The organism is Psychrobacillus sp. INOP01 (assembly GCF_018140925.1).
GTDB lineage: Bacteria > Bacillota > Bacilli > Bacillales_A > Planococcaceae > Psychrobacillus.
The window spans coordinates 3,113,488-3,171,158 of the sequence record NZ_CP073315.1 but is presented as its reverse complement, the minus strand read 5'-3'; the positions used below and the strand labels follow the sequence as shown (position 1 = coordinate 3,171,158).

Here is a 57,671-nt window from a genome sequence, read left to right as displayed (position 1 = left end):
TCCAGGATACTTGAATAACAGGATGATCCAAACGATTATCAATTGTAGAACCAGGTCCTTCTGGTTGGTACCAGTAGGCTCCTTCGACAACTAACCACCACGGAGTTCCTGGTACCTGCTGTAATGTTTTAGCTACGTCTTTTGGTATAAAGTGATAAAAAACAAATGACCAGCCAAATTGCTCTGCCTCCGTTTGATAGCCTGTTTCCTTAACAAATTGCTTAAACTCTATATTCGTCACCGTATGACGATCTATGTAAAAAGGAGAAACAGTAATCCTTCTAGCGGGTCCTTCTCCATCCTCTGGGGATCCTTCATGGTCGTTTGTTCCCATCATAAATTCGCCACCAGACAAATAGACCATTTTCTCTTTGAATTTGATTTCCTTATCTAGTTTTACCTTAATTTGTACCGTATTCTCCTTGATTTGATTTGATAGATTAGTTCTATTCACTGAGCAACAAGTAGTTTCTTTCTTCATCTTTTCATCCCCTACACGTTAAACTTTTAACTAAATAATATAATTCCACAAATTCCAGACAACAAAATTGTTAAAATTGGATGCATCTTTAGTTTAATAACTGCAAATAAAGATAGCCCAAAAATTGCTACTAAGCTAAACGTATACCAGGACAACTCCCCAACTACATCGTTTGAAATGGCAAATTGAATTGCAGAATAAGCGATGAGTCCTGTTATAATTGGTCGCAGTCCATAAAATGCAAACTTTACATAATTATTTTCGTGAAATTGGAAAAAGAACTTAGCAGCTATCAAAATAATGAGTAATGACGGTAAAACCATTCCTGCCGTTGAAATAATAGCACCAGGTAAACCAGCAGTATGATAGCCTACAAAAATGGCACAATTAGTAGCTATAGGGCCAGGAGACATACCAGCTATTGCAATTACATCTGTAAACTGTTGCGTTGTCATCCAACCATGAACTGTAACCTCGGATTCAATAACTGGAATCATTGCATATCCCCCACCAAAAGAGACGAATCCAATCATTAAAAAGGTCATAAACAATTCCAACAATAGCATGAAGAACCCCCTATTCTATTTGCTCTGACTCCTTTTCTAATTTCGTCATGATTCCAAAGTATTTTTTTATATATAAAGCAACCAGACCTGTAAGAATCCCTCCCAAAATCATAATTACAGGATGCACTTGAAGAACATATAAAACAATAACTGACACTAGAGCTATTAACCCTGTTGTTTTATCGTATATTGATGTTAATCCAACTTTATAAGCGGCATAAGTAATAATAGCCACAACTGCAGCACGTATTCCGGCAAAAGCCGATTCTATATAGTGATTATCTTGTACATGTAAATATAAAACACTTAATAATATCACGATCCAAAACGTTGGTAACAATACTCCAAGCATCGCTGCCACTGCCCCTCTTAAGCCAGCAAGTCGGTATCCAACAAAAATAGCAGAGTTGATAGCAATTGCACCAGGTACAGATTGGGCAATGGCAAAAACCTCTGTCACCTCTTTAACAGTAATCCATCCCTTTTTCAGTACAACTTCCCGTTCAATCAGGGGGATCATAGCATATCCACCACCAAAAGTTACAGGACCAATTTTTAAGAAAGAAAAGAAAATTTCCCTAATAAGCCTCCAGTCAGTTTCCATAACTTATAACATTGCTCCTCTCTTCCTGAGAGCTAATAATGCCCTCCAACAATGTAAGGACTACTAAAAAAAAGAGTAGTTAAATGCATTGATGAAAGGCATATATATTAGTTATTCACTTATTCTTCATCACCAACACGTTGTTTAAAGCTATACAATTCTTTCTTTAACGTTTGAACCGTTTCTGCATAATTAGGATCGTGGTATATATTATTCATCTCATATGGGTCGTTCTCTAAATCGAATAATTCCCATTCAGGAGTTCTTGGATCGTCAATTGCATCTGCACAACCTAATGCTTCTCCGTAATAATAAATAAGTTTATATTGATGAGTTCTAAGACCATAGTGGGCGCCCACTTGATGCTCTACACTCAAATGTTCCCAATAACGATAATACATTGAAGTCTGCCAATCCTCTGGCGTGCGCTCTTCCAGAACTGGACGAAGACTTCTCCCCTGCATAAATTCAGGAATTTCTATACCCGCATAATCTAAAAATGTTTCGGCAAAATCGACATTTGTTGCAAAGTCTCTCGTAGTAGTACCAGCTTTAATAGCGCGTGGATAGCGAATGATAAATGGCATTCTAAGTGATTCTTCATACATAAATCGCTTATCATACCAGCCGTGATCACCAAGGAAAAAGCCCTGGTCTGATGTGTAAACCACAATCGTATCATCAGCAATACCTTCTGAATCCAAATAATCTAGTAATCTCCCTACATTATCATCAATGGAAGCAATGCATCTTAAATAATCCTTTATGTAACGCTGATAGTACCAGCTCTTCAACTGCTCCGGAGTTAAATCCTCAGGGGGTTCTGCCTTAACATCACGAGTGACTAAATCACGGTCAACTCTCATCTTCGCTTCCTTGGCAGCAGATGCCTTGCCAGAATAATCATCATGAAAAGTTAACGGTTCTGGAATATCCACATCCTCATATAAATGAGCATGCTTTTTATCTGGATCCCAAGGACGATGAGGTGCTTTATGATGACACATTAGCATGAATGGTCTATCTTTATCTCGTTTTTCCATCCAATCAATTGATAAATCTGTCACTAAATCAGTGGCATAGCCTTGAACTGTCTTTTCTTCTCCCATTTCAATCATCGTTGGATCATGATACACTCCTTGACCAGGGAAAATATTCCAATAGTCAAAATCCGCAGGGTCATGATTTTCTCCATGTCCTAGGTGCCACTTACCAACTAGAGCTGTTTGATAATCATTGTCTCGTAAAATCTTTTGAACAGTTGGTTGACGGCTATCAAATTGGTCACCAAGTGTTTTAACCCCATTTTTATGATTATATAGTCCAGTTAAAATAGTAGCTCGACTTGGTGCGCAAATAGAATTGGTACAAAAACAATTATCGAAGCGCATACCTTCATCTGCAATTCTATCTAAATTCGGGGTTTCATTTATTCTGCTACCATAACAGCTCATTGCATGCGCGGCATGATCATCACTCATGATAAAAATGACATTAGGTTGCTTGTTTTGTTCCATTAGTAATTCCACTCCTTTTTACTTATTGTTATAGAAGCATTAAAATAAGTGAGAAAGCTTTAAGTCATTTATTTTCTTTACAATTTCTTTTGTTCTCGCTACACCGAATTTCTTTAATAGAGTGCTAATTTGTGATTTAATCGTTACGACCTCAACTCTTCTCTCCAATGCTATTTCCCTTATTTTCATACCTTTTATTAAATAACGAATTAGCTCTCTTTCTGTCATTGTTAGATTGGAGATATTTTGTATAAAAAACAAAAGTCCTCTCTCGGATTGTTGTAACCGTTTATACTCTTGCATGACAACTTGTTGAATTTTACCTTCTAATAGTGAATGACCATTATAAGCACTTCTAATATGATTCAAAAGTTCTTCATCTGGAATACCCTTCACCATATAGTCAATAGCACCGGTTCCCATCGCCGTTAATATAAATTCGTCAGTTTCATGAGCAGTTAAATAAATAATTTTCTCATTTTTATCCCAATCTCTTATATATTCAGTAGCTACTATGCCTGCTGTTGTATTTTCCATTTCGATATCCATTAAAATAATATCGTGCTCAACACTCTTAGCTAAATCAATCATTTCTTTTCCGGTTGATGCTGTAGCCACGACCTGCATATCATTCTGGGCATTGATTAATTCTGATAAGTCCTCTAATAATAAAGAAAAATCCTCAGCAATCATAATTTTAATAAGTTCACTCATATAACTTCACTTCTTTGTCATTTATATTTGGGAAGTAATAGATAGAATGTACTCCCATTATCTTCCTTACTTTCATATCGAAGACTTCCAAAGTGTTCTTTAACGATTGAACGAACATAGTGTAAACCCATACCCCAATTATAATTAGAGTTCTTTTTAGTAAAGTACGGTTCACAAATCTTTTTTGCATCTTCCTTGCTAAAACCTATTCCGTTATCTTTCACTTCGATTACTGTATATTGCCTTACATTATAGCAACTCAACACTATCCTTCCTTCTCCATCTGGCAGACTATTTACTGCTTCTTGTGCATTAGATAATAGATTATAGGCAGCCTCGCTCAAATGATTTTTATCTGCTAGAACATTTCCTATGACCATTAAATTCAATTCCACAATTTTATCCGGAAACTTTTGGTTAAAACGTTCAAGAGCACTTTCTACCACATCACTTAGACTAACTGGTATTAAATAAACAGAATTTGCTTTCACAGAACGATACAGCTCTTCAATACGCATCAATATATTTTCATTTTGCTTGGACAATGTATCGGTATATTCCTTAACCTTTTCAAGATCATCTAAGTTATTATTAATTCGCTTAAAAATCACCCTATTTGCTAAGAGCTGGTTTTTTATACTGTGTACAAACACCGAGGTACCAGTACTAATCGCATCAAATTTCCTTTGAATTATTACTTCCTCTTTACTCGACTGTACGATATCATTTGTATATTTCATTAGACTCGCAAAACCAATAATGGCAAAGATTACATTTATAAATACAATAAAAATATAAGTTGGTATAGATAATACCGTGTTCATATAATAGATACCGGTTTTGAACGAATAAAATTGATAGACCTGAGCTGGGTCCTGACCAAAATAAAGGAAATAAAATAAAATTAAAGAAAGGATGAAGGATGTGATTAATATAAACTTTCTTTGAAAAAATTTCATTTCAATTGAATAAGCTTCAAACAACAACAACCCTATAGAAATTATCGTATACAAAACAATCCATACGATAGTCCCAATAGCAATAATCTGTTGCAGACTTTCATTTTTACTAGTTAAATAACTAAAAAGAGGGGGATAGTAAATGATAAGTGAAAGGACAGGCATCACAAAAGTAAGTCTCTTCACCCAGTAATTTCTTTGTAACCACGGAATCATCGAAAAATGTAAAGCTAAAAATAGCAAAAACATTGGAAATAAGTGTCTACCGATCGCAATTGTATAGCCCATATCATAGACATTTATAAGAAAGTATTGAATCTGCATTTTTATTTTTATATTTAAGAAAAGGAATTCTTGAAGTTCCCTGCTTATTCCACCTTTTTTTGCGATATAAAGTAAAATACCAGAAAACATAATTGCAAGACTCATACACATCCCAAAAATATAGAAAGTCTCTCGATTTCGTTTGAGTATTAATACAAAAATGGATGTTAAAAATAGGAAGAGCATTAAAACAATTAGCATTTAGAAATCACCTAATTAAATACAAAAGGTTATCTATCAAAATTAATAACCTTTTGTAGTAGTATTTCAGATAATTCTAACTTATTAGAACTCGTAAATATATAACTTTATTTTGCAGCGTCTTTCATAATATTAAATAATACATATTCTTCTACTGGTCTCATCTCATCATCTTTTAATCTTCCAGCATCCTTAAAGTTTTCTTGTTGTTTTTTATAATACGCTTCTAACGTGCCATCTTCGATCATTGCCATCAATTGATCTTGAGTAATCCAATCACCATCTCCAGTTTGTTGTAATACAGCGTCTGGATCAACAGCAATTTCTTCTGCTACCCACTTCGCTACTTCATCCAAATTATCGACTCGATAATCCATGCCTTTGTATAAGCCTTTAGTAAATCTTACTAATACATCCTCATTCTTTTCGGCATAACCCGGTTTTACTAACCATGATGCGATGGATGGAAATTGGTCTGCATATCTAGCATTATTCGAAAGCATGACTGCATCGTCACCCATTTCGTTTTTAATAGCATTCGTATTAGGAGACCATGTAGCAACGGCATCCACACTTCCAGAAATCATTGCTGTTACGATAGCGGATGCATCCATATTCATCAGTGTCACATCATCTTTTGTTAAACCTACTTCTGCAAGCGTTAAGTCTAAAATTGTTTCACTTGAGGTACCAGTAGCTACAGCAATTGTTTTTCCTTTTAAATCTTCAATAGTTTTAACACCTTTTTCGGCACTACCAATAACTTCATCGGCATTTCCTAACTGAGAAAATGCGAAAATCTCCGCTTCTCCTTGAATAGGTAGCACATGAGCACCAGGTCCGATATAACCCACATCAATGCTTCCAGATTCCAAAGCCGCAATAATTGTTGGTCCGTCTGCAAATTCAACAAGCTCAACTTCTATTCCTTGCTCTTCAAAGGCACCTATTTGCATACCAGCAACTACCGTATTTAAGCTTGCATAGTTCGGCATATATGCTACTTTAACTTTGTCTGTTTCCTTGCCCTCTGCCTCACCAGTTCCTTCATCTTCCGAGCATCCGACCAACATAAACCCTATTAGAGCAATAGCTATAATGCTTAAAAACTTCCTCATCTTCTTTCCTCCCTATGTTTATAATTAGTGATGTATCCTTATTTCCTAACTTCTAAATACTCTTTATACACCTGACTCCAAATATAGTTCTTTGCATCTAAAAACTCAGGCGTAATTTTCGTTTCCTGACTACGAGGATATGGAATATTTATATCTACCACTTCTTTAATACGCCCAGGTCTTGCGCTCATAATAATGACTCGTTGACCTAAAATAATTGCCTCATCAACATCATGGGTTATAAAAAAACAGGTTTTTTGTTCTTTTTCCCATGTATGTAAGAGCTCCTCCTGTAACTGTGTTCTTGTTTGAGCATCTAAAGCACCAAATGGCTCATCCATTAATAGGACACTTGGATTTGCAGCATATGCTCTGGCAATCGCTACCCGTTGCTTCATACCACCAGATAACTCCTTTGGATAAGCATCTACAAAGTCTTCTAAATCCACCATTCGAATATATTTCATCGCGATTTCATCTGCTTTTTCACTTTTCATACCTTGCAGGTTTAATCCAAATTTTACATTTCCCTTTACTGTTAACCAGGGAAATAGAGCATACTGCTGAAAAACTACTCCTCTTTCATTTCCTGTGTCCATTATTTCTTGATTATCACAGAAAACTTTTCCAGAAGATGTCTTTTCTAATCCTGCAATAATATTTAGCAAGGTTGACTTTCCACAACCAGATGGACCTACAACTGTAATAAATTCATTTTCATAAATATCGAGACTAACACCATTTAGTGCAATAACCTCCCCATTATGGGAGTTATATACTTTCCGAACATTATCAATCTTTAATTTTACTACTCTCTCTTCTCCTGCCATCCTGTCAATCTCCTTTCAAGCAGTTTCACTAAACGCTCAAATATTAAACCAATAATACCAATGACTATAATGTAAAGAAGCATAGGAGCCGACTCGAAAGTATTATTTAATGCCCTTATTCTCATTCCAAGTCCGGCACTCGCCCCTGTAGATTCGGCAGCAATTAACGAGGTTAACCCTATAGCTGTCCCAAGTCGGATTGCAGTCATAATAAAAGGTAACGAAGCTGGAGCAATAACCTTCAAGAAAATATCCTTATCCTTTGCTCCAAGCACTCTCGCTGCCTTTATTAAAGTTGGATCAATATTACGTACCCCTTGATAAATTGTGATAGACATCGTCAAAAAAGTAGCAATTGTTATAACAATAATCTGTGGAGTCCTTCCAACCCCTGCCGATATAACGACCAATGGTACATAAGCTAAAGGGGGAATATTTCGAACGAATTGTATCCAAGGTTCAATTATAAAACGGATAGGACGATACCAAGCCATCAGTATAGCTACTGGTAAAGAAATTACAAACCCAAGCAAGAAACCGACTAAAACAGATATTAGACTGCTCGCAATATCACTCCAAAATACCCCACGTTGCAACATAGTTGCAACTGACTCTAAAACATAGAAAATGTTTGGAAAACTTCTAGAGGTATTTGGAATTATAGATAAAATAGCCCAAAAAATTATCGCAACAACGAGTGAAATGAGCACCCACATATTACTAGGAATCATTTCTACCCAATTCAATTTTTTCATTTGTCTATTTTTAATTTTTGTTTTCCTCTTCGTTTTTAATGCCTGATTCACTTCTATTTTAATCACCCTCTTCATTTCTGTTATTTATTATTATCAATGCTATCACCTCTCCTGTTTTTCTAATAGTATGAATTTTCTTACTACCTTTTGTAAGCGCTTTTATTGTTGGTATATAGGTTGATTTTTAATAAATGAAACCAAAATATTCACAAACACAAAAAGCAACCGAAGTTGTAAATTCGGTTGCTAATAATTGTTAAGGCGAGAAATATCTTATCCTGTATTAAACACATCAAATAAAGAATTATAGTCAAATGCCTGGATGATTTGCTACATGGCCCCCGATGAGGGTTGTATCCCCAAGGTAGACTCCCTTTTCCTCAAATGCACATCTAGTTTAACGTAATCACTGCCTTCATTCTTTTTTTCGATCATGTCGATTAGGTGAGTTGTTGCTAGTTTCCCTAATTCATAAATTGGTTGTTCAATCGTACTTATTTCAGGGTCTACCATTTGAGTTAGTTGAATTCCATCAAATCCAATAATCGCTATTTCTTCTGGCACTCGAATATTCATTAGCTTTAACGTTTTTAGCCCACCGATTGCCATGAGATCGTTTCCAAAGAAAATCCCATCACAATCTCTGTGATTATTCAATAACAGTTTGGTGAGATTTTGGCCACTTTCTAAAGAGAAATCCCCCTCATAAATACATTCTTCCTGTAGAGGAAGATATCTCTTCAACGCTTCTCGGTAGCCTTTTAGCCTCTCTGAAGAAGAAGGATAAGAGCTTGGTCCACTTATATGGGCAATCTTCTTACAACCTACCTCGATTAAATGCTCCACTGCAAGTTTTGCCCCTTCGCTGTTATCCACGCCAAAGGAATTATTTTCATCATCACCTACCGCACGATCAATACGAACAAAAGGTAGATTCATATTCTTCATCCCTTTTAATACCTCTCCAGTAAATTGAAAGGAACCCAAAATCAAACCATCGATAAATCGACTTTCAAGACTTCTCCAAAAACCATTTGAATGAAGTAGCTCTTCTTGTGTATTTATTAAAAATAAGCTATAGCCTCTTATTCTTGCTACACCTTCAATGGCAACTACCAATTCGGGAAAGAATGGATTCGTGATATCTGGTATAATTAGTGCAATCGTATTCGTTTTTCCATTTGATAGACTTCTAGCTACTTCATTTGGCTTATAATCTAGTCGTTCCATTACATCTTTAATCTTTTTCTCTGATTGCTCACTTAAATAGCCTTTTCCGTTTAGATACCTTGAAACAGTAGCGATGGATAAACCTGATTCTTTTGCTACATCCCTAATCGTTACATTTTTTTTCACGAAAGCTCAAACTCCTTGCCGAATTATAGTAGAAAAGATTCATAGTAAAATGGGGAAAAGATGCACATCTCCCATCCTTCAGTATTCATCCTACTTCCTTCACTATAAATGATGAGATATCTACTTCTCCCTTATCTAAACACCCAATTCCAATCATCCCAGAAGTAATTTTGTCATCTTCATATTCAATAATAGTTTCATCGTCGATAGAAAACCGAATATTTTTCCCTTTATATTGAACCTGGAAACGGTACTTTACACCAATTTCCCAAGTAAATGGCACCGTGATTAAACGCTCGTAGCCAAAATCATTTAAGATCAAGGATACTTTATCTACTCCATCAAATCCTACAAGATAATGTCGCTGAATTCCTTGCGCTCTAAAAATCATTTGGTGACTAGTACCACTAATTGGGTGAACTTCGAATTCAATAATTGCATCTTTTGTATAGTAATTTCCTGTATAACTCGAACAATTCCCTTCAGATAAACATCTCATCTTGTCTCCATTTATCGACCACTTCCCATTTTGATGAGCAAATGGTGTAATACTAAGAAATTCAACAGATTGCTTCGAAAAGTCTATAGTATATTCAGAGTTCCCAAAGATATGGAAATTCTTCAAATAGATTGCACCAAATGCACGGTTAAGGGAAGTAGATGGACTTTCCAGAATATATCCAATTTCATCTATCAATGCTCCATTGGTATCTGGAATTGTAAATTGTATGTTATTCCAACTATTATTTTCAAGTACAACTTTGTCTAATATCAAGCATTCCTTAGTAAAGGAATCACGAATGTATGGTGTGATAAAAATACCCGAACCTTGCCATTTATCTAAATACATATCAACCGCCACTTGCTGACCGCTATATGCTTTAGGAGCAAAAGTTGGTTTATACTTTTCATCATTGAATTCATCTCGACGATAGAAAGGCTTATAAAATATTTTACTTTGACTGCCTCCATACATCCGGTCAAAAATGACCTCCAACGATCCCTGTCCGACTTTACTATTATGCTGAATAAATGCTTTAAAAGGATTGTCTGACTTAAACCCATGTGTAGATCCTGGAAGCTCAAAATCAAAGAAAACCTCTCCATTTTTCACTTTGTTCTGAAGATTTTCAGGTGGAATTTCGCCGGCCATCTTATACCCTAATAGCGCTAGCTCTGCTGAAAACGTTGGAATATCCACAATATTTAAGTAGCCTGAGACACTGGAAGCAACAATACAATCGTTTACTGGTTTTCTATAATGGAGAGGAATACCCTCAATTCCACCGTATACACCAGTAATTGTCCCCACATTTCCAGCGTTACAGTCTGTATCCCATGCACACATTGTGGCTATTTCAATAGTTCTTGCAAAATCTCCATTCCCATAAAGTAGCGCTAGAATACAAACCCCTGCATTCGGGATAATATGACATATTCCAGGATACTTATCATATCCCCATTCAGCTTCTAAATAATTGCGACATTCACGAAAGTCATCTGGTTTCTGAAGATAAAATTCTAACACTGCATTCACTATTCTTGCATACACGGACTCCTTAGGAATCACCGACAATCCTGCGTCTATTATTTCACGAATTGACGCTGCTGTAAAAGCTTTAGATATACACGCAGCCATAAATCTTGCACCGTAAAGACCTTCTTTATCATGAGATACACTGGCAGCTATCTCCGCAAAATGAGCAGCTTTTTCAACATTTTGCGGGTATATTAACCCCCAGCTATCAATAAGAATTTGACCGCCTATTTGTTCTGCTAACACAATTCCATTTTGCTCAACTGATCCTGATTTAGGAGCTTGAATGCCATTTTTTAAATTGAGGTAGGCGTTATGCTCTGTACTAATACCTTCTCCACCCCACCAAATCATTCCAATACCTTCCCGACAATAGTTCAACCAAGCCTTGCCTACATCTTCTGCTCGTACTTCTCTATCTCTCGCATCATCATAGAGAGCTCGTATAAAGAATAAAGGCCCGTTTGCATCATCATCTGCAGAAAACATATTATAATCTTTAACGTATCCTTTTATATCCCCATGAACTTGTAAAATTCTTTCGAATGTCCATTCTGTTGGTTCTAACGGCGCACCTAGTCTAATTCCAACGTTCATTCCCAAGAATCCCGCATACACCTTTTCCAAATAATTTTCATGTAACACGTGATTCACTCCAATTCATTTATTCCGAGTCGAATAGACCGTTTCTCTTTTGATTTAGCGCAAGATCTTCTTTTATTATCATTTCTGCTACCTCAGCAAATTCCTCTGCTAGAAGGGTGAAATTTGTTTTATTTGTTTCTTCCAATAGCTTTATATCTTCGTTTTTTATAACACCAACACCTTGCATAGCCCCTAAAATTACACCAATCATCACTCCGATCGAGTCTGTATCTCTGCCGGAGTTTATACCGTCATAAATAGAGGTATAGAAATCACCATCATTTAATACGATAAAGGCAAGTGCCATCGGAAGCTCTTCAATAGAAAATAGCCTACTTGGTGTATAATGATTCGATGGAATACCGAGTTTCTCAAATTTCCGATGAACATCATCTTTCATAGGTGAATACTTTTCCATCTTCTTTTGAAGGACTTGGATTACTTCATCCATGTCGGCATTTTTGGTGCGTAATTCTTTTGCTGCAGTTGTTAAATCTTTTATAGCTTCCTTCGTTCCATCTTTCGCAAAGAATATGGCGTTTTCAATTATCTCATCGATTGTGATATTCGGTTCAAACGCTTTAGCAACACAGGCGGCTAATACTCCAGCCGCCTCTAGTCCATAACTACTTTGATGACCTATGGCAAATAAAATCGCTTCATCATACGCAGCCTTTGGGTTACCTGCATTGACTATTCCAATAGGTGATATATACATAGCTGCTCCACAGTTAACCATATTGCCAATGCCGCCTTCTCTTGGCTCGCAGTTTGCTAACACATGTCGTATAAAAATATTTTTTTCTGGATAAAACAACCGATCAATAATCATTGCTTCTTTCCCAAACTCGGGAATGTATTGCTTTTTATACGCAATCTCTTTGATGAATTCATCACCCATGTCATACGCATCGAGATGTCTTTTCTTTGTCAAATACACTTGTATCAATGCATTTGTCATTAATGTATCATCTGTAATTATTCCACTTCCACGCATCCTCCCTAGTCTTTTCTCCTCTGGGATATCCGCCTTATACCATTTTGTTTCTAGCGATTCCACCCGGCCATATTGTTCTTTGATTTCTTGATAACTTAATTTTTCAATTGTTGCTCCCATTGCGTCACCAAGTGCTGTTGATAGAAGAACTCCCTTTACTCGATCTTGAAAAGAAACCATTTATTTTACCCCTTACTTGATTGTTTCGTTAGCATATTCCGTAATTTCTGCTCCGCCAGCTTTATTCCACTCTTTTACATAATCATCGAACTCGCTAACTGGTCGTTTTCCTGTAATAACATCTGCAGAAAAGTCTTTATAAATATTTTCCATTGCATCCCACTTTGAAACAAATTCCTCAGGGATTATGAAACTGTTATCAGGGTTATAGAATTCATTTGCAAGGTCTCTTGAATTTTGTGCTGGTTCACTTAATAATGGAGTAACAAGTGGTTTTTCCAGTTCAAAAGCCTCTGGTTCCCAAAATCTTGAGTACCATTCATTGTAGTATTTTTCTGTTAACTCAGTTCCAGAATCTGTAATATTAAAATGCTCACCTTCAAAGCCAAGACGATCTAGTACTTGCCCTTCTGGACTAGCTAAATAATCCAACACCTCAAAAGCCACATCTTTGCTCTTAGATTGAGATGATATAGCTAATCCACGAGATTCTTTCGTAATATCTGTAGCAATAAACCCTTGGTATTCCCCTTTTGCGGGTGGAAGTACGACAAGCTCTGCGTCCGCACCATTTACTTGTGTCATTTTCCCGTTATAAATGTCAATAACCTTTCCGTTTGTACCGGTAATTACAGCTGCGTCGCCATCATAGAAGGCTTCTTCCTTTGTATCCCATTGCTTCGTTAAATACTGTGGATCTAATAATCCTTCTTCGTATAATTGATTGTAGAAAGTCAATTTCGCCTTCTCCTGCTCAGAAACTTTAGAGTTTATATAACTTCCATCCTGTTCTAGCCAAGTTTGGTTCAAGCCAAAAGCCATTTTGAAAATAGAATCTAGTTCGGCAATATCTCCAGCTACCGTTACTGCATAAGATGGCTTACCACCGTCTGCATTTTGTACAACTTCTTTAAAGAATGCATGATAGTTTTCAATTGTTGGGTCTACCATTAGTGCATCTGAACTAGCAACATTTTCGAACCAGTCTTTACGAATAACTGGTGTTTTCGAATCCAATGGTTTAATCCAAAGTAGGTATGGATAGTTTTTAATTCTTTCTTCGTTATGTGGTAGCATAATATCTTTGATATACTCGGATTTTTCAATATAAGGAGTTAGATCCTCTAGTAAATCCTGATTAGCAATTTGCTGATCTCCACCTTGGAAGTATATTAAGTCTGGGATATCTCCACTCATTAAAAGTAGATTTAACTTCTCTGCATAGTTACCTTGTGGCATTTCTACTAATTCAAACTTAACATTCAAATCTTTATCTTCCTTTAAAGCCTTTTCTAAGTTAGCAAAGTATTTAACTGCCACTGGATTGGATGGTCCTTCATCTTTAAATACAACTTTAAGTGTAACTACTCCATCTTTATCGACTGTTGCATCACTCGCATCATCTGAATCATTAGAGCAAGCAGCTGCAAAAATCATGACAAAAGCTAAAACCAATAAAAGCATCTTCTTCATTTCATTTCCCCCTTTAGTTTGGTGTTACAACTCAACTTGAACATACGACTTAATCCTTTACCCCTCCTTCTAGTGTTCCTTTCGCATAATATTTAAGAATAAAAGGATAGAAAACAAGCAATGGGACGATGGAAATAATAATTGTTCCCGCTTGTAAAGAACCAAAATCTAGTGCTTGGACTTGCTCATAAGAAAGGACATTCTGTGCTCCTAAGAGAGTAGTATTGTCTCTTTCAACTACAAATTGACGAAGAACTACTTGCAATGGCCATTTATTTGGATCGGTTAAGTAAATTGTTGCGCGGAAATATTCGTTCCAATGATAGACCCCATAAAATAACCCCAATGTAGCCAAACCAGGTTTGGATAGTGGTAACATAATTCGAGTAAAGATTCGAAAATGTCCCGCTCCATCGATACGTGCTGCCTCCAAAATACCATCTGGTACTTCTTCGAAGAAACGCATCAGGATAAACAAATAAAAAATATTAATCGTTTTATATAGTAATAGAGAAGCATAAGTGTCTAGTAATCCTAGGTCTTTAACTAGTAAATATTCCGGTATAAGACCGGGCTCAAAAACCATGATCACTATTAAAAAGACAACAACAACTCGTTTTCCTACAAAGTCTGTCTTCGCTAATACATACGCAGCTAAAGCTGTTAAAAACAGATTTAGAGCGGTTCCGACAATTGTAAGAAATAAACTATTGAATATACTTCTAACTATAAGTGGATTTGAAAATAACACCTCATAATTGATAAATGAAAAACCTTTCGGAATAATATCCAACCCACTAAGTTTATGGACCTGTAAAGGGTCTGAGAAGGACATTGCTAAAAGATTCAGGATTGGAATCAGAATCATAAATGACAGGATTAACAAAATTGTAGAAATGATAAAGTGGGACCAAGTAAAACGCTTAAAAAAACGCTGCATCAATTACCACACTCCTTTCCCCGTCAGCCTTTTCGATATAAAATGTGTACTCAGTATTAAAATAACACCAATTACCCCTTTAAAAAGACTGGCTGCCGTTGCATAAGCGTATTGTCCATTGAGAATTCCGATACGGTACACATATGTATCCAGAATATCGATTTTACTAATCGTAGAATCGTTAATCATATTGAATACTTGGTCAAATCCTGCATTCAAGAAAAAACCTAAATTTAATATGAAAACTACTACGACTGTACTTAACAGTTGTGGAAACGTGATAAAACGCATTTGTTGTAAAGTAGAAGCTCCGTCTATACGTGCTGCTTCATACAAAGAAGGACTGATTTTCATAATAGCTGCAAGATAAATGATGGAATCCCATCCTGCACTTCGCCACATTTCCGAAAATACAAGAACCCATCGAATATGATCTTTACTTGTCATATAATCGAGCGTTGGTAGTTGAAAAAAATTTCTAATGACATTTACGCCACCGCCATCAGGACTAAGTAGGCTAATCCATACACCTGCAATAACGACCCATGATAGGAAGTGAGGTAAATAAATAACAGATTGTACGTATTTTCTAAAAGGCCCATTTCTAAGTTCATTGATCATCAATGAAAGTATAATCGGGATTGGAAAAAAGAAAATCATTTTCATGGAGCTAATAATAATCGTATTTTGTAATACATCAAAAAAAGCTGGTGAATCGAATAGCACTTTAAAATGCTTCAAACCGCCCCATATATTATCCCCAATAACACGGTAATCCTGAAAAGCGAGCTTCATGCCGATAATAGGAATCACATTAAAAATGACAAAATATAATATAGCTGGAAAGATCATTAAGTAAATGACCCAGTCTTTTTTAATTCTTTGGAATATCCCCTTCTGTGTCATGGATTAGCTCCTTTTTAAAAATTGATCTAAGTCTTTTCTATACGGCATGCCAGCTTGTGCACCCTTCTTCTGTACGGACAAGGCTGCAGCAATATTTCCAAAGCGAATACATTCACTCAATTCTTTACCATCCGCCAGAGCAACAGCAAATGCACCACAAAAAGTATCTCCAGCACCAGTTGTATCTACTGCTTGAACTGTTCGGGCTGGAACATTAACTATGCGGCTCCCATCAAAAAATTTAACCCCTTCTTGACCGCATGTTATCACGAGCTTATTAGGAAATTTGCTCAATGCATCCTCCATGCTACTGTCTGGCTGATCGAGAACCAATTGGTATTCATGTTCATTTGGAGTTAAATAAGTAATTTTCTCTAGAATGTCTTGTTTTATTAGTTGAGATGGGGCAGGATTCACAATAATTATCTTTTGTTTCTCATAGAGAATTGGTATAAGGTACTCAATCGTTTCCATTGGTATCTCCAGTTGGAAAATAAAAATATCGTGCATCAAAATCTGTTCTAAGTGACTTTTTACATATATCTTGTTTGTATGGCTATTAGCTCCTGGAATTACAATGATTCGGTTTTCAGAATTACTAATTTCAACGAAGGCTGCTCCTGTATGTGCGTTATTCGCAACGTTAAGAAAAGAAGTTTCTACGTTTTCCAGAAGAAAAGAATCCTTTGCAAAATTCCCATTGTCGTCATTGCCAATAGAGCCAAAAAACGTGACCTGTGCTCCTAAACGAGAGGCAGCCACAGCCTGATTTGCACCCTTTCCTCCGAGTGCTCTGAAAAAGTTGTTTCCAAGTATTGTCTCACCTGTCTTAGGAAGGACATCTGCCTCCACAAAATAATCACTATTTATACTGCCGACCACTGCTATTTTTTTCATATGTCTAACACCCTAATCTATTAGTATGTTCATCAACGGAGCATGTTGCTGCGCGCCGTATACATCTCTATCTCCAACAGTTCCAGAGGAAACTTCCCTTAGAATTGTTATCTTTATGCCCATTGCAGGATCGAAAAACACAATATGACGGACATCACTTTCGGTAATGTTATAAAGACTACAGATCATCTCGGTTGTAATTTTATTTGAATTTTTAACCCGCTGATATTTTTCTGCACTATCAAATAAAATATCCATTGTCAGTTCAAATGGTCCTGAATTTTTACTTCTTAATACCTTTGCGATATCAAATAACTTTTCCATTTCCCCCCCTCCTATCTATACTCAATTCGGAACGGATTATCTGCTATTTCCAATAAGTGATATACGGAAAACTCATATACTGGTCCGAACTCAATATCACTTGGCGCAAAAGGAAAAGCAAGGTTACCTGCCGTGGACTTTCTTTTTTCGTGAGCAAAGTGTAAAAAAGTGGATCTTGCAGTTGCACAAATACTATTTGCAAGCTCCTGGTCCTTTGCAATTACCTCTATTACAACACCTATTTCATGTCCACTGAATACTTCTTTTTCTTTATCGCCTAGAACTGCATTCATCCCGTAATTGTAAAAATTCACTTTGTAATCATTGCTTGGAATTTCATCATAGTAATCACTTACTTGTTGTTTCACTCGGTTTTCTATATCTTCTACGTTTTCCAATAAAATCGGATCTCTTATACCGGCCAATACAAATGTACGATAAGCAACTTTCCGAGCCCCCTCCAGCTTTATGAAATGCTGCTCGGTGGGAATATACTTGCTATTAGAAACTTCCACAACTCCATCCGCTAATTCTTTAAACTCGCATTGCTCTAGGTTCAAAGTGAATCCAGGCCCATGAAGAATATATGGATGCTCTTTCTCATAAAAAGTATGTGCCGCCACACTTATCGATGTACATTTACGCTTCGGGTTTAATGACTTCACTTTGAAAGAGGTCTCACCGATAATACCTAAAATACTATCCTTCGTCGTTCCTGGCTCCGCGCAAAGAGCGCCGCATTCCAATATCTTTCCAAGATGATAGGAAAGCCCAGGATCTTTTCCATGAAAAATTCCGATTGCTGCAAAAGGGGAAGGGTCATATGCTCTTCCACAAACAATAATATCTGCCTTTTTTTGTAGAGCTTCCAATATTGGTTCATGGCCCATTTGCGCTACAATTCCATTTGTCTCAAGAATAATATCCTCATTTAAAGGAGGTATATTTGGGCTTAAGGGCTTTATCCTTCCTTGTTGATTTGCTTCAATTACTAAATCATTTGGAATATCCGCCCATACAATTGCTATTTTTACTTGAAGACCCGCTTCTTTCAAAATTTCTTCGATAATGTCCATCGTCCAATCTACATGAGCCTGTGCTCCTGCTCCGCCAGCTGAGCCAATAATAATTGGTATTTTCCTTGGAACTCCATTTTCCAATATAATCGTTAAATCCTTTTTGGCAGCGCGCCTACTAACAATTGAAACACCGGCTCCAAGTTTATGCGGCCCTGCATCTGTCGATCCTGCATCCACTACAATCCCATGGGGTTCCTCTTCCATTCCCCGTAAGAATGATTCCTCTGGAAACCCATATCCCAACATTCCACAGGGGGATAAAATCTTAATTTCATTGCCCATTTGGCCACTCCTCTTTATTTACTAATAAATCATATATTCAATAGGGTAATATCAAGCGTGAAACCGGTTACATGTTTCACTAAAAAAAATATTGTAGTTAACTTTTTCTTTTTTGTGAAACCGGTTACAAGTATGATAATTCAGAAAGTTCTAACAGTCAATAACATTTTTGAACAAATTATAATAGTTTTCTAACAAAAAAAGCCCCCACTAAATAGGGACTTTAGGATAAATCATATAGAATCCTCGCCTAATTTTCTATCTCGACCTTGATAATTTTCAATTGCATTTTCCGCTCGTACGAATAAGTAAATCAGACTCAGTTAGTTCAGTTGTCATTAAATGATCGATGATTAATTCATCATAACTATCGTCAGGGGAGTTTATCTCTTGCTGTACTTTGTTTACTATTTGTTTAACAGATTGAACTATTTCATTCCGACTGCTGTAGTTTAATAGTCATTTTTACCTTTGTTAGTAATTCTAAGAGCAACTTTAAAGGAACAGCGTTACTAAATCTGAAGGTTTTTGGATCAAGTAGTCATAGCTGTCTGGATTTCCGAACCCGTAATTAGCGAATACAAACGGAATGCCAGCAAGTTTGGCTGCATCACAATCACCTTGTGTATCACCCACATAAACTGCAGATGATATGTTATTACGTTCCATCAGAAGTTTAATATTTTCTCCTTTAGTTAAACCGGTTCTACCTGGGTTTTCAAAATCAAGAAAGTATTTTTCTAGACCATGATATGTATAGAATGATTCAATGTACCCTTCTTGACAATTGCTTACGATGAATAAGCTGTATCGAGAGGATAGTTTTTGAAGTACTTCCGCTAAGTTGGGGTACAAAATGCCCCCCTCACGTATCAAATCTACCTGCTCTCTTTCACAGCATTTAAGAATGAGTTCCATTTGTTTAGCTTCATCCAAATAGTCAAATAAGCGGGCAGCGATGTCTTTGACCTGTAGCCCCATTGTTTTTTTCAGGTCATCTTCAGTAACCTCTCCCCGTCCATACTCTACTTCTTGAACAACTTGGGACCAGGATTTGGATACTGTTCTTCTAGAATCCCAGAGTGTTCCATCTAGATCAAAAATGATGCTTTCCATAATGCATTTACCTCCTAATTGAAAAGAAAAACACGAAATCCTCTAATTAAGAATTCGTGTCTTTTCAGTTTTTATTTTTGGCGTGCCTGTTGGATTTGTTCTATAAAACGTTTCGCTGTTTTTGTAATTTGTTCGTAACCGTCTACATCCGGCTTACCGATTAGACTACCACCAGCTCCTACTGCCACTGCTCCAGCACTAATCCACTCACCAACATTGTCCACACTGACACCGCCTGTAGGCATAAGATTAGCTTGAGGAATCGGACCTTTTATCGCTTTGATTACTTTAGGTCCCATAAGTTCCCCAGGAAAAACTTTCAAAATATCTGCGCCGCTTTCCAACGCTTTCACGACACCTTCAATTGTCATAACACCGGGCATATATGGTATTTGATATCGATTGCAAAGAGTCGCTGTAGCTTCACTGAAATAAGGGCTTACCACATATTGAGATCCTGCCAAAATGGCTATGCGAGCAGTTTCAGCGTCTAGCACTGTACCAGCTCCGATGAGGATGTCCTCTTTGAACTCTTCTGCTAATTCTCGGATGACTTCTGTAGCACCAGGAATTGTATAAGTAATTTCAATTGCCGAGACACCACCTCTCAAAGCAGCTTCTGTAATTCTTTTAGCCTGTTCTGTATCATCGGCCCGTACAACTGCAACAAGGCCAGAGTCTGTTATTTTTGAGATTACTTGATGCTTCATCAACATATCCTTTTCAGCTCCTTAAGCCCATTTTGGGTTATCAATGACTTCCGCTTTGCCATTTTTTTCTACAACCAGTTTACGATATCCTTTTGTTTCAATTGTTCCATAGTCATGACCTGCATCGGCACGGAAAGAAAAGAAAGTGACTAGAGGTTGGTCTCCTGTGTTGATGCTTCGGTGTGCATAACGAGGCGGTACATATACAGCTTGACCTGGTGCAAACTTTTCAATCTGCCAGTCGCCTTCCGGATTTTCCATTAACATGTAACCTTCGCCACTCAGGCAGTAATATACTTCACCGGTTTCTAAAATCGTATGGAAATGACCTTTCGTCATGTAATATTCATTGCCCACTTTACCTGGATACACAATGCTTGTACCAAACAAGATATCACCTTCTGTTTGAGGTACATCAAGCTCATAGAATTCATAGATAAGCGGATCATTTTCTTTAGCAACTTTTTCGTCAAAAGCCTGTTCATCGTAGTACATCCCTTTCATGCGGGATAATTGTCTTTTAGTTGATTCTCTTGTAGTCGACAGTCCTGTGGCTAAGTTAAAATCGATATTTAAAGCTTTTACTGGTTCTTTCATTTAAATGACCTTCTTTCTACTAATAATCATTATGATTGATTTGAAATTTCTTCAATCTGCTGGAATGTTTCTCCTTCAATCGGAAGGTGGAATACTTCTGCGATGACCTGAGTCCAGCCGTGCAAGAAGTAAATCCAACCGTCTTCCACTTGAAGCTGGCATTTCTCCTTTTGAGCAAGTGCCTGATACATAAAATCTCGATCTCCACGATAGTTAAGTTCCCAGACAAAGCTGCTAGAAGGAAACTGTGCATAATCGGACAGTGGCGATCCAGGTCTGTCTTTCCCAAGTCCAGTCGCATTAATGATGAGTGAATTGTCTGCTAGGGATTGAAGCAATGCATCATTTTCTTCAGCACTAGAAATGAGATTATACTCTACATTCGCATTAGGATTGACTTCAGTTAGAATATGCTTGATCTCTTCTAAACGTTTTTCGTTCATATCAGTAATGACCAGACGCTTCGGTGTTTCTTTACCTTTTTCACGGTTCATTAAATAAGAAGAAATCGCAATCGCGCTTCCACCAGCACCGAGAAGCAATGTCTCACCTTCGTTGTTGCTCCAATAATTTTCTGGTATAAACCGTTCAAGTGCCATTCCGCTACTGATTGGATCCTTGGCATGTCCACGCAGTTTGCCTTCCTTTTTAGAGATACAAGACAGTTCTCCAAACATTTTTGCATAGGGGTCCATCTCATCAAATAAGTCTTTGGCAGCCTCATACAAATCGATTTTATGTGTAGTTACAAGAGCACCAAGAGAATGTTCATCGTTTTTAATGAATTCTACAACTTTCCGGTAGTCAGATGGATCTGCATGAATCTCCAAATCAATTCCTTTGAGAACAGCGTTTGGAAAGCCAAGTATCTTTGCCCATTTTGGAAATAACATCATAATAGACGATTTTGTCGTTGTTACACCTATAAAATACATTGTTGGAACTGATGCCTTTTCAGGTAGTTGTACCATTCAATTATCACCCTTTCTTATCGTTTTGAAAAAGCTTTGGCTGGGTTGTTTACAAGCATCTTTTGAATGATTTCTTCTGTCACACCTACATTTTTCAGCATGGGAATGAAATGAGCTAATAGATGATCCATGCCAAAACTTCCTCCATCGTAATACTTCATCCGTTTTCTTGTTGTATCGAGGCTAAGTAGAACTTGATCTTCATGACCAGCTTCAATTAGACGAAGGATAAGTTCCACTTCTTCTTCATCAGAATGATAATGAAAGCGACCAATTGTATCAAGTTCCAAAAACACACCAGTAGTTGCAACATGTAGCATATAGTCCGCATTTTCCATTTTTCTGTCGAGATGACATATAATTAACTGTTCGGCAGGAACCCCCAGGCTCTCGTACAGTGCAATTTGTTCTAGCGCGTGATAGCCAAGTTCGGTATGACTCATCACAGGAGAACCAGTAGCGATGGCAGCTTTTGCAGCAGAGCGGAACAAATCCAAATATCTTCCCGCTGTTCCCTGCATATCAGCGGCTGTCTTGATCAATCCCGCACGCGCAGGAAGTTGCTCCGACGGCCAACTGGCCTCTCCATCTGCGAACATGCCCTCTGTCAATTCTTTTATAAAAAGTTCAGCGAGTTGCTCTGAGTCTTTTGTGCGAATCCAATGATCTTCAGGATAAAAGGATAGTTTATGAAAGCCGGTGGAGGCGAGAATATTTAGACCAGTTTGTTCGGCTACTTTAGTAAGCCAGCGAGCATGACGTCCTGAACCCACAGGCTGGGCATCTATTATAGTCTGTACACCGAGAAGTTGGATTTCCTTCAGTTCCTGCATCGTCCATTCAAAATCATCAATACGAAGTGCCGGATCTTGCTTCGCAGGCTGGCCAGCCTTGATAAATAAATGTTCATGAGCATGTGTGATACCCATTTCGTTTGGACTGATATCGCCTCTTACAGTGGTGACCTTACGTTCTCTCATTTGGTTCACTCCTATGCCTCCAGCATTTCAAGAAGATTACGTGTTGAAACGACTGCCATCCGTTCTATAGCTTCATTTGTATATGCACCAATATGTGGTGTAAGTATAAAATTAGGTAGTTGCACGAGCGAATCTCCTTTAGAAGGAGGTTCCTGTGAATAGACATCCTGTGCTGCAACTGCAATCGAACCATTGCTTAGTGCTTCATAAAGGGCTTTTTCGTCAACAAGTTCTCCACGTGCTGTATTAATTAAAATTGCGCTTGGTTTCATCTGATTCAAGATATTTTCATTGATGAGGTGTTTGGTATCCTCAGTAACTGGCAAATGAAGAGTGAGGATATCTGCCTGTCTAACAGCATCTAAAAACTCCACTGTTCTTGTGACTTCGTAAGTATCCAGAAACTCTTGGTCATTAAAATATGGATCATAAATTGTAACGTTCATTTCTAGGCCCCGTGCTCGCTTAGCCACTTCTTTACCAATTTGCCCTCCACCGAAAACCGATAAATTCTTGTTTGTTAGCTCCGTGCCAATCGTGCGTTCCCAGCTGAACTGCTTTACTTCATTAATAGTAGAAGAAAGTCTACGGCCACATTCGAACATTAGACCGATAGCAAGTTCAGCAACTGAGATGTTATTCGTGCCGATTGCATTTCTTACTGAAATACCCATTTCTTTTGCTTTTCCTAAATGGATATTATCCATCCCAACCCCATATTTCGAAATTGCCTTCAATCCTTTGAACGCTTCAAGAACTTCAGTAGAAAGTGGATCAACACCGACAATTATTCCAATAATGTCGTCAGTAGCAAGTTCAAGCAACTGTTCCACTGATAAGGTTTTTCCTGTCGTATTTTCGATTATTTCATAGCCTGCTTCCTGCAACATTTCAAAAGGCTTCTGCTTGTACTTTTGGAATGATTTTGGAGTGACAAGTACTTTTGCCATCAATTTCCCCTCCACTTCTATGTTTGTGTGTGTAACATTACTATGTCACCACATTAATATTTACAGTTAAATACTTTGCCGCATCCTTATCTAGAAATACTTCCATATGAGGATGTAATTGAAGAAAAGATCCTGGTACTTTAGTGGTCAAAGGACCTTCAAAAGCCTGTTTAAGAATTTCTGCTTTTTCATCCCCTTTGGCTAGAAAAAGAATCCTCTTTGCTTTCATAATGGCTCCTAATCCAAGTGTAATTGCGGATGACGGTACTACTTCACCTTGTGTGAAAGATTTCTTATTCACTTCACGTGTCTCTTCGGTCAAATGAACAAGATGGGCAGAGGTACTTAGTGTTTCGCCGGGTTCATTAAAGCCAATATGGCCATTAAGCCCGATACTCATAAGCTGGAGATCAAGTGGTGAATTTCCCTCTACTAGTGAGTTATATCTTTCAGCTTCCAAATGACTATCAGCTGTATCTCCATGTGGGATGTTGCGCTGTGCTGCCGGTAAATCTATAGCAGAAAATAAATGATTATCCATAAATGCTGCAAAACTCTGCGGATGATCTGGCGAAAGTCCGATATATTCGTCTAGATTATATGTAGTCATGTCTTTAAAAGATAAGACTCCCTTTTGATAGAACTTCACCAACTGAGCATAAAAACCGATTGGTGTGGTACCGGTAGCCAAGCCAATTTTCGGTTTTATAACCGACTTCACTATTTCTGTAAACCGGAGTGCAGCAGCATAATCTGCTTCCTCTGCTGTTGGGTAGATATTAATCTTCAATGGGTGCTCCTTCTTAGTCCATGTCTATCATAACCTTCATCACTTTGTCTTTGTTGACTTCAATAATTTCGTAAGCTTTTAAATAATCTTCGAATGGGAATCTATCAGAAATTAATTCAGTTAGTTTGATCCTGCTTTTAAGGATCAGTTCAACCGCTTGGTCGAAATCAATAGATTGATACATAGCACTTCCTAGTACAGTAAGCTCATGATCCTGCACATAACCCATATTCACTTTAGTAAGGTCAGATACAACACCTACCACAACAACTGTGCTTCCTTTACGTGCCACTTCAATTGCTTGTGCAACTGTAAAGCTCGAGCCTACGCATTCAAAAATGACATCTGATTTTTCCTCTCCAAATTGACGTAGGATACCCTCTGCTAACTGCTCCTCATTACTGTTAATCGTTTCAATACCACATACTTCAGCCATCTGAAGTCTAGTAGTACTCAACTCTGCTACAACCACTTTTTTAGCTCCTAGTGCTTTTGCTGTCTGAGCAACCAGGTTTCCGATTGGTCCTCCACCAATAACGAGAACGTTTTTACCATCAACAGAATGAACACGTTTAACTGCATGTACCGCTACCGCAAGTGGCTCAATCATAGCACCTTCGTCCCAACCAATTGAGTCTGGGAGAATAGTTAGCTTATCTTCATCGACAACAAAAAAGTCAGAGGCCATTCCAGTTGTTTGGAAGCCCATAACCTTTAGTTCCTCACAAACATGATACATTCCATTTTGACATGGGAAGCACTCACCACAAACTACTTGAGGTTGAACAGTAACTTTCTGACCTTTGTTTACTTTTGTAACTTCTGAACCCAATTGCACGACTTCTCCAGAAACTTCGTGTCCTTGAACTACCGGGAAAGTTGTGTAGGGGTGTTTACCATGAAATACATGAATGTCAGATCCACATATACCAATTCTTTGCATTTTCAGTTTTACTTGTTTTGGACCGATTTCTGGCACTTCTACTTCCTGGAAAATAATTTTTGCCGGTTCTGTCATTAAGGCTTGTTTCATTTTCAACTGTAGTCCCTCATTTCTCAATAAGTGATAATGATTTTCTTATTTGTCTTTCCTGTAAGGTAATCTTCGAACGCTTCCGTAATCTGTTCAAAAGGATAAGTGGCGAATATAAAATCCGAGAGTATAATCTTTCCTTCATCTACCCACTGGATGATTTGTTCGTGACAAGCTCCTTCTTCTTCTTTCCTAGGCATCTGCTGAAAATTAATATTCCAATTATAAGGAACATCTTCTAGATTAAGTTTCAATGCAGTCGATTTGGGTACCCCGTAGCAGAGCACTTCACCACGATCTTTTAGTAGTGATAGACCTTCGTTGATTACTGCTTCAGATCCAACAGCATCCAAAACAAAGTCTACTCCCTGGGAATTATTTTTTAGCAATTGTTTCTTCACCGAACCTATAGAACTATCAATTACGACTTCAGCACCGAACTTTCTAAGCAGCTTTCCCTTTTCTTCACTTCTTACAACTGCAATGATGTTCTCTATGCCGAGCAGCCGCATTAGTTTAACAAAAGCAATGGCTACCGTCCCACTGCCATAAACTACTATCGATTGTCCTTTCTGAATTCCAAAGTGCTGTATCGCACTATACACTTCACGCAATGTAACCAGAACAGGTGCCTCTTTTACCGAGATCCAAGAAGGTAATTTCTTTTGGGCATATGCTGTTTCAGGAATCTCTTCGGTAGAATCATAGCTTTCAACATCCTCTACAACACCATATTCACTAAAAGCTCCCCAGCCTGAGTTAATCGGATGGTTGCCAGCAATTGCTGGTGTAAATGGAAGCATAACTAGATCGCCTATTTGAAAACTTGTAACTTCTGAGCCGATTTCTATTACTTCTCCGACTGCCTCATGACCAAGCATCATTGGGTATTCAGATGTATGAAATCCTTTAAAAGACTGTTCGATAATCGTTGCATCAGTACCACAAATTCCACAGGCAAGCGTTTTTACAAGTGCCTGTTTCGATGTAATTTCCGGAACTGGGACTTCTTCAACAGAAAATTGGTTCAAGCTGTGGACCACAAATGTCTTCATTGAAGTCTCTCCTTTTTAATAGAGATGATTAAATTGTACGTTCTTTTTTACTCGTCGCGATCTGGAGTAGAACTGCCGCGATAATAATAGCCCCTTTAATAATGTCTTGTGGATAAGAAGGAACTGCCATAAGGTTCATGATATTACCTATTAAGCCGAGAATTAATGCACCTGCCACTGTATTTAGAACAAAACCACGTCCACCCATAAGGCTAGCACCACCAATTACTACTGCCGCAATAGCATCCAGTTCCTGGCCCATTCCTACAGTCGCACTTCCTGTTGAAGAACGAGCAGCTATGAATACACCAGCAAGTGCTGCAAGTGAACCTGAAATCGCATAAGTCGACATCACGTATAGCTTCGTACGAACACCAGCTAGTTTTACAGCCGTCTCATTACTTCCGATTGCAACAATTTTACGACCAAATCCTGTGTAGCGCTGGATGATTGTGAAAATAATGATAAGAAGAATTGTAATGAAAATAATTGGATACATTAAATCTTTGCTAACAAGTATATCAATTGTGTTCGCTTCCACACGTACCGGTCGACCCTCAGTAATAACAAATGCGATACCTCGTGCAATCGTCATCGTTGCCAAAGTAGCGACGAATCCTTGAATGCCTGTATAAGCAACCAAGAACCCTGAAAATACCCCAAATAACAGACCTACTATAACTGCAATACCAATGGAAACTGAAAAGTGCAATCCGATATCAGTTATTAATAGAGCAGAAACTGTTGCTCCAAGTGCCATTAAGGAACCGACGGACAAATCAATACCACCAGCCAAAATAACATACAGAAGACCAATTGCTACTAAAATTGGACCTGCTTGTTGAAGAAGGATATTGCGTAGATTCATTGGTGTTAAGAAAGTGTCTGATAGCATTGCACTAATAACAATCAGCAGTAGAAGAATCAAAAATGTATTGTTGTTAATAATAAACTCTTTCCAATTGAATTTCTTTGCAGAAGATGACATGAGTTTTAAACCCCCATTGCTAGTTTGATTAAATTATTTTCTGTGAGCTCATCCTTTTTGACTTCCCCCATGATTTCACCTTCACGCATGACAAATGCGCGGTCACACATCCCAATAATCTCAGACATCTCAGAAGAAACAATAATTATAGCTACTCCCTTTCCTGCGAGATCATTGATGATATTATAAATTTCAGTTTTAGCTCCAACATCCACGCCTCTTGTCGGTTCATCAAGAATAATAAGCTTTGTATCGATTGCAAGCCATTTGGCAAGCGCCACTTTTTGCTGGTTACCTCCGCTCAGACTATCGGCTGGATCTTCAGTAGATCCATATTTTGTTGAAATACGTGCTAATAATTCCAGGACATTGTCTTTTTCCTGTCGATGTGAAATCCAACCATTTGTTTGATTTGAAACCATTGTGGTGTTTATCCGGATAGACTGACTTAACAGTAAACCTTGTTTTTTCCGATCTTCAGGCAATAATCCAATACCCAGTTTGATGGCTTGTTTCGGGTTTTTGATATCTATTTCTTTGCCCAGATAATAGGTTAAACCTGACTCTTTCTTGTCAGCCCCAAAAATAGCTCTCATAATTTCTGTTCTTCCGGAACCTACCAGCCCACTGAACCCTACTACTTCACCAGCACGGACAGAGAATGACGCATTTTTCACATGATTTCCGACATTAAGTTTTTCTACTCTGAGGACTTCTTCACTTATTACTGCATGGCGTTCAGGGAAAAGCGTTGAAATTTCACGGCCCACCATCATGGTGACAAGTTGATCTTTTGTTATAGAATCTGTATCAACAGTACCTACATACTTACCGTCTTTTAATACAGTAATTTTATCGCTTATAGCGAAAAGTTCTTCTAAACGATGCGAAATATATACAATTGTTACGCCCGATTCTTTTAGTTTGACAATTAGTTCTAATAGCTTTTGAGTTTCAGAATGGGTTAGCACTGCTGTCGGTTCGTCAAAAACAAGAACTTTTGAATTTTTTGCAAGACATTTACAGATTTCTACGATTTGCTGATAAGCGACACTCAGTTCCCCCACTTTTTGATTCGGGTCGATATGACCAAAACCAATCTTTTCAAGTTCCTGTTTCGCATTCTTTCGAAGTTTCTTCCAATTAATAAATAATCCGCCACTGCTTAACTTATCAATATATATATTTTCAGCCACTGATAAATCTGGCGCTAACATGAATTCTTGGTAAATGACAGAAACGCCGAGATCAATCATTGCTTTGGGACTTGAAACCGTAGCCTCTTTTCCATCGATAATGATGTTCCCATCGTCCTTTGCATAAGCTCCTGCTAAAATTTTCATTAATGTCGATTTTCCGGCTCCATTCTCACCAATTAGCGCATGAATTTCGCCTTTCTTGACTTTCATATGCACATCTTCTAACGCCTTAACGCCGCCAAAGTGTTTTGAAATATGGTTCATTTCTACAATATAATTTGAAGCCACAATGAGTCCCCCTTTCAAATCGTCACTCAAGTGTTCTAAAGCCGAAAAAATTCCTTTTATGTAATAAGAATCCTCCCGACAAACAAGAGGAGGATTCTTAGATCATCTGTATTACCTTATGATTAATTAGAATCCAAAATCGTAGTAATCATCTACATTATCTTTTGTAACTGCTGCTGGTTCAGTCAATGTTATTTCTTCGTAGCTTTCAGGATCTTTTCCATCAACAATTATTTCTTTTGCTATTTTAACTCCAAGTTTTGCAACTTTGTAAGGGCTATTTTCTCCAGTTGCAAAGTATTTACCTTCTTTGATAAGATCATATGCTTCTAATGCACCATCAGCCGCTGCTACAATGTCTACATTGTCAATTCCTGCATTTTTAAGAGCAGTCATTGCACCTAATAACATTTGATCATTTTCTCCAAGTACAGTTGTCAGGTTTGGATTCGCAGTGATCAAATCTTCTGCTGCTTCAAGCCCATCTTCACGAGTCCATGCACCCCATCCTTGTCCAACTACAGAGAATTTTGCTTCTGCATTGGAAGCTTTACCCGATGATGCTAGTTGAGAATCTAATTCTTCAGCTAGTTTCCAAGCTTCGTCTTCAGAAACGCCTAATTTACCTTCTAGGATACCTGCGAATAATCCTGTACGACGCTCTTCTCCTGCAACATTTCCTTTTGCACCACTAAGAGTGATTGATACGATTTCTTCATCACCCATTTTTTCCGCGTAAGCAAGCCCAACTAAACGTCCATTTTGCTTGTTATCAGAATAAACAGTTGTAATATCATCAGCGTCTGCATTAACACCGCTGTCCAGGTTGATAACACCAATGCCTGCTTCAGCAGCTTTATTGATGACTGGAACTACTGCATCTGGTTCAATTGCATCTAGGAAAATCATGTCCATTCCTTGAGCAATAAATGTTTCCATATTCTCTGCTTCTTTTGTTGTGTCCCCATTTGCATCTAGAACTGTTACTTTCCATCCTTCAGCTTCCGCATACTCTTTAACTGCATCTACAAGTGAAACAAAATAAGGTGAATCCTGTGTCTTAATAGCAAAACCGACTTTAATCTGACCTTCCCCACCACCAGATTTACCACTTGCTTCATTTGAATCAGAACTACATGCTGCAACTACTAACATCATAAGAATTAGAGTTGTAAAGAGAAATAATTTATTTGCTTTCAATGCTGTTTCCCCCTATAAATTATTTGTTAATTACATAGTTGCATCGTAATGTCATTACAATACAATGTTGTAATATGCTTATACTATACAACTAATTGAGAGCGTTTTCAACAATGTATTTAATTATTCAGTATTTTTTATTTATATTAATCTTTTAAAATGTTGATATTTTCAATTAAATGATAGTAAATCCTCCATCTATGACGAACTCGCTTCCTGTCACAAAAGATGCAGAGTCAGATAACAAATAAATTACTGCACCAACAAGCTCCTCTGGCTTACCAAGTCGTTTCATAGGTGTTAATTCAGCCCACTGTTTTCTCCAGTCTTCTCTTACAAAGGAAGTAAGTTCCGTAAAGATATATCCAGGACTAATACAGTTGACACGAATTCCTTGTTCAGCCCACTCATAAGCTAATGACTTTGTCAGTTGAGTGACACCTGCTTTTGAAGTATTATAAGATGCTTGCAGCTGTGGATAGTTGACAATGATGCCTGACATGGAAGCAGTATTGACAATCGAACCTTTAATACCGTTCTCGATAAGATATTTCCCGAATAATTGAGCCACATAAAAGACACCATTTAAATTGACATCAATGACCTTTAGCCACTCTTCTGGACTAGTTTCAATAACAGGTTTTTGTATGACAATACCTGCATTATTGAAAAGAAGTTCAATTGAACCCATTTGTTTAACCGAGTCTTCCAAAGCCTTTTTCACTGCATCATAATCTGTTACATCTACTTGTAGTGAGAAAGTCTTACAGTCATAGTTTTGTGCAATTTCTTTTGCTGTTTGTTCAGCAGACTCTCCGTTAATATCGAAGATAACTATATTTGCGCCCGCTGCCGCCAAATGTTCCCCGACTGTTTTACCGATTCCACGCGCTCCTCCGGTAATCAAAACAGTTTTATTTTTTAATGAAAATAATTTCTCAAGTATTTCCATTTTCTCATCCCCTCTCTATTCTTTTTACTTGTACTTGCTGAAGGATCTGTTCAACCATTTCAGTTGAAACATCGCCTGTTTTTTCCGAAAGCGTATTGGCTGCCGATACCGCTATTGCTAACTGAAGCTTCTGCTCCTCTTCAAGACCATTCAGCATGGAACATGCTATAGCCGCCACCATTGAATCGCCTGAACCAACTGTATTTATAATATCTAGCCTTGGTGGAGTAGCGCGAAGGACGCCTTTTTTGCTGATGAAGAGTGCCCCCTTCTCTCCAAGGGATACAATCACATTTTTGATTCCATTCTCTAATAATTTGTTTCCAAAAGTGATTACCTGTTCTTCTGATTCCAATTTTGTACCAAATAATTGCTCCAATTCATGAATGTTGGGTTTGATCACGAATGGCGCGGCCTCTATGCCTTTCACCAAATATTCTCCGCTAGTGTCAAGTACAACAGGGATATTCCTCTTGCTACACATACCAATAAGCTGAGCATAAATATCAACTGGCATCCCTTTCATAACACTTCCAGACATTGTGACAAGTGATGCTTCTCCAAGAATTTCTTCAAAGTCCTGGATGAAGCGACTAATAACTTCGGGACTGATTTCACCACCTGTTCCTAACACTTCAGTCGATATACTATTTTCATCCACAATGTTAATGCATTCTCTTGTTTCCACACCCGTATCCGTAAAGCGATGTGGTATCTGATCTCGATCTAATAGTTCAACGACTCTCTGTCCTGTATGACCACCAGTGAGGCCGACTGCCAGCACTGGATAGCCGAGCTGACGAATGACCCTTGCCACATTGAGCCCTTTACCACCAGCCGATGGAATGTTCTTTACCGCTCGGTGAACGTCACCTTTGATAAAGCCAGGAACATGATAATATTGATCGAGCGCTACATTCAGCGTAAGTGTGACAATCATGTTATATCTCCTCACTTTTCACTATCGATTAGTATTTTTCCTTTTACCATTCCAGGTGTTTTAAACATCTCAAATGCAGATGCAATTTCACTTAGTGGAATTTTTTTGAAAAGCAGCGACTCATCTATTTTGATGTCACCAGAGCGAATATATTTCGCTGTTTCAATCCACTCTTCGCCAGGGAAATCCTGGCTATATGACATCCAAGAACCTGTCAAGAAAAATTCTTTACGATTAAGATGTTCCCATTCATGGACGGAGAATGCCAGCTCTTTTGTCGGCGTTCCAATCAGACAGACAGATCCTTTCTTTTTAACTAATTCAAATGTAAGTTTAATCGTTGTCGTGTTCCCTGCAGTTTCCAATACATAGTCGTAACGTCGACCATCTAATTGCTCCAGGAAAGATGGATCTGAAGAATTGATACATTCGTCTGCACCAAATCTTTTAGCAAGTTCAAGTCTTTCTTCACTAATATCAAATACTGTCACATGTCCTGCACCTAATATTTTCAGCCACTGTAGTGTAAAAAATCCTATGTTCCCGATGCCAAGTATTGCAACCGATCTTCCTGATTGAAAATCTAGTCGGCGGATGCCGTGTAGCGCAACCGTAATCGGTTCAAAAAAAGCCCCTTGTTCAAAGGAAATAGAAGAATCGAAGCGAATGGCATTCTTTTCAGGGACCACTACATATTCTGCAAAACTGCCTGATCGTCTTGAACCTATGAAGCTATAGGCTTCACAAAGAGCATAATCACCATTACTGCAGTATTCGCAAACCATACATGGCAATAACGGGGCACCAGCAACACGATCACCAACTGCCAATGATTTCACATTTTTGCCGACTTCAACCACTTCCCCTGAAAACTCATGTCCAAGAATAATCGGGTATGAGTGGGCCGCATCACCATTGACTCGTGGAATATCTGAACCACAAATCCCAGTGTATTTTACTTTGATAAGGACATCACCCAAACCGGGTACTGGTGTTTCCACGTCCTCATAAATTAGTTTTTCCCTTGCGTTCAGTACACCTGCTTTCATTTCTTTTACCTCCTAGTTGTATATCTGTTCATTCATAACGCTTGATAGCTTGAGATAAAGATCCATCGCTTGCTTGTAAACTTCTTTATTTTCCATATTTGGTTGATGTTCCCTACGTATGGTAACAGTTTGCTCGACGACCTCCTCAAAGCTGTCATACATGCCAACACCAACTCCTGCAAGAAGAGCAGCTCCAAATGTTGTGGCCGTATCGGAACTAGGTACACGTATCTGACATCCTGTTACATCGGCATATATCTGAATCCAAAGCTCACTGTTAGCTGCTCCACCCATCGCATGAATATCAAGTTCTTGAATTGGAACACCAGCTTCTTTTGCTACAAGTAGATTATGATAAACCGAGAACACGACACCCTCTAGTACTGCACGCACCAAATGTCCTTTAGTTTTGTCAAAGCTCAGCCCATAGAAAAGTCCTTTCGCTTTTGGATTCCATAAAGGGCTACGTTCCCCTGAAAGGTAGGGAAGAAATAGCATGCCATCTGTCCCTGGATCTATCTTTTCCGCAAGCTGTGTCAATTCATTAAAACTTTCACTTTCTCCAAACTCTTGCTTGAACCAACGAAGAGCACCTCCTCCACCCACTGTTCCTCCCTGCAGAAGCCATCTTTCCGGAATAACATGCGGTGAAAAAATAAGTTGCAGATGTGTTTTAGGTTCATCCAGACAAATACTGACACCACCTGCCTGACCTCCTTGAAGTTGGGTCTGATTTACATTAACTACTCCAGCTCCAAGTGTGCCGCATGCTGCATCGAGACCTCCTGCGACAACAGGAGTGCCAACACAGAGACCAGTCAATTTAGCCGCTTGTTCCGTTACAGTTCCAATTACTTCATGACATTCATAGATTGGCGGAAACTTTTCAAGTGGAAGACCAAACTTTTCGGCCATTTGTTCATTATAGGTGTATGTAACAGGATCATAGAAATGGAGACCATAATTTTGACAACGATCTGATGAAAAAACGCCAGTCAGTTTTAGAGCAATATAACCGTTGCTCTGAAGGAATTTATAGGTCTTTTCATACAATTCTGGCTCGTATTTTTTGTACCAGAGAAGTTTTGGAGTTGTATAAGATGCTGACCAAGCATTACCTGACAACTCAAAAATCTCTTCTTCAGTCACATGTGATTCATACTCTTTCATGACTTCCCTAGCCCGTATATCCAGCCAAATTGGAGTCTTACGCAGACTATTTCCATCTCGATCCACTGGAATGGCAGACCAACCTTGTCCAGCAATACCAATACCAGCGATTTCATCTGATTTAACCTCTGAATGCTCGAGGCAGTAACGTATAGAAATGGTAATTGCTTGCCACCATTCATCTGAATCCTGTTCGACCCAACCTTCCACAGGATAATAAAGTGGATAGTCAGTAGAATGTTGAATAACTACGTTCCCTTCAGCGTCAAAAATAGCGACTTTACAGGAAGATGTTCCAATATCGATACCGAGTAAATACTTTTTCACTGTGAATTCCACCATGTCGTTTGTTTAACTTGGTCACTACTGCCGCATAAGTGCATTTTTTCCATTACTACTTGTTTAACAGTCTCACGTGCGTGCTTTGTAAATAACTTAGGATCAATGATATTGTCATGTGAAGTAACGTACTCTTTTACTGCATCTGAGAATGCAATGCGAAGCTCAGTCGCATAGTTTATTTTGCTTATACCGAACTCTACACAATGCCTTATATCCTGCTCGGAAAGTCCCGAAGCACCGTGTAACACAAGTGGTACATTTACTTTACTGTTCAGAGTTTGCAGTAATTCAAGATCCAAATTTGGCTCACCTTTGTAGACTCCATGGACGGTACCAATGGCTACTGCCAACGAAGTAACACCAGTGCGCTCGACAAATTCAATTGCCTCCTCCACCTTTGTATAACCATCAGCACCATATTCAATATCTCCTGGCTTTCCGCCAACCGTACCTAATTCTGACTCAACTGACACTCCAATTGGTTTACATATCTCAACTACTTCTGCTGTGTGGCGGATGTTATCCTCAAACGGTTGTTTAGAAGCGTCAATCATTACAGAAGTATAGCCTGCTCGGATAGCTTTTAAAGCAAGATTGCGACTGTCTCCATGGTCTAGATGTAGTGCTACTGGCACGGGACTATTTTCCACTGCGGCACGTACCATTGCATAAAACATAGTCATAGAAGCATATTTCACTGTGTTAGCAGAAGTCTGAATAATAACCGGAGATTTTTTTTCCTCAGCTGCTTCTATAACCGCCTGCACCATTTCCATATTTTCAACATTAAATGCACATACTGCATAACCGTTTTTCTTTGCATGTCGTAAAATCACATCACCTGTAACTAATGGCATTTCACTTCACTCCTTCTACTTGATGTTTTTCATAAACACTGTGGAGAGCAACATAGAAATCATCGAATTTTTCTTTTGCTTTTTTATACACTACTTGCATTTCTGGATTATTCTCCTGGAAGCTCTCAATACGAATAAAGCGATCAATGACTTCAAAGTTGTCATATAATCCTGCTCCCACCCCTCCGATTATAGCTGCTCCCATAGACCCCGCTTCATCTAGATAATTCGGCACCTCTACAGGAACCTGGAAGACATCTGCAATAATCTGACGCCACACCTCACTTTTAGCGCCGCCTCCAATAATCATTAACCGATCGATTTCAATATGCTCACTCAAGATATCGTAGATGATTCCCAAATTGTACGTAACACCTTCTAACACACTTCTCTGCAATTCACCACGTGTAGTATCTGATTTAATACCTATATATGAGCCTTTAGAAGACGTATCCCAGCGTGGTGCCCTTTCGCCTAGTAAGTAAGGTAAAAATAATACACCATTTGATCCTGGTTCAGTTGCTTCAATCTGCTCATTAATTAGATCATAGACAGATTTACCGCTTTCCTTCGCTTGAATCTGCTCCGATGTAGCAATCGTTTCCTTCATCCAACTGAACGACCCACCTGCATATTGCATTGTGCCGTTTGGAGCATAATAGCCAGGAATTGCATGCGCCCATGTTACGGTTCTCATGTCTGGATCAAAAATCGGTTTCTTTGATGTCGTTGTCACCCATGCAGAAGTGCCTAGTGAGCAGTATGTCTTACCTTCACTAACAGAACCGGCACCAATGTTAGCTGTTACACCATCACCTGCTCCAATCACAACTTTAGTTCCTAGAACGAGACCTGTTGCTGCAGCTGCTTGTTCAGTCACACCGCCTGCCATATATGTTGAGGGTTTCAGTTCTGGCAATTTGTCTTTGTCAATGCCACTCGCGTCAATAATTCGATCCGACCATTCCAATTTCTCAATGTCAAAGCAACCCATTCCATTACCATCCGAGTAATCTGTGACGAACTGACCTGTCAATTTCAGGACAATATAGTCTTTCGCATTTAATACTTTGTACGTTTTTTCATAAATGTTAGGTTCGTTATCACGGAGCCACATCAATTTCTGAATACCGTATGATGGTGTATTGCGGTGGCCTACAATGTGGTAAAATTCTTGCTGCGTTAACTGCTTCTCCAGTTCTTTCGACTGGACAGTTGCACGTTGATCCGCCCAAATAATAGATGGGCGAAGAGGAGTCCCTTGCTCATCAACAACCAAACACCCCATCATTTGCCCACTGAAACTAACAACAGCTATTTCAGCGGGATCAATCCCAGTATCATTAATCAATTTCTTCGTTGAATCACATACGGCATTCCACCAGTCATTCGGATTCTGCTCCACCCATTTTTCATTGAAGTAATGTGTAGAATACGGTGAAATACTGCTGCCTAACATCTTCCCTTCCACGCTGAATATCGTGGCTTTGTTACCTGAAGTCCCTAGATCATGAGCTAAAATATATGTAGCCATCTTATGTCCCCCTTATTTTGTGGCAGTAATGACAATTTCAAATCTATTTTTATCTCCTCTATAACGTGCTAACGAATATTCAATTGGCTCATCTTTATGATTAAAACCAATAGAAATAAATTGTTGGATAGCTTTACCTTTTGTCATATTTAAATTTTTTATATCGTATTGCGTAGCCTCCACTGCTTCAATGAAACGACGGATTTTACAAATTTGGGTTTCGTTTTTCTCGCTCAATATGGGATATAGAGATTCCTTAACCAAGTCACGATCTAACACAAACTCGCATTTGTCATAAGGTAAATACGTCTCCACCATCACGATAGGCTCACTGTCTGCAAAACGTCTGCGATGAATATAAATGACTTTTTCCCCTTCAGCTAGTTTTAGATGCACTGCTACTTCATCAGGAACTTCTATTACTTTAAAATCGAGCACTTCCGTACTAGGTGTCATACCAAGTTCAAGTATCTGGTCATTGAATGATCCAAGTGCCTGAATAAAACTTTGTTCAATTTTGGGAGCCCTTACAAAAGTACCTTTACTTTTTACTCGGTATAGCCAACCTTCCTGAACAAGTTCAGTGATGGCTTGTCTAACTGTAGTGCGGCTAATGTCATAAATTTCACTAAGCTCTTTTTCAGTAGGAATAGCATCTCCTACTTTATAAGACCCCTCTTTAATTTGTTGAAGAATTAATTCTTTTAACTGAAAATATAGAGGGATAGGTACAGATTTATCCAATTTTGTCATTATTGAGTTCACTCCGCTTCGATTGTAAATGCTTTCATATATTATAATATTCAGACTTGACTAAAAGTTAAAGACTTATTTATGATTATATCATCAAGTCGTAATATCGCAATGTCATTATCTAATAACATTAGAATTTTTTGAAGGGGGAAATGGAAAATGAAATACGGAATATATTTTGCATATTGGGAGAATGAATGGGAGACAGATTTTGAACCTTATATCGAAAAAGTAAAGCAACTAGGATTTGATATACTAGAAGTGGCTGCTCTTGGATTAATTCACTTAAGTGATGATCAATTAACTCGTCTAAAAGATATAGCAAAAGCTGCTAATATCCGACTGACCGCGGGAATTGGTATTCCTAAGGATTTTGATGTAAGTTCGGAAGACCCACTAATAAGAAAAAATGGAATTTCCTTTATGAAACAAGTGCTCGATCAATGTCATAAAGCTGGAATTGATCGGATTGGGGGGACTATTTATTCCTACTGGCCAGCCGATTATTCCAAACCGATCAATAAATCAGAGGTCCGCAAAAATTCTATTGAAAGTCTAAGAGAACTAGCAGAGTATGCGGCACCACTGAACATTACACTGCTAGCAGAAACATTAAACCGTTTTGAACAATTTTTATTAAACGATACCCTAGAAGCTATTGACTATGTAAAAGAAGTAGGCAAACCTAATGTCAAAGTCATGCTTGATACATTCCATATGAATATCGAAGAAGATTCAATCCCAGACGCCATCCGCCTTGCAGGCAATTATCTTGGACATCTGCATATCGGAGAAGGCAACCGGAAAGTTCCTGGCAAAGGTTCACTAGACTGGACTGGTATTGGACAGGCACTTCGAGACATCAACTACTCAGACTATGTCGTGATGGAGCCATTTGTGAAAATGGGTGGCCAGGTTGGACAAGATATTAAAGTATGGCGTGATTTAAGCAGTAACGCCAGTGAAGAAAAACTGGATCAGGAACTAGCAGAATCACTTAAATTTGTAAAAGGGCATTTTAAAGAATGATATAAAATTAGCCAGCTTAGATTTTTGAATTACACCCCAATTGTAACAACAGGGGTGTAGTTTTTTATGACTAAATATAATTTAGAACAAAAAATGAATACCCTTCTTAAATACAAAAAGATCATAGAAGAATAAGATAAATCATTGGGTATGGCTGGGTTATGTGGTAGTTTGGAGTTTATATGGAAGTTAGAGTAATTTAAGTGGTAGTTAGAACCGCTTATGTGGTGGTTAATCTAAGTTATGTGATAGTTGGGAGTTATGTGGAGGTTAGAGTAATTTAAGTGGTAGTTAGAACCGCTTATGTGGAGGTTAGAGTAATTTAAGTGGTAGTTAGAACCGCTTATGTGGTGGTTAATCTAAGTTATGTGATAGTTGGGAGTTATGTGGAGGTTAGTGAGTTATGTGGCAGTTAGACTTTACTGATTAATTGTTTCTTGAATAGAAAAAACCGTTCCATTCGATATTTCTATCGATTAGAACGGTTAAGTTTTTATTACTTATTATTCCCTTTACCTGGATTCACAACCGTCACGTCAAACATCAGCGTATGCTCACCATACGTTACAGTAACTGTAGTTTCCCCTTGGCCTTTTCCTTTTACTGCGCCTGCTTTTACAGAGGCTACGTTATTTTTTTCAACTTTGTAGTCTGCGAGTTTTGTTACGTCTTTTTCTGTTGACTTGCCATCAACTGTTGTTACTTCTTTAATTGTTACTTTTACTTCTTTACCAGGTCTTGTTTCAACCTGAGCTTGGTCGATAGTTAGAGTTATTACTGGTTCTGTAACTATAGGCGCTTTAACTGTAACATTAACAGTTACCTCATTTTCACCATATGAAACAGTAATTGTAGTCGTGCCTTCTCGAACCGCAGTTACTAACCCATTTGACACTGTTGCGATACTTTCATCAGCGACGACATACGTAGCGTCTGAAGTTACGTCCTCATTTGTTGCATCACCTTCTATAGGTGTAGATGTCTCTATAACAGTAAGTTGAGACGTCTCGCCAGCTGTTAAGTCTAGCTCAGTGGGATTTACAGAAAGTGATAGAACCGGCTCTACCATTTCTTTTTCGTAAATTAATGCTTCGCCAACATTTCCTGCAGCATCATTAATAACGACCGTTACCGAATCTGTTTCAGCCGCTACTGGGAATGTAAAGCTTCCGTCTTGGTTCAAATCAAATGCTACTGGTGCAGTTGCTTCACCATTAACAGTAGCAATATATGAAGCTTTTAATTTTTCATTTAAATTATAGTCTAATCCATACAAATATAATTCTTCATTATATTCGATATATTTGTCTGATACTTGACCAGTCGCAACACCTTCAGCTACTGCTCCAGTAATTTCTGGGCTAGTTGTCTTCACGACAATTGGTCCTACGTAGTCTGAAACTACTCCTGAAGCTGCAAGACCGGTGAAGTCAATTGTGTATAGACCATCTGGAATAGTTGTTGCTGGATCACTGCTCCATGGCTTATATTGTCCTGCAATGTTCAGGTTATAAGATCCTGCTCCTAGTGCTGAACCTGCGTGTAAATAACCAATATAGCCATCTCCATATTCCCCGCCTTCAGGATTCATAATATCCCAAAGCTCGATATAGTTAGTTGTTACATCACCAGTTAATTTAAATGAAAGGACTGCAGAATCTTGAACTCCGTCACCATTAAATGATAAATCTGTTTCTGTGATCTTGAAGTCTTTCAGTTGTGTTGCTTCTGCTCCACCAAAATCTGCTGCAAATGGCAATGAAATATCCGTTTCTCCACCTTGAACATGGATAAATCCTAGAATCTCATCACCAGGCTTTGTAGTAGTTGCTGAAGCTGTTAATGTTAAGTTTAAAACTTGCTCACCAGCTAGATTGAATGTAGGCTGGTCAACCGTCACTTGTGCATCACCGAATGTTTTTGTGACATCAACTGTGACATTATATTCGCCACCATTACCTTTAATATCTTTAACTTTAACTTGTTTTGTTACGGAAATATTTTCTTCTAATGATTGAGGACCGAAAGTAACTGTCCCTTTTATGTTATCCACTACTGCTCCAGTACCGTCTAACACGGCGCTATCTAATGCATACGCAAGAATTTCTGGATGTGCTGCTGCATATGCATTTACACGTCCTGCACCTTGTGAGAATACATCATACTTCGCTGTATTTAGGATTTTAGCTGTGTTGGAAATAGCTACTTTCACATCAAAAGCATTCCAAGAAGGATTAGCTTGTTTCACAAGTGCTACAATACCTGCGATATGTGGTGTAGCCATCGAAGTTCCTGTTTTGCGATCATATGCTTCATCGTAAACTGCTTCTGGAAAATCTGTTTTGTACTTAGGAATTGTGGACATAATATTTGTTCCAGGTGCGCTTACATCTGGTTTAATATCAAAGTGTGGTGTAGAAGGTCCACGTGAACTAGAATCATTTACTTCATCTCCAAGTGTACTCGTAGAAGAAAAGTTACCGAAGCTCACTTTTCCTGTTCCCCCTGCCAATGTAGCACGTATTGCCTCGCCATCTGTTTGAGACATATCAAACGTTGGTAGGAAAGCAAATGAATCACCAAGGAATGTACCCGATGCGTTCGGTGCACCAGTACCACCTGCAAAGTTATGAATAATTGTTGCTACAGCTCCATTTGCTTTTGCGTTCGCAATTTTATCGACAAAAGCGATACTACCACGAGAAATCAATGCCACTTTTCCTTCTACATTAATTCCTTCAAAATCTTTTACTTCTCCGTTCCCAGGGATAGCAACTAGGTCGAACTCACCTTGAAGCTGTGTTGCTAAATCTTTTCCAAAAGTTGTACCCATTAATTGCAACTGTTTAGTTAAGTTGTAGTCTCCAACTGTAATATTTACTTGTCCGTTGTGCATTGTTTCCGGATTTGTTGTGTTACCAACCGCAATCCCTAAACGTGCAGTAGCCGGAGTTCCCATAGTTCCACGGTTTGGACCTGAGTTACCAGTAGCAATTACCCCGATTGTCCCAGCAATCATTGCATTATTAATCGCAAATGATCCTGCATCTGTTTCGGAGTTTGCTCCACCACCTAGTGATAGATTGATAACATCCATTTCTTCTAATACTGCTGTTTCAATTGCTTTGACAATACCCGAAGTTGCTCCACTTCCGTATGCTCCAAGTACACGGTAAGCATATAAATCTACTTTAGGTGCAATCCCTTTAATACCGTATTCATTCGCACCAATTGCTGCAATCGTACCCGCAACGTGCGTACCATGTGAAGTATAGAAAGAACTTCCATTTGCATTAAATTCAGGTGTTCCCGCAGGACGTTCTGAAGGTAACGTTTCCGAAGCATCATCATCTGCTCGTGTTTTTGTATACGTAGATGAGTTTGGAATGAAGTTCTTCCCACCTTTAAAAATTCCAGCGAACTCTGGATGATCAGCATCAATACCTGTATCAAGTACAGCTACTTTAACCCCTTGTCCTTCTATTCCTTCGTCCCAAAGTTGTTCAATTCCTAGGAATGAAATACTTGTATTCATTTGTGCCTCTATTGTTTCATCTTTTATAAGTTCTGATGATTTAGTCGTATTTTCTTCTGATGCATAAACAGTTGCATCCGGTTCGATTAATGTAATTCCATCAACCGTTAGTAATTTCGGAATGTCACTCGCTTTAACCGTTGCTGCAAATCCGTTTAATACAGTATCAAACGTATATCCTTGCTTTATTTGAACCTGTTTAGCAGTTAGCTCTTTTTTTACTTTTGTTTGTTGTGCTTTTACATTCGCACGAACTTGATTTGCTCGAGCATTAGAGAATTTCTTGCCTTTAACTTGGCTAATCCCTTGTTCAAGTGCTACAGGCTTTTCGGATAAATGAATGATTACTGCAACATCTTGATTGCCTGATACATTTTGTAAACTTTCGTGAAGGGTTGGACCATCTTTAGACAAGCTCAATTGTTCCGCAATAGCCGCCTTCAGTTGAATCGTACTTTCACTTTGACCATTCTGTTTGAATGGCTTCGTTTCTTCAGCACTAACACTGGAGAATGGAACCAATAAAGAAAGCACCATAATCACAGCTAGAATACTACTAAAGAACTTTGTAAACTTAAACTTTTTCAAATCTCATTTCCCCTTTGGCTATAATTTCACACTTACCAATATTGTGTGACATTACCAACTTATCACAAGTAAACTAGTACGAATATCGAAATTTCGGATTATTCCGAAAGATTGATAAATAGTATTAGTTTAATAAAAAAAATCGTATCTTTTGAACCGTTCTTACAAATCATTTTAGTAGTTTATACTTTCAATTTGAGTTGATTAGTAACCTTTAATACTACTTTAGTTTCAGAAAATTTTAATAGATTTCAGAATAAGAAATTCCGAGGTTATAGTTGGGAGTTTATGTGGTGGTTGGCAGAAGTTATGTGTAAGTTAGAGAAATTTATGTGGTGGTTAATCTAATTTATGTGGTAGTTAGAGTAATTTAAGTGGTGGTTGGAACCGTTTATGTGGTGGTTAATCAAAGTTACATGGTGGGTTATTTCAAAAATTTTTAATAACTTCTAAGGCAAAAAAGAAAGACCGTTAGAAGTGATTGAATCACCTCTAACGACTCACTATTCATTACTTAATAGATTTATCTTCTCAATCAATCCAACAATTCGCTCCGTCTCTTCAATCGCTACGGGGGATACTCCAGTTTCAAAGAAATGCACGACTTGCTCGATCAACCCAGCGTAATAAGGCTTTTCTTCTTCCCATAAGCGTAGGGAATGAATACTTTCCTTGGAATGTAGGATTGCTCCAAAACGATTATGCCACTCATTTTCTCCTCGAAGGATTGCATGTTTTCCATTAGCGAATGTTAGATGAATTTGTTCACAATCCTTATATGTCTCTATTTTCATTTTTTCAACTTCTGTACCAAAAATGGTGACGACCATTTCAAGTAAGTGAATTCCGTACCAAAAGTATCCTGGCATTTGCTCTTGGTGAGGGGTCGGCCCGAAAAAGTAGCCACTTTGTATATCTGTGTTATTGGATACGGCTGCAACTGATTCTGAAAATCTTAAGGAGGATGAGCTCATGACAGGTGTGTTATTCACTTTACTGAGATTGATCAATTCTTGCATTTCCGCGCTACTCATGACAACTGGTTTATCGATGAAAATTGGTTTACTATAGCTCACTATTTTCTTAAACCAATCTAAATGGTTTCTTCCATCAACTGTCCCAATGATTACTGCATCGACAGCAGCCATAAACTCTTCGATGTCTTCTACTGGTATAACTCCATATTTCTTTGTGACTATTTCATAATAATTTCGGAAACGCTCACGGCTAATGGGTAAATCCTCTGAATACGTTGGGATAGCATGGGTTATTTTAGCCCCTGTAACATGATGCGGAGCCCCAGAATCGTTTAATAATCTCGTGAAAATTTCACAGTGTGATGTGTCCAAACCTATTAAACCTATATTCATATACTATTCTCCTCACTATTTAGTAGAGTGAAAACTTGCCGTGGTCTACCTCTTCTCGATATTTTCTCTGTCCCAATTACCTCGATTAAAGTAGCATCTAACCAAGATTGAACAATTCTGTGCGCACTCCTTGGTGTAATTCCTAAAAACGAAGCAAGCTCATGGGCAGTAAATTCATTTTTCTTTTTTCTTCGAATTAGGGCCATCGTCTTTTCTATGTTCGCTGCATTCATACCAACTGCCTCTGATTGTTGTATTAATAGTCGATCTGTCACCGCAAGTGGGTATTTCATTGGGGCTGTTAAATCAATTGGTCCAAATACACTTCTATCCTCATTTACGATATAGCAGCTATCCCCTCCATTTTCTTGCGCTTGAATAAGTGCTACTCTCGCATGAGAGCCTGCTTCTAATGCGGAAAATCCGAAGCCTATCCCAATAGATAAGGTTACACCTAATTTTTTCTTTAATTCATCTACAATCGGCAATACTTTATAGCCTTCTGTAACTCTTTCAAATATCCCACGATTTGTGACAAACAAGTATTCTGTGCTACTTAATGCCGTCAAATAACCGCTCATTTGCTCTGCAAAATGGAGTAGCATTCGATATGTAGTGTGATTTCTTTTTTGAATTTGCTGCTCTGTCATAAAATCAGGAGCTATCGTAGTTGTGTTTTCTATAAAGACTCTGCCAATTATAATTTGCATTTCTTTTTGCTTTCGTTGGTTAGTTCCTAATAGCATCCGTTCTATAGCCACAATAATATCTTCTTCTGAAGGCTTCAGCCATTCATTCACAATATTATAATTTGTCAATAATTCACTTACTAATTTTAAGCTTGTAATCACAACGGTATTAGATGATTTTGCCACGTTCACCAGATGGAAATTTACTATATCTTCCACATTTTCAAGTGATACTAAATCATTGTAGTTGTCGTAACTAAACGATTCTTCTAAATTTTTTTTTACAATTTCAATGTAAGCATTTTGAATTCCATCAAAGCTTACTTGAGTGAAATTCATTTTATTTTTCATTTTATATATCGCCTGGTATAGTCCTGCCCCTTTTATTGGCACCTCTTCTTTAGCGACCAAATATGGAATTCGTCCCGAATAAAACAAACAATCCACATTATCTTTAAGCTCCACTGTGAATTCTTTTGCTTTATCCATTTCATCAGACAAACGGAATATCGGTTGTATGGTAGGAAAAAGGTTAAAGCAGCGGACAAGTGTTTCATAAATCCATAGCGGACCAATTACCCCTACCTTTATATGAGATTTCATACCATCTTCCTTTCCAGCACGAAAAGACACATGATTGCTAATGTGTCCCTTCTTACTACTTATTGTTCTTTATCATTAAGAAGAAAAGCCTTTACAAATGCATCATCATTTAACTTTGGATATGTTGCATAAACACGATCGATTTCCTCTGCCTGACCTGGACTTAGAACTTCATGATCAGTTAAACACCAATTCCCCTGCAGAAGCCCCTGCCTTCTGAGCACTTCATTAATCCCAGCAATACTTCCCTTGAAGGCATTTTTAGAATCAAAGAATGCAGAGTTTGCATCTGTCACATTTTGCGCAATGGAAAACCAATGCTTATCTACTTCGTTGCGAAGTTGAGCCTGTTTTATTTGTTCAAAAAGGTTTACAGCCTCGTGTGTCCATACCGACCAATGACCTAAAAGACCACCGATTATGCTTTTGTTTTCCATTTGACCTTCAACTTCATATTCATATGTTGTAAATAAATCTAAAACAATATTATCGTCATTTCCAGTGTAGAGTGCAATTTCATTTCTTCTTGGAGAGGCACAAACTGCTCTAATTACATCCAATGTTAAATACCTATCAAAAGGTGCCATTTTAATACCTACTACGTTTTGGATACTAGCAAATTCCTCCCAGAATTTATAGCTAAAAATTCTTCCTCCAACAGCTGGCTGCAAATAAAATCCAAACACTGGTAATTCATCTGCAACAACTTTCGTCCTTTCGATCAGTTCCTTTTCCGAATAATCATGTAAACCACCATTACTTAAAAGTACTATATCATAGCCTAGTGCTTTAGCTATTTTCGTCTCTTCTAATGCCTGTTCAGTACCTCCACAGACACCTGCTATTTTGAGGAACGGACGTTGCAACTGTGCTTTTTCAACTTCCTCCATCGCCAAACGTAAAACAGTTTCATACAGATTGAACTTAGGGTCTCTTATTTCAAATTGAGTTGTATGAACCCCTACTGCAATCCCACCTACCCCAGCCTCTATATAGTATCTAGTCAATCTTCTTTGTGCATATTCATCCAATTGTTTATCACTTGTTAGTGATAAAGGATGAGCTGGAATAAAGGCACCTTCATGTAAGTGTTTCTGAAGTTCTTGTGATAGAGCCATTTAGAATTGCCCCTTCCGTTCCTGAAAGTGAGTTGGTTTATTAATCGTTTCTCCATCATTTGCTACCCAGTCTGCTGTCCATTCAATCATTTCTCGTATGGAGACACGCGGATATCCAAATAGCTTATGTGCAATACTTGCATTATTTAATAATGCATTTTCCTTCTCTACTCCTTCAAATACTGGAGTTTTCCCTAGCAATTTTCCAAACTCATTTGCAAGCCATCGAACTGGTAATGTTTCTGGACCCGTTACATTTAGAATGGTCGGAGGTGAGCTAGCTATTAATAACGACCTAATTGCATATTCGTTCGCGTCTCCCTGCCAAATTACATTTACATGACCCATGGACAAATCTAAAGGAACCTCATTATATACAGAACGAGCAATTTCGAGTAATACACCATATCTCATATCGATCGCATAATTTAACCTAAAAACAGTTAGTGGTGTGCTATCTTTATGAGAGAAATAAGTAAACACTCGTTCTCTTCCAAGTGAGGATTGACCATACTCACCAACTGGAGCTACCTCATGCTTTTCATCACAGCCACCTAAAGTCAAAGGTACCAATGGATAAACATTCCCAGTTGAGAAAGCAACAATGTTGGAGCCTTTAAAATGCTCAGCTACTCTACCAGGCAGGTACGTATTCATTGCCCAGGTGAAGTGTTCATTACCAGTTGTACCGAATTTATTCCCAGCCATATAAATGATATTTTTCTCTTTTGGAAGCAGTTTCAATTGTTCATCGTCTAATAAATCTGTGGAAATTGTTTCAATTCCGGCTTTTTCTAAATCCTCTTTCAATGTTCCATTTGAAAAGCGGGATACCCCAATCACTTTCTTATCTAAACCTGCTTTCTCAATAGCTCTTTTTGCCATTATGGCTAAAGTAGGTCCCATTTTACCTCCAATGCCTAATATCAAAATATTCCCTTCTATTTTTCGCATATCTTCTACTAGTGCGTCAGATGGTTCGGTCATTAAATTTTCTAGTTCTTCCACTGTTTTCAAATGAATTCCTCCAATCTTTTTATGAGAAAAAGATATTTTTTATATTATTAAAAGCTAAATAGATTAAAACGATTAATCCGATAATCCCTAGAACATTGCTTAATAGTTTATTTTTAAGCTCACCCATAATATTTTTATCATTAGCTACTACTAAAATAGCAATTGCGATAAAAGGCACAACAAATATGGTAATGGCTTGTGCAAAAACAATTAGATTCAATGGAGCCGAGCCAAATACAATGCCAATAATGGAGCCGAAGAGCATTACTAATATAATGAGTAGCTTAACTTTTAAATTTGATAGGCTGCTTCCTAGTCCTAGTCCATCAGCTAGCAAAGATCCACCAATTGTGGCATTCCCCATCAAGGAAGAAAAGGATGCCCCGAACAACCCAAGCATAAAGACAAAAGTAGACCAGCTACCAAAAAGTGGTTCTAACGCTAAGCCCATTTCACTTGCATCATTCACAACAAGTCCCTGAGGCTTTAAAATAGTTGCAGCTGTGATCATTATTAGAAAGGAGATAAAACCTAGAAGAAAGATTCCTAAAAACGATTCCTTACGACCACTTGCAGCATCTGTAATTTTCCAGCCCTTCTCTTTAACTAAATAAGATTGATATAAGGCACCTACGATAGAAAAGCTTGTAGCAAATAAAGCAATGATTAGTCCCATACTACCCTCGGGTAACACCGGTATAAATCCTTTAAAAATATCTACTATGGATGGTTGGACTAATATTACAGTGATTAAAAATGCTAGTAGCATAATCACTACTAATACGAGCATCATTTTTTCAAGAATTTGATAAAATTGTTTTGCAAATAACAAACCAATGGATAGTAGGGTAAAGATAATAATCCAAATGGTTGGATCCATATTCGTAACTGTAGATATTGCAATCCCTGTACCAATTGCATTTCCTGCCTGGAATGATGCAGTAACCAAAAATGCCCCAACCCCGATTAATACTCCTGCGAGCAACCCCCACTTTTTCTTAATCGTTTGGATGAAACTATGCTTAGCTGCTAAACCAATCCGGGTACTCATTTCTGTATAGACCATCATTAAAATAATAGCTAAAATAATGGTCCAAACTAATTGGGTTCCATATATTGCCCCAATTTTAGATGAAAGGGTGACACTTCCCGGACCTAATACTAAAGCAGAAGTGATTAATGCTGGTCCAAGATAATTAAATATATTTCTCTTTTTTACGACCTCATTACTTTTTGAGGATACAGATTTACCTTCAACATCCAAACTAATCTCTCCCCTCACTAATTATTCTGAATACTCTATAATTATAGTAACTTACTGACCCAATTTATGACATGACTATAATATGTCTTTAATTAGGCGGGGGAATTTTCAAGAAAAATGCAAGGTGCTTTAAGTTCAAAACCTGTTTCCTCTCGTTTCCGGAGTGCTTTGGATAGGCTTGTTGCTATATGCATCACAATGAGCCCGTATTTATTATTTATTATCGATTTCTACTCTTTATTAATTGTAGTGGAAGGTGGCGATCTTAAGCCTTCGTTCCTCTGTAAACACCTGAAACGGAAATCAGCAGCAGCATTTAACTGACCTATTATAAAAATAGCCTATTCGCATGAGCGAACAGGCCATTTATTTGCTTCAAGAAATAATAAAATCTAAGGTATGTGGAGGCTTTCTACAAATGATTCTCCGTCCAGACTCCATCTCCTTACCCCTCGAGGACAAATGTGAGAAAGCTGTGGTGGCTGAGAAGCTGCCTCCTCGCTTTTCCCCATTTGCCTGTCGGAGGTCCACAGGATGTGGGTCAGTCAGTCGTTGCGACACGATGTCGCGTTTTTAGACTGACTTCCAAGATATAGTCGCTTTCGCTTTTGTTATTACTTCCATTCTCTTTCTGTGTAGCCTTTTGCTTTGATGCCTTCATTTGTTTCTTTAATTATCGCTTCGCCGCCTTTTGCTAAGTATTCCTCAACAAGAGCATCCCAATCGGATACTGGTCTTTGGCCCGCGATCATTTTAGATTGTTCGTTTATTAGGAATTGCATTAAGTCTGTACCTTTTTCTTGATTGGTCTGTGACAGAACCCCATGAGAAGGGTCAATATACATTTGGTTCGATTCAAACATTTCCTGTAAGGAAACTGTCATTTCTTTCAACTCTGGTAATGTGTAGCTATCAGCATAGTTAATCGCTGCATCCTCTGGAACCTGTTCTCTGTTATCCAAGAAATAAGTTGATGGTGAAAGTCCATCGGAAGAGAATGTTGGAACTTGGACAGGTAATCCATTTTCCATATTATAACCAGTTCCTTCTTTACCTAAATAGAAATCAAAGTCTGCATTTTGAGGATTTTTTTCCTCAGCCGGAAAGTATGTTTTTCCGAAATCCACTAGCTCTAATGCTCGATAAATTTTCCCTTCATCTTCCGCAAGGTTAGCATTTAAAGCAAGAATCCCTGAGTTACCTGAACCCATTGTGAATCCTTTAGATTTGTCTGGTGCTTCAAATGGCGGAATTGCTACAAGCTCTGCATCAGGGTTAATGGATAACAACCCTTCAAAATATTCCTGTGACATACCTGAGACTCCACCTACAAAGATCCCTGCTTTGCCAGAATAAAATTCATTATTCGTACTTGCCCAATCTAAAACAGCAAAATCCTTCGTCATAGCGCCCTCTTTATAAAGGTTAGCAAAGAATTGTACTAATTCTTTTCTTCCATCAGAAATGATACCTGGGATAAAATCACCGTTATCATTTTGGTGATACCACGCGTTGAAATCCCAATAAGTTCCCATATTAAAGTTTGGATTGATATTTTCTCCAATAGCTACACCATACGTATCGGCCTTACCATTACCATCTGGATCCTCTTTAGTAAATGCAATGGCAATTTCCTCAAGCTCTTCGTAATTCGTTGGTACTTCTAACCCTAGTTTGTCTAGCCAATCCTTACGAATAATCGGTGTTAAAGGAAATGGTTGAGAATAACGTGGAATCCCATATATCTTGCCATTTACTTTAAAAGAATTGTAAATATAGTCTGGTATTTTTCCTAATGTTACATAATGCGATAGATAATCATCTAAAGGTAGAAACGCTCCATCTTCAGCCCACTGATAAAAACGCGTATCACCAGCTTGGAAACCAACTAAGTCTGGCATTGAACCTGATGCAACAATAGCAGACGATTTTTCCACATAGTCACCTTGAGGTATAATCTCTGGTTTATAATCTACGTTAAAGCGCTCATTAATAAGATCAAGACCAGGACTACTTAACGGAGGTGGATCACCAAAACGAAATGTCATCCCCGTGATTGTATATTTTTCACTATGATCAAATGGATCAACCTTCGTATCTGGAGCTTTTTCAGTTTCACCTGCTGTTTCATTTTCTTTGTCTGTTTCTTTCTCCCCTGTGTTTTCATCCGTACAAGCTACCAACATAAAACTGAGGAAAAGAAGTAGAAAGCTAATTATTAAGTGCTTATTTTTCACATTAACCCCTCCATTTATCTTTTTGTAAGGCTTCGTTAAACAGTCATACAGACAAATTTCTAATTACTAACCCTTTACAGATCCAAGCATCACTCCTTTTGCAAAATGTTTTTGTAAGAATGGATAAACAATAAGTATTGGTAAGGTTGCCAACAAAATAGCTGCCATTTGAACCGTTTCTGGAGGAGGTAATGCTTCTACCATTGCCGCATGACCACCTAGCGCTGCATTTGGTTCATTCACAATGACAATTTGTCGTAGAATAACTTGGATTGGCCACTTTGCAGGGTCGTTCAAGTAAAGTACTCCTGAGAAGTAGCTATTCCAATGACCCACTGCATAAAACAGACCAAATGCTGCCAAAGCAGGCTTAGATAACGGTAAAATAACTTTAGAGAAAATTTGAATATCATTGGCTCCATCAATAAGCGCAGCCTCTGTTAGTTCCTCAGGAATCCCTTTAAAAAATTGAGTCATGATGATTAAGTTAAAAGGACTGATTGCTACAGGTATTATTAAAGCCCATAACGAATTCAATAAACCAGTTTCTTTTACAATAATATAAGTTGGAATCATTCCTGCAGAAAATAGGATAGTGAATAATACTAAGAACAGGATTAACCGTTGCCCAATTATATTTCTTGTTAATGAATAGGCCATTGTAGAAGTGAAAACTAGATTAATAAATGTTCCTACCACCGTGACATAAACTGTGACCCATAAGGAACGGATAAACTGATCAGATCCTAAAATATACGTATAAGCGTCTGTCACCCAATCCTTTGGCCATAAAAGGAAATCACTATTAAGTACATCACTTATACTTGAAAATGAAACGGAAAAAATATATAAGAAGGGAAATAGCATCGTTACGGCTATTAATAACAAAAGTATGTTATTAACAATTTCCATTACCCTTTCGCCACCAGAAGATTTGAACATAACCTTACCCCCTAACCTAAATCTTGTAAGATGGTGTTTTAATATAAACCATCTTCTCCAAACTTTTTCGCAAGTCTATTGGCAAGTACAACAAGTATTAAACCAATAATTCCTTTAAACAGCCCTACAGCTGTGGCGAAACTGAAATTAGCCTGCTGAATCCCCTTAAAATACACATAAGTATCTAATACGTTTCCTGTTTCCATATTGAAAGGATTCAACATTAGAAAGATTTGCTCGAAACCACTATCCATGACATTCCCTAAACGGAGTATTAATAAGATGACAATCGTACTCTTAAGTGCTGGTAAAGTGATATGCCACATCTGTCTCAAACGACTAGCTCCATCTATTACAGCCGCTTCATACAAATGAGGACTAATCCCAGACAATGCCGCTAAGAAAAGAATAGTACCCCATCCTGATTCCTTCCAAATAACCTGCAGAATGACTATAGGCTTGAACAATGCCGGATCTGTTAAAAATGGTATTGGATTGACCTCCAACAAATTCACTAGAACGCTGTTAATCAGACCTTCACTTCTAAGAAAAATAACTGTTATCCCAACGACGACTACCCAGGATAAGAAATGAGGTAAATACACAATAGATTGAAGAAATTTCTTATATACCTGATTTCTAATTTCATTAAGCATCAAGGCAAGTACAATCGAGATTGGAAAAGCAAAAAAGATTTGTAACAATGAAATTTGTAGAGTGTTCCAAATAACTTGAATTACTTCCGCATCTTCAAAGATTAATTTAAAGTATTTTAAACCTACCCAAGGGCTATCAGCAAATCCACGAAACGGGCTATAATCCTTAAATGCTAGAAGAATTCCTGCCATTGGTATATAGCGATATATTAGGAAATATAAAATCCCGGGTAAGATTAGGAGTAATAAATAGCGGTCTCGCCATAATTTCTTTTTTATTGAATTCTTTTTTCTTTTAGTCGGGATATTATTTGATACGGCTAATGTTGAATCCAGCGTCTCAATTTTTTTGCTTTTAGTTGCAATAACTAATCTCCCCTTTCTCTATTAAACTCTTTTCAATACATGTATATTACATGTATTTATAATAATTTAAATTTTACAATAATTCAATATTTTTTTGAAATTATATTCCTTTTTCTTCCGTACCTGTCTTGTTATTTTTCTCTAGACTCGTAAACATTTTGTTAGAAATAATCATTAACACTAGACTTATAAGGCTTCCGCCAAAAAATGGAAGTAACCCTGGAATTTTAATCATCAGATAGTATGGGAAATAAAATCCTAAAACCATTAACACAGAAAACAATGGATTGGATAGAACAATGAGTAAACAGTTTCTAAAGTATTGCTTTAAAGTCAATTTATACTGAACGTAAACCGGGAATGCATAAAGCAAAGCAACTATAAAAATAGCACCGAGTATAAAAAAGAATAAAGAAACGATTAATGCCCAAATAGTAGGTATTCCACGGAAAAACTGCAGATCCACGTATATTATTATCCCAAGCACTACCCATGAGTAGCCATATTTGTTGGACTTTAGGAATTCCTTTTTATATTCACTTTTAAAATGAGCGAATACCTTTAGTTCCTCTTCATCCTCTTGCGTCCACTTTCTGAGCACAGAGAACATTGCAACGGTTGACGGGAAAAAACCTGCAATTCCAACACCAATAATTATCCCTGCTAACCAAAGAATATTTAAATACGCAAGCTTCATAGCCCAATCCATATAATGATATAAAGAACCTCTCCAGCCGGTAAGTTCCATGTAAACCACCTCTTTTAAATACAAATTTTCATTGAAAATTCAGTCAATTAAGTGTAAATCTATACAATTTTAAATGTATAGTTCGATTTCATATTTCCCAGGCTTTAGCTGCAATATCAGCATTTCCTGTTCCATTTGATAGCTTACTAAATGCTCCTCATTATTTACTAATAGGCTTGTAGGCTGCGGGGTTTTTAACCAAAGCTGAGTAGTTGTTAATAGCTCCATCTGTATTTTTGCGCCTGTTTTATTAATGTGAGCAGAGATATTCATATCTTCAGACGATTGAAAAATCGTATCATCTTGTACCTTCAGACAGCTACCATTCACGACAGTTAACTTACTTAGCTTATTACCATCGTTCTGAAATGAAATCCAACCCTGTTCTCCTTGAAAACCAATTTCACCATTAGAGTTTTTTTGCCACACAGACTTTCTTTCCTCATTTACAAGAATATGATCTGTAGTGCCTTGTCGACTAACCTCCATTTGAAAAAGGGGTCCATCTCTACTTACTGAATAAGCAAAATCGTTTTTTGAAACTTCAGGAACAAGCAAAGTTATCATATATTGCTGCTGCTCCTTATCAAGAGGCACTACCTGTAGATAAGATCCATATTCTTCTGCTCCCTTATGCTGTTCTACTCTTTTCTTTGTATTTTTAGGATAACAATTGTAAAGGGAAACGGAAGCTTTGTCTCCATCGAACCTAATATGTGTTTTTTCTGTTGTCATCTTTGGCAGTAGGATTTTCTCCCCTGCATATATTTGTGCAGTCGTATGGAAAAGAAAGCTGAGAACACTATCCGGATCGTCTTTAATTACCTTATCTATAATAAGATAATAGCTATTATCGATATGTACTATTTTTCGTTCCCATTGTGAAATACTTTTGTCGTAGGCACCAGCCGCTTCTCCACTTACAAAAGAATAATTATCAGAAGTATACCAATCTATAAATTTACTTTTACCTAATTGAGATTGTCCATTGCCATTTACAAGCATACTATTATGTCCAATTGTCCCAATCGTAAAATCTCTCCTTGGACCTTCCACATAATCCTGGTAACCTGGATTGGTTATTAGCCATTCTCCAGCAACATGTAATATAAAATTGTTTTGATCAAAATGATTATGATTCTTCGCTGACCTGCTTGAATTGAATGCTAATATATGGTCATGATCCTTCCAACCACTTCTAAGTGAAGCCCAGCCTATCGAAGAAAATATATTAGAGCATTTATTTTCATAGTATTTATCAGGTTCTAGGGGCTCGGGCAGATTGCTCGCATGAAGCAATGTTTCCAGATGACTTTCCGAGAATTTATGCACATACCAGCTAGCAATACGGTTCTGGTTTTTCGATGCAAGTATTCCCATAAGATAGGAAATATCCAAGCTGTAAAATGAATCCGAAAAGTTTACAAAGCTCATCTTTCCACCTGTTCCTAAGGAATACATGAAAAGATCAGGAAGAAAATTAAAGTATGGATGCTGGAGAAATTCGTCATCTCCTGTCGAACGATGATACGTATCGACCGCCATTAAAATATGCCTTGCAGCGACATTTAAATACAATAGCCCCTCAATGTCCGGATCCTTCATCCTACTATTTAAATAATTGCTTATATAAGTACAGGAATTGAGGATGAATGGCTCAACTTCTTCCTTACAATCACTATCAAAAATAGCGAGTGATCCGATAAGCATCGCTACTTGCTTCGATGCTATAATATTATGGCTATCATGATTGTCGAAATCAATACGGAAAGGCAGTAGTCCTTTTGTCAAAATTGCATGTTTAATCGTATTTTTCTCCGAGTTGGATAAAGTATGCAAAATTGCATCATATCCAATTGCTGCACCTATGGTGAAATGAGCATTACTTAAATTCCCTTCCGCACCTCTTTGCGGAAATTCAAACCATCTTGTAAACGAGGATAGAGCAATGAGATACTCTTTTACTTTTCCAGCAAACCTTTTTTCATTCGTCACTCCATAGGCAAATGCTAAAATCCTGATACGCTCCTCAACAGCTCGAGAATACATCGTCCAAAAAGGATAATCTATATATCCTGGTGGATCTCCAACAGGCTCCAATTGTATTAATGGCAAAGTAATATTCAGTTGAACAGAGCAGCTTGGGTAGAGGACTGTAAACTCTTTTTCATCGACATATGACTCTGCTAGTTCAAGCGTTTTATCCCACACATTGTTAAAATCAATCCCAATTTCGAGTTTGTTATTTGCTAGTCTTGCTTTCATTTCTTTTAGTTCCTCGTCATTATATAAAATTCGAGGATTTGGTTTTAATTGCTTAAGATGTTGAGCAAATTTCATCACAAGTACACCCCTTAGATAACGGTTTAAACGTTATGCGTTGCTTGTTTTAAATTTAGAAGCTCTTCAATTCGTTTACAAGTATCCTCTGCTTTTTCCATATTGGCCCAGAAAAATTGCATTTCTCGTTCAATCAATTCAAACTCTTCTACAGTCAAATGAAGATCTCTTATCGTCTTGGAGGATCCCATTACTTCTTTAAAAGCATTATATTGTTCTGGATGAACGCCAGGCTGTAGAAGATTATTATCCTCTGCAACTATGCGGAGCATCGGAATCGTACATCCATTTTGCTTAAGCAATGTTTGCGCTTCTGTACTTACCATAAAACTTACAAGTGCTTGTGCTGCCTCTTTTATTTTGCTGTTCGCACTAATTCCTAGAGCTCCGCCTAAAAGAAGTGTTCCTGACGCATCATTTTGAGGAGGTGGTAGAACGTCCCATTTGATCTTATGATCTCTAAATTCATTCATAAAATAATAGGTCGTCAAAATCATTGCTGCCCCTTCTCGCATAAAGAGATTTTCAGCTAACTCATTGCTCCCGTGGGAGAATATGGGCGAAACTTGATGCTTATACATTAAATCACCACAGTAATTCAGCGCTTCAATATTCTCTTTTCTATTCATAACTGATTTAGAGCGGTCATCTGCCATGAATGTACCTTTGTTCTGTAAAAGAAATACTGGCCAGCGATTTGTGGAAGATGAAAAACAAAAGCCGTATTCGTTAATCATACTGTCGCTATCCAATCCCTTCGTTGTACGGGTAGATAACTCTAACAAATCATCCCAGTTTTCCATTTTGAAGTCCTTTGAGATTCCTGCCTCTTCAAACATCCGTCGATTGTAGCAGATCATCACTGGTGAAAATACAAATGGTGTTACAGGAACTGTCTGGTTATATGTGAACATATCAAACACTTGTTTATAGCTATCCTTTTCTGCGTCAATATGCACCGGTAAGAAAGGATCTAGCATATCTAAAGAATTCGATTCCATTAGTTCCCG

Annotated in this window: 50 protein-coding genes and 1 pseudogene (2 of these 51 only partly in view); 1 reads left to right on the top strand and 50 read right to left on the bottom strand. The window is 37.9% G+C overall.

Annotated elements, in window-relative coordinates; genetic code table 11:
• The 38 genes and pseudogenes from KD050_RS15615 to KD050_RS15430 form a co-directional block, all read right to left on the bottom strand.
• Nucleotides 1-481: the 5' portion of a formylglycine-generating enzyme family protein gene (locus KD050_RS15615; RefSeq protein WP_211893255.1), read on the bottom strand. 470 nt of this gene lie to the left of the window's left edge; 481 of the gene's 951 nt are visible here — the first part of the coding sequence; its start codon is at nucleotides 479-481; its stop codon lies off the left edge, out of view.
• Between the two features lie 26 nt (nucleotides 482-507).
• Nucleotides 508-1,047 (bottom strand): chromate transporter, encoded by a 540-nt coding sequence (locus KD050_RS15610; RefSeq protein ID WP_211893254.1) that lies wholly within the window; start codon nucleotides 1,045-1,047, stop codon nucleotides 508-510.
• A gap of 10 nt (nucleotides 1,048-1,057) precedes the next feature.
• The gene (locus tag KD050_RS15605; RefSeq protein WP_211893253.1) at nucleotides 1,058-1,651 is read right to left on the bottom strand and encodes a chromate transporter; all 594 of its coding nucleotides are present in this window, start codon (nucleotides 1,649-1,651) and stop codon (nucleotides 1,058-1,060) included.
• Between the two features lie 119 nt (nucleotides 1,652-1,770).
• On the bottom strand, nucleotides 1,771-3,168 hold the full coding sequence (locus KD050_RS15600) for a sulfatase family protein (protein WP_211893252.1): 1,398 nt from the start codon (nucleotides 3,166-3,168) through the stop codon (nucleotides 1,771-1,773).
• Between the two features lie 39 nt (nucleotides 3,169-3,207).
• Nucleotides 3,208-3,882, bottom strand: coding sequence for a response regulator transcription factor (locus tag KD050_RS15595; protein WP_211893251.1), 675 nt, complete (start codon nucleotides 3,880-3,882; stop codon nucleotides 3,208-3,210).
• 17 nt (nucleotides 3,883-3,899) lie between these two features.
• The gene (locus tag KD050_RS15590; protein WP_211893250.1) at nucleotides 3,900-5,366 is read right to left on the bottom strand and encodes a sensor histidine kinase; all 1,467 of its coding nucleotides are present in this window, start codon (nucleotides 5,364-5,366) and stop codon (nucleotides 3,900-3,902) included.
• Nucleotides 5,367-5,473: 107 nt separating this feature from the next.
• Nucleotides 5,474-6,484 (bottom strand): ABC transporter substrate-binding protein, encoded by a 1,011-nt coding sequence (locus KD050_RS15585; protein ID WP_211893249.1) that lies wholly within the window; start codon nucleotides 6,482-6,484, stop codon nucleotides 5,474-5,476.
• A 38-nt stretch (nucleotides 6,485-6,522) separates the two neighbouring features.
• On the bottom strand, nucleotides 6,523-7,314 hold the full coding sequence (locus tag KD050_RS15580; protein ID WP_211893248.1) for an ABC transporter ATP-binding protein: 792 nt from the start codon (nucleotides 7,312-7,314) through the stop codon (nucleotides 6,523-6,525).
• Complete coding sequence (locus KD050_RS15575; RefSeq protein WP_235753833.1) at nucleotides 7,293-8,135, bottom strand: ABC transporter permease; 843 nt, start codon at nucleotides 8,133-8,135, stop codon at nucleotides 7,293-7,295. The genes KD050_RS15580 and KD050_RS15575 overlap by 22 nt, the downstream gene beginning before the upstream one ends.
• Before the next feature lie 264 nt (nucleotides 8,136-8,399).
• Nucleotides 8,400-9,425 carry a LacI family DNA-binding transcriptional regulator gene (locus KD050_RS15570; protein WP_211893247.1) on the bottom strand — a complete coding sequence of 342 codons (1,026 nt, stop codon included), beginning with the start codon at nucleotides 9,423-9,425 and terminating at the stop codon, nucleotides 8,400-8,402.
• An 85-nt stretch (nucleotides 9,426-9,510) separates the two neighbouring features.
• Nucleotides 9,511-11,607: an ADP-ribosylglycohydrolase family protein gene (locus KD050_RS15565; protein ID WP_211893246.1), complete on the bottom strand. Its 2,097-nt coding sequence runs from the start codon at nucleotides 11,605-11,607 to the stop codon at nucleotides 9,511-9,513.
• Between the two features lie 19 nt (nucleotides 11,608-11,626).
• Nucleotides 11,627-12,784 (bottom strand): ADP-ribosylglycohydrolase family protein, encoded by a 1,158-nt coding sequence (locus KD050_RS15560; protein WP_211893245.1) that lies wholly within the window; start codon nucleotides 12,782-12,784, stop codon nucleotides 11,627-11,629.
• Nucleotides 12,785-12,796: 12 nt separating this feature from the next.
• Nucleotides 12,797-14,257, bottom strand: a complete 1,461-nt coding sequence (locus tag KD050_RS15555; RefSeq protein ID WP_211893244.1) for an extracellular solute-binding protein — start codon at nucleotides 14,255-14,257, stop codon at nucleotides 12,797-12,799.
• A gap of 49 nt (nucleotides 14,258-14,306) precedes the next feature.
• Complete coding sequence (locus tag KD050_RS15550; protein ID WP_211896323.1) at nucleotides 14,307-15,197, bottom strand: carbohydrate ABC transporter permease; 891 nt, start codon at nucleotides 15,195-15,197, stop codon at nucleotides 14,307-14,309.
• A 3-nt stretch (nucleotides 15,198-15,200) separates the two neighbouring features.
• Nucleotides 15,201-16,103 (bottom strand): ABC transporter permease, encoded by a 903-nt coding sequence (locus KD050_RS15545; protein ID WP_211893243.1) that lies wholly within the window; start codon nucleotides 16,101-16,103, stop codon nucleotides 15,201-15,203.
• Between the two features lie 3 nt (nucleotides 16,104-16,106).
• Nucleotides 16,107-17,000: a ribokinase gene (gene rbsK / locus KD050_RS15540; RefSeq protein WP_211893242.1), complete on the bottom strand. Its 894-nt coding sequence runs from the start codon at nucleotides 16,998-17,000 to the stop codon at nucleotides 16,107-16,109.
• A 12-nt stretch (nucleotides 17,001-17,012) separates the two neighbouring features.
• Nucleotides 17,013-17,324, bottom strand: a complete 312-nt coding sequence (locus KD050_RS15535) for a DUF4387 domain-containing protein (protein WP_211893241.1) — start codon at nucleotides 17,322-17,324, stop codon at nucleotides 17,013-17,015.
• 11 nt (nucleotides 17,325-17,335) lie between these two features.
• The gene (locus tag KD050_RS15530; protein WP_211893240.1) at nucleotides 17,336-18,685 is read right to left on the bottom strand and encodes an acyclic terpene utilization AtuA family protein; all 1,350 of its coding nucleotides are present in this window, start codon (nucleotides 18,683-18,685) and stop codon (nucleotides 17,336-17,338) included.
• A 279-nt stretch (nucleotides 18,686-18,964) separates the two neighbouring features.
• Nucleotides 18,965-19,129 (bottom strand): annotated as a pseudogene (locus tag KD050_RS21560) (undecaprenyl diphosphate synthase family protein); the annotation flags it as partial.
• Nucleotides 19,130-19,180: 51 nt separating this feature from the next.
• A complete protein-coding gene (locus tag KD050_RS15520; protein WP_211893239.1) occupies nucleotides 19,181-19,801 on the bottom strand; it encodes an HAD family hydrolase in 621 nt (206 codons plus the stop codon).
• A 71-nt stretch (nucleotides 19,802-19,872) separates the two neighbouring features.
• The gene (locus KD050_RS15515) at nucleotides 19,873-20,517 is read right to left on the bottom strand and encodes a bifunctional 2-keto-4-hydroxyglutarate aldolase/2-keto-3-deoxy-6-phosphogluconate aldolase (protein ID WP_255553311.1); all 645 of its coding nucleotides are present in this window, start codon (nucleotides 20,515-20,517) and stop codon (nucleotides 19,873-19,875) included.
• A gap of 15 nt (nucleotides 20,518-20,532) precedes the next feature.
• A complete protein-coding gene (locus tag KD050_RS15510; RefSeq protein ID WP_211893238.1) occupies nucleotides 20,533-21,108 on the bottom strand; it encodes a glucose-6-phosphate isomerase in 576 nt (191 codons plus the stop codon).
• Nucleotides 21,109-21,137: 29 nt separating this feature from the next.
• Nucleotides 21,138-22,079, bottom strand: a complete 942-nt coding sequence (locus KD050_RS15505) for a shikimate dehydrogenase family protein (protein WP_211893237.1) — start codon at nucleotides 22,077-22,079, stop codon at nucleotides 21,138-21,140.
• A 17-nt stretch (nucleotides 22,080-22,096) separates the two neighbouring features.
• Complete coding sequence (locus KD050_RS15500; protein ID WP_211893236.1) at nucleotides 22,097-23,059, bottom strand: phosphotriesterase family protein; 963 nt, start codon at nucleotides 23,057-23,059, stop codon at nucleotides 22,097-22,099.
• Nucleotides 23,060-23,070: 11 nt separating this feature from the next.
• Nucleotides 23,071-24,009, bottom strand: a complete 939-nt coding sequence (locus tag KD050_RS15495; protein ID WP_235753832.1) for a phosphoglycerate dehydrogenase — start codon at nucleotides 24,007-24,009, stop codon at nucleotides 23,071-23,073.
• Nucleotides 24,010-24,049: 40 nt separating this feature from the next.
• Nucleotides 24,050-24,799, bottom strand: coding sequence for a 6-phosphogluconolactonase (locus KD050_RS15490; protein ID WP_211893234.1), 750 nt, complete (start codon nucleotides 24,797-24,799; stop codon nucleotides 24,050-24,052).
• A gap of 13 nt (nucleotides 24,800-24,812) precedes the next feature.
• Nucleotides 24,813-25,832, bottom strand: coding sequence for a zinc-dependent alcohol dehydrogenase (locus KD050_RS15485; protein WP_211896320.1), 1,020 nt, complete (start codon nucleotides 25,830-25,832; stop codon nucleotides 24,813-24,815).
• A 23-nt stretch (nucleotides 25,833-25,855) separates the two neighbouring features.
• The gene (locus KD050_RS15480) at nucleotides 25,856-26,887 is read right to left on the bottom strand and encodes a zinc-dependent alcohol dehydrogenase (RefSeq protein WP_211893233.1); all 1,032 of its coding nucleotides are present in this window, start codon (nucleotides 26,885-26,887) and stop codon (nucleotides 25,856-25,858) included.
• A 28-nt stretch (nucleotides 26,888-26,915) separates the two neighbouring features.
• Nucleotides 26,916-27,875 carry an ABC transporter permease gene (locus KD050_RS15475; protein WP_211893232.1) on the bottom strand — a complete coding sequence of 320 codons (960 nt, stop codon included), beginning with the start codon at nucleotides 27,873-27,875 and terminating at the stop codon, nucleotides 26,916-26,918.
• A 5-nt stretch (nucleotides 27,876-27,880) separates the two neighbouring features.
• Entirely contained in the window at nucleotides 27,881-29,362 is a 1,482-nt protein-coding gene (locus tag KD050_RS15470) for a sugar ABC transporter ATP-binding protein (RefSeq protein WP_211893231.1), read from the bottom strand.
• Nucleotides 29,363-29,488: 126 nt separating this feature from the next.
• Complete coding sequence (locus KD050_RS15465; protein WP_235753831.1) at nucleotides 29,489-30,562, bottom strand: substrate-binding domain-containing protein; 1,074 nt, start codon at nucleotides 30,560-30,562, stop codon at nucleotides 29,489-29,491.
• A gap of 175 nt (nucleotides 30,563-30,737) precedes the next feature.
• On the bottom strand, nucleotides 30,738-31,514 hold the full coding sequence (locus tag KD050_RS15460; protein WP_211893230.1) for an SDR family oxidoreductase: 777 nt from the start codon (nucleotides 31,512-31,514) through the stop codon (nucleotides 30,738-30,740).
• A 4-nt stretch (nucleotides 31,515-31,518) separates the two neighbouring features.
• Complete coding sequence (gene pfkB, locus KD050_RS15455; RefSeq protein ID WP_211893229.1) at nucleotides 31,519-32,454, bottom strand: 1-phosphofructokinase; 936 nt, start codon at nucleotides 32,452-32,454, stop codon at nucleotides 31,519-31,521.
• 11 nt (nucleotides 32,455-32,465) lie between these two features.
• Nucleotides 32,466-33,503, bottom strand: a complete 1,038-nt coding sequence (locus tag KD050_RS15450; RefSeq protein ID WP_211893228.1) for a galactitol-1-phosphate 5-dehydrogenase — start codon at nucleotides 33,501-33,503, stop codon at nucleotides 32,466-32,468.
• 12 nt (nucleotides 33,504-33,515) lie between these two features.
• On the bottom strand, nucleotides 33,516-35,000 hold the full coding sequence (locus KD050_RS15445; RefSeq protein WP_211893227.1) for a xylulokinase: 1,485 nt from the start codon (nucleotides 34,998-35,000) through the stop codon (nucleotides 33,516-33,518).
• Nucleotides 34,997-35,872, bottom strand: coding sequence for a class II fructose-bisphosphate aldolase (locus tag KD050_RS15440; protein ID WP_211893225.1), 876 nt, complete (start codon nucleotides 35,870-35,872; stop codon nucleotides 34,997-34,999). The genes KD050_RS15445 and KD050_RS15440 overlap by 4 nt, the downstream gene beginning before the upstream one ends.
• 1 nt (nucleotide 35,873) lies before the next feature.
• On the bottom strand, nucleotides 35,874-37,406 hold the full coding sequence (gene xylB, locus KD050_RS15435) for a xylulokinase (protein WP_211893224.1): 1,533 nt from the start codon (nucleotides 37,404-37,406) through the stop codon (nucleotides 35,874-35,876).
• A gap of 12 nt (nucleotides 37,407-37,418) precedes the next feature.
• On the bottom strand, nucleotides 37,419-38,159 hold the full coding sequence (locus KD050_RS15430; protein ID WP_211893223.1) for a GntR family transcriptional regulator: 741 nt from the start codon (nucleotides 38,157-38,159) through the stop codon (nucleotides 37,419-37,421).
• A gap of 159 nt (nucleotides 38,160-38,318) precedes the next feature.
• Here KD050_RS15430 and KD050_RS15425 point away from each other — a divergent pair, with 159 nt between their 5' ends.
• A complete protein-coding gene (locus KD050_RS15425; RefSeq protein ID WP_211893222.1) occupies nucleotides 38,319-39,188 on the top strand; it encodes a D-psicose 3-epimerase in 870 nt (289 codons plus the stop codon).
• Nucleotides 39,189-39,684: 496 nt separating this feature from the next.
• Here KD050_RS15425 and KD050_RS15420 read toward each other — a convergent pair whose 3' ends face one another.
• The 12 genes from KD050_RS15420 to KD050_RS15365 form a co-directional block, all read right to left on the bottom strand.
• A complete protein-coding gene (locus KD050_RS15420) occupies nucleotides 39,685-43,311 on the bottom strand; it encodes a S8 family serine peptidase (RefSeq protein ID WP_211893221.1) in 3,627 nt (1,208 codons plus the stop codon).
• A 503-nt stretch (nucleotides 43,312-43,814) separates the two neighbouring features.
• On the bottom strand, nucleotides 43,815-44,681 hold the full coding sequence (locus KD050_RS15415) for a Gfo/Idh/MocA family oxidoreductase (protein WP_211893220.1): 867 nt from the start codon (nucleotides 44,679-44,681) through the stop codon (nucleotides 43,815-43,817).
• Nucleotides 44,678-45,973: a GGDEF domain-containing protein gene (locus KD050_RS15410; RefSeq protein ID WP_211893219.1), complete on the bottom strand. Its 1,296-nt coding sequence runs from the start codon at nucleotides 45,971-45,973 to the stop codon at nucleotides 44,678-44,680. Before KD050_RS15410 ends, KD050_RS15415 begins: the two co-directional genes overlap by 4 nt.
• 59 nt (nucleotides 45,974-46,032) lie before the next feature.
• Complete coding sequence (locus KD050_RS15405; RefSeq protein ID WP_211893218.1) at nucleotides 46,033-47,091, bottom strand: dihydrodipicolinate synthase family protein; 1,059 nt, start codon at nucleotides 47,089-47,091, stop codon at nucleotides 46,033-46,035.
• Nucleotides 47,092-48,108 (bottom strand): NAD-dependent epimerase/dehydratase family protein, encoded by a 1,017-nt coding sequence (locus KD050_RS15400; protein ID WP_211893217.1) that lies wholly within the window; start codon nucleotides 48,106-48,108, stop codon nucleotides 47,092-47,094.
• A gap of 19 nt (nucleotides 48,109-48,127) precedes the next feature.
• Nucleotides 48,128-49,372, bottom strand: coding sequence for an Nramp family divalent metal transporter (locus tag KD050_RS15395; RefSeq protein WP_235753830.1), 1,245 nt, complete (start codon nucleotides 49,370-49,372; stop codon nucleotides 48,128-48,130).
• 614 nt (nucleotides 49,373-49,986) lie between these two features.
• Nucleotides 49,987-51,609 (bottom strand): extracellular solute-binding protein, encoded by a 1,623-nt coding sequence (locus KD050_RS15390; RefSeq protein WP_235753829.1) that lies wholly within the window; start codon nucleotides 51,607-51,609, stop codon nucleotides 49,987-49,989.
• A 66-nt stretch (nucleotides 51,610-51,675) separates the two neighbouring features.
• On the bottom strand, nucleotides 51,676-52,551 hold the full coding sequence (locus KD050_RS15385) for a carbohydrate ABC transporter permease (protein ID WP_211893216.1): 876 nt from the start codon (nucleotides 52,549-52,551) through the stop codon (nucleotides 51,676-51,678).
• Between the two features lie 38 nt (nucleotides 52,552-52,589).
• Entirely contained in the window at nucleotides 52,590-53,513 is a 924-nt protein-coding gene (locus KD050_RS15380; protein ID WP_235753998.1) for an ABC transporter permease, read from the bottom strand.
• Nucleotides 53,514-53,673: 160 nt separating this feature from the next.
• Nucleotides 53,674-54,321 (bottom strand): YesL family protein, encoded by a 648-nt coding sequence (locus tag KD050_RS15375; RefSeq protein WP_211893215.1) that lies wholly within the window; start codon nucleotides 54,319-54,321, stop codon nucleotides 53,674-53,676.
• Nucleotides 54,322-54,390: 69 nt separating this feature from the next.
• Nucleotides 54,391-56,661 carry a heparinase II/III domain-containing protein gene (locus KD050_RS15370; protein WP_211893214.1) on the bottom strand — a complete coding sequence of 757 codons (2,271 nt, stop codon included), beginning with the start codon at nucleotides 56,659-56,661 and terminating at the stop codon, nucleotides 54,391-54,393.
• Between the two features lie 26 nt (nucleotides 56,662-56,687).
• Nucleotides 56,688-57,671: the 3' portion of an extracellular solute-binding protein gene (locus KD050_RS15365; RefSeq protein ID WP_211893213.1), read on the bottom strand. The gene runs 447 nt beyond the window's last position; 984 of the gene's 1,431 nt are visible here — the last part of the coding sequence; its start codon lies beyond the right edge, outside the window; its stop codon occupies nucleotides 56,688-56,690.

Coding starts and splice junctions, on each gene's coding strand:
- KD050_RS15440 (WP_211893225.1), bottom strand. CDS start 35,872: ATGCCATTAGTTACAGGTGATGTGATTTTACGACATGCAAAGAAAAAC.
- KD050_RS15370 (WP_211893214.1), bottom strand. CDS start 56,661: ATGAAATTTGCTCAACATCTTAAGCAATTAAAACCAAATCCTCGAATT.
- KD050_RS15545 (WP_211893243.1), bottom strand. CDS start 16,103: ATGACACAGAAGGGGATATTCCAAAGAATTAAAAAAGACTGGGTCATT.
- KD050_RS15555 (WP_211893244.1), bottom strand. CDS start 14,257: ATGAAGAAGATGCTTTTATTGGTTTTAGCTTTTGTCATGATTTTTGCA.
- KD050_RS15595 (WP_211893251.1), bottom strand. CDS start 3,882: ATGAGTGAACTTATTAAAATTATGATTGCTGAGGATTTTTCTTTATTA.
- KD050_RS15410 (WP_211893219.1), bottom strand. CDS start 45,973: ATGAAATCTCATATAAAGGTAGGGGTAATTGGTCCGCTATGGATTTAT.
- KD050_RS15405 (WP_211893218.1), bottom strand. CDS start 47,091: ATGGCTCTATCACAAGAACTTCAGAAACACTTACATGAAGGTGCCTTT.
- KD050_RS15560 (WP_211893245.1), bottom strand. CDS start 12,784: ATGGTTTCTTTTCAAGATCGAGTAAAGGGAGTTCTTCTATCAACAGCA.
- KD050_RS15610 (WP_211893254.1), bottom strand. CDS start 1,047: ATGCTATTGTTGGAATTGTTTATGACCTTTTTAATGATTGGATTCGTC.
- xylB (WP_211893224.1), bottom strand. CDS start 37,406: ATGGCTACATATATTTTAGCTCATGATCTAGGGACTTCAGGTAACAAA.
- KD050_RS15585 (WP_211893249.1), bottom strand. CDS start 6,484: ATGAGGAAGTTTTTAAGCATTATAGCTATTGCTCTAATAGGGTTTATG.
- KD050_RS15550 (WP_211896323.1), bottom strand. CDS start 15,197: ATGCAGCGTTTTTTTAAGCGTTTTACTTGGTCCCACTTTATCATTTCT.
- KD050_RS15450 (WP_211893228.1), bottom strand. CDS start 33,503: ATGAAAGCAGGTGTACTGAACGCAAGGGAAAAACTAATTTATGAGGAC.
- KD050_RS15460 (WP_211893230.1), bottom strand. CDS start 31,514: ATGGAAATACTTGAGAAATTATTTTCATTAAAAAATAAAACTGTTTTG.
- KD050_RS15415 (WP_211893220.1), bottom strand. CDS start 44,681: ATGAATATAGGTTTAATAGGTTTGGACACATCACACTGTGAAATTTTC.
- KD050_RS15505 (WP_211893237.1), bottom strand. CDS start 22,079: ATGGTACAACTACCTGAAAAGGCATCAGTTCCAACAATGTATTTTATA.
- KD050_RS15530 (WP_211893240.1), bottom strand. CDS start 18,685: ATGGGCAATGAAATTAAGATTTTATCCCCCTGTGGAATGTTGGGATAT.
- KD050_RS15580 (WP_211893248.1), bottom strand. CDS start 7,314: ATGGCAGGAGAAGAGAGAGTAGTAAAATTAAAGATTGATAATGTTCGG.
- KD050_RS15600 (WP_211893252.1), bottom strand. CDS start 3,168: ATGGAACAAAACAAGCAACCTAATGTCATTTTTATCATGAGTGATGAT.
- KD050_RS15605 (WP_211893253.1), bottom strand. CDS start 1,651: ATGGAAACTGACTGGAGGCTTATTAGGGAAATTTTCTTTTCTTTCTTA.
- KD050_RS15385 (WP_211893216.1), bottom strand. CDS start 52,551: ATGTTCAAATCTTCTGGTGGCGAAAGGGTAATGGAAATTGTTAATAAC.
- KD050_RS15485 (WP_211896320.1), bottom strand. CDS start 25,832: ATGAAACAAGCCTTAATGACAGAACCGGCAAAAATTATTTTCCAGGAA.
- KD050_RS15520 (WP_211893239.1), bottom strand. CDS start 19,801: ATGGAAAGCATCATTTTTGATCTAGATGGAACACTCTGGGATTCTAGA.
- rbsK (WP_211893242.1), bottom strand. CDS start 17,000: ATGAAAAAAATAGCAGTGGTCGGCAGTATAAATAGTGATTATTTTGTG.
- KD050_RS15500 (WP_211893236.1), bottom strand. CDS start 23,059: ATGAGAGAACGTAAGGTCACCACTGTAAGAGGCGATATCAGTCCAAAC.
- KD050_RS15430 (WP_211893223.1), bottom strand. CDS start 38,159: ATGACAAAATTGGATAAATCTGTACCTATCCCTCTATATTTTCAGTTA.
- KD050_RS15495 (WP_235753832.1), bottom strand. CDS start 24,009: ATGGCAAAAGTACTTGTCACTCCAAAATCATTCCAAAAGTACAAGCAG.
- KD050_RS15515 (WP_255553311.1), bottom strand. CDS start 20,517: ATGTTGATGAAGCATCAAGTAATCTCAAAAATAACAGACTCTGGCCTT.
- KD050_RS15475 (WP_211893232.1), bottom strand. CDS start 27,875: ATGTCATCTTCTGCAAAGAAATTCAATTGGAAAGAGTTTATTATTAAC.
- pfkB (WP_211893229.1), bottom strand. CDS start 32,454: ATGATTGTCACACTTACGCTGAATGTAGCGCTCGATCAATATTATCAT.
- KD050_RS15510 (WP_211893238.1), bottom strand. CDS start 21,108: ATGAAAGAACCAGTAAAAGCTTTAAATATCGATTTTAACTTAGCCACA.
- KD050_RS15590 (WP_211893250.1), bottom strand. CDS start 5,366: ATGCTAATTGTTTTAATGCTCTTCCTATTTTTAACATCCATTTTTGTA.
- KD050_RS15535 (WP_211893241.1), bottom strand. CDS start 17,324: ATGGAAAAGTTATTTGATATCGCAAAGGTATTAAGAAGTAAAAATTCA.
- KD050_RS15425 (WP_211893222.1), top strand. CDS start 38,319: ATGAAATACGGAATATATTTTGCATATTGGGAGAATGAATGGGAGACA.
- KD050_RS15375 (WP_211893215.1), bottom strand. CDS start 54,321: ATGGAACTTACCGGCTGGAGAGGTTCTTTATATCATTATATGGATTGG.
- KD050_RS15480 (WP_211893233.1), bottom strand. CDS start 26,887: ATGAAGACATTTGTGGTCCACAGCTTGAACCAATTTTCTGTTGAAGAA.